This is a genomic window from Mesorhizobium sp. P3_B5, assembly GCF_056402815.1.
The window spans coordinates 170,560-227,595 of the sequence record NZ_JBFUGR010000001.1 but is presented as its reverse complement, the minus strand read 5'-3'; the positions used below and the strand labels follow the sequence as shown (position 1 = coordinate 227,595).

The 57,036-nt window shown below is 62.5% G+C and carries 52 protein-coding genes and 1 tRNA gene (2 of these 53 cut by a window edge); 29 read left to right on the top strand and 24 right to left on the bottom strand.

Annotation, left to right across the window (positions count from 1 at the left end):
* Positions 1-82: the 3' end of an alpha/beta fold hydrolase gene (locus tag AC1DVW_RS01070; RefSeq protein WP_477320744.1), read on the top strand. 818 nt of this gene lie to the left of the window's left edge; only the last 82 of its 900 coding nucleotides appear in the window; its start codon lies beyond the left edge, outside the window; it ends in the stop codon at positions 80-82.
* Positions 83-140: 58 nt separating this feature from the next.
* On the opposite strand, the gene AC1DVW_RS01065 is transcribed toward AC1DVW_RS01070, so the two are convergent.
* The gene (locus AC1DVW_RS01065) at positions 141-1,157 is read right to left on the bottom strand and encodes a tyrosine-type recombinase/integrase (protein ID WP_477321554.1); all 1,017 of its coding nucleotides are present in this window, start codon (positions 1,155-1,157) and stop codon (positions 141-143) included.
* 288 nt (positions 1,158-1,445) lie between these two features.
* On the bottom strand, positions 1,446-2,579 hold the full coding sequence (locus tag AC1DVW_RS01060) for a porin (protein ID WP_477320743.1): 1,134 nt from the start codon (positions 2,577-2,579) through the stop codon (positions 1,446-1,448).
* 450 nt (positions 2,580-3,029) lie between these two features.
* On the opposite strand from AC1DVW_RS01060, the gene AC1DVW_RS01055 reads away from it, so the two are divergent.
* From AC1DVW_RS01055 to AC1DVW_RS01045, 3 genes are all read left to right on the top strand, one after another.
* A tRNA-Ser gene (locus AC1DVW_RS01055) sits at positions 3,030-3,120 on the top strand.
* A gap of 92 nt (positions 3,121-3,212) precedes the next feature.
* A complete protein-coding gene (locus AC1DVW_RS01050) occupies positions 3,213-3,473 on the top strand; it encodes a GIY-YIG nuclease family protein (RefSeq protein WP_477320742.1) in 261 nt (86 codons plus the stop codon).
* Between the two features lie 89 nt (positions 3,474-3,562).
* The gene (locus AC1DVW_RS01045) at positions 3,563-4,729 is read left to right on the top strand and encodes a porin (RefSeq protein WP_477320741.1); all 1,167 of its coding nucleotides are present in this window, start codon (positions 3,563-3,565) and stop codon (positions 4,727-4,729) included.
* Positions 4,730-5,110: 381 nt separating this feature from the next.
* Here AC1DVW_RS01045 and AC1DVW_RS01040 read toward each other — a convergent pair whose 3' ends face one another.
* Complete coding sequence (locus tag AC1DVW_RS01040; RefSeq protein ID WP_477320740.1) at positions 5,111-6,790, bottom strand: tetratricopeptide repeat-containing sulfotransferase family protein; 1,680 nt, start codon at positions 6,788-6,790, stop codon at positions 5,111-5,113.
* A gap of 198 nt (positions 6,791-6,988) precedes the next feature.
* Here AC1DVW_RS01040 and AC1DVW_RS01035 point away from each other — a divergent pair, with 198 nt between their 5' ends.
* The 12 genes from AC1DVW_RS01035 (at position 6,989) to AC1DVW_RS00980 (ending at position 20,095) form a co-directional block, all read left to right on the top strand.
* Positions 6,989-8,101: a pyridoxal phosphate-dependent aminotransferase gene (locus AC1DVW_RS01035; protein ID WP_477320739.1), complete on the top strand. Its 1,113-nt coding sequence runs from the start codon at positions 6,989-6,991 to the stop codon at positions 8,099-8,101.
* 78 nt (positions 8,102-8,179) lie between these two features.
* Entirely contained in the window at positions 8,180-8,464 is a 285-nt protein-coding gene (locus AC1DVW_RS01030; RefSeq protein WP_477243870.1) for an acylphosphatase, read from the top strand.
* 73 nt (positions 8,465-8,537) lie between these two features.
* Positions 8,538-9,161, top strand: a complete 624-nt coding sequence (locus AC1DVW_RS01025; RefSeq protein WP_477320738.1) for a TetR/AcrR family transcriptional regulator — start codon at positions 8,538-8,540, stop codon at positions 9,159-9,161.
* Positions 9,151-10,314, top strand: coding sequence for an isovaleryl-CoA dehydrogenase (locus tag AC1DVW_RS01020; protein WP_477320737.1), 1,164 nt, complete (start codon positions 9,151-9,153; stop codon positions 10,312-10,314). The genes AC1DVW_RS01025 and AC1DVW_RS01020 overlap by 11 nt, the downstream gene beginning before the upstream one ends.
* A gap of 1 nt (position 10,315) precedes the next feature.
* Positions 10,316-11,923 carry a carboxyl transferase domain-containing protein gene (locus AC1DVW_RS01015; protein WP_477320736.1) on the top strand — a complete coding sequence of 536 codons (1,608 nt, stop codon included), beginning with the start codon at positions 10,316-10,318 and terminating at the stop codon, positions 11,921-11,923.
* 1 nt (position 11,924) lies between these two features.
* Complete coding sequence (locus AC1DVW_RS01010; protein WP_477320735.1) at positions 11,925-12,455, top strand: O-acetyl-ADP-ribose deacetylase; 531 nt, start codon at positions 11,925-11,927, stop codon at positions 12,453-12,455.
* Positions 12,456-12,575: 120 nt separating this feature from the next.
* Complete coding sequence (locus tag AC1DVW_RS01005; RefSeq protein WP_477320734.1) at positions 12,576-12,950, top strand: hypothetical protein; 375 nt, start codon at positions 12,576-12,578, stop codon at positions 12,948-12,950.
* A gap of 120 nt (positions 12,951-13,070) precedes the next feature.
* Positions 13,071-15,035 (top strand): acetyl/propionyl/methylcrotonyl-CoA carboxylase subunit alpha, encoded by a 1,965-nt coding sequence (locus AC1DVW_RS01000; RefSeq protein WP_477320733.1) that lies wholly within the window; start codon positions 13,071-13,073, stop codon positions 15,033-15,035.
* A 453-nt stretch (positions 15,036-15,488) separates the two neighbouring features.
* A complete protein-coding gene (locus AC1DVW_RS00995) occupies positions 15,489-15,986 on the top strand; it encodes a Csu type fimbrial protein (RefSeq protein WP_477243856.1) in 498 nt (165 codons plus the stop codon).
* 41 nt (positions 15,987-16,027) lie between these two features.
* A complete protein-coding gene (locus AC1DVW_RS00990) occupies positions 16,028-16,744 on the top strand; it encodes a fimbrial biogenesis chaperone (protein ID WP_477244036.1) in 717 nt (238 codons plus the stop codon).
* Positions 16,716-19,133 (top strand): fimbria/pilus outer membrane usher protein, encoded by a 2,418-nt coding sequence (locus AC1DVW_RS00985; protein WP_477320732.1) that lies wholly within the window; start codon positions 16,716-16,718, stop codon positions 19,131-19,133. The genes AC1DVW_RS00990 and AC1DVW_RS00985 overlap by 29 nt, the downstream gene beginning before the upstream one ends.
* A 14-nt stretch (positions 19,134-19,147) precedes the next feature.
* Positions 19,148-20,095 (top strand): Csu type fimbrial protein, encoded by a 948-nt coding sequence (locus tag AC1DVW_RS00980; protein ID WP_477243852.1) that lies wholly within the window; start codon positions 19,148-19,150, stop codon positions 20,093-20,095.
* A gap of 146 nt (positions 20,096-20,241) precedes the next feature.
* On the opposite strand, the gene AC1DVW_RS00975 is transcribed toward AC1DVW_RS00980, so the two are convergent.
* Positions 20,242-21,363, bottom strand: a complete 1,122-nt coding sequence (locus AC1DVW_RS00975) for a branched-chain amino acid ABC transporter substrate-binding protein (protein WP_477243850.1) — start codon at positions 21,361-21,363, stop codon at positions 20,242-20,244.
* A gap of 421 nt (positions 21,364-21,784) precedes the next feature.
* Positions 21,785-22,051, bottom strand: coding sequence for an SEL1-like repeat protein (locus tag AC1DVW_RS00970; protein WP_115145099.1), 267 nt, complete (start codon positions 22,049-22,051; stop codon positions 21,785-21,787).
* A 438-nt stretch (positions 22,052-22,489) separates the two neighbouring features.
* Between AC1DVW_RS00970 and AC1DVW_RS00965 the strand changes: the two genes are divergently transcribed.
* The 6 genes from AC1DVW_RS00965 (at position 22,490) to AC1DVW_RS00940 (ending at position 26,726) form a co-directional block, all read left to right on the top strand.
* Complete coding sequence (locus tag AC1DVW_RS00965; protein WP_477243847.1) at positions 22,490-22,831, top strand: DUF2147 domain-containing protein; 342 nt, start codon at positions 22,490-22,492, stop codon at positions 22,829-22,831.
* A 228-nt stretch (positions 22,832-23,059) separates the two neighbouring features.
* Positions 23,060-23,218, top strand: coding sequence for a hypothetical protein (locus tag AC1DVW_RS00960; protein ID WP_477243845.1), 159 nt, complete (start codon positions 23,060-23,062; stop codon positions 23,216-23,218).
* 54 nt (positions 23,219-23,272) lie between these two features.
* Positions 23,273-23,467 (top strand): hypothetical protein, encoded by a 195-nt coding sequence (locus tag AC1DVW_RS00955; protein WP_477243843.1) that lies wholly within the window; start codon positions 23,273-23,275, stop codon positions 23,465-23,467.
* Positions 23,468-23,643: 176 nt separating this feature from the next.
* Positions 23,644-25,104, top strand: coding sequence for an AMP nucleosidase (locus tag AC1DVW_RS00950; protein WP_477244034.1), 1,461 nt, complete (start codon positions 23,644-23,646; stop codon positions 25,102-25,104).
* Positions 25,105-25,179: 75 nt separating this feature from the next.
* Entirely contained in the window at positions 25,180-26,196 is a 1,017-nt protein-coding gene (locus AC1DVW_RS00945) for an endonuclease/exonuclease/phosphatase family protein (protein ID WP_477320731.1), read from the top strand.
* A 137-nt stretch (positions 26,197-26,333) separates the two neighbouring features.
* Positions 26,334-26,726, top strand: a complete 393-nt coding sequence (locus AC1DVW_RS00940) for a hypothetical protein (RefSeq protein ID WP_477320730.1) — start codon at positions 26,334-26,336, stop codon at positions 26,724-26,726.
* Positions 26,727-26,739: 13 nt separating this feature from the next.
* On the opposite strand, the gene AC1DVW_RS00935 is transcribed toward AC1DVW_RS00940, so the two are convergent.
* Both AC1DVW_RS00935 and AC1DVW_RS00930 read right to left on the bottom strand, forming a co-directional pair.
* The gene (locus AC1DVW_RS00935) at positions 26,740-27,339 is read right to left on the bottom strand and encodes a DUF922 domain-containing Zn-dependent protease (protein WP_477320729.1); all 600 of its coding nucleotides are present in this window, start codon (positions 27,337-27,339) and stop codon (positions 26,740-26,742) included.
* Between the two features lie 66 nt (positions 27,340-27,405).
* Entirely contained in the window at positions 27,406-29,085 is a 1,680-nt protein-coding gene (locus AC1DVW_RS00930; protein WP_477320728.1) for an electron transfer flavoprotein-ubiquinone oxidoreductase, read from the bottom strand.
* A 207-nt stretch (positions 29,086-29,292) separates the two neighbouring features.
* Here AC1DVW_RS00930 and AC1DVW_RS00925 point away from each other — a divergent pair, with 207 nt between their 5' ends.
* The 3 genes from AC1DVW_RS00925 (at position 29,293) to AC1DVW_RS00915 (ending at position 31,914) form a co-directional block, all read left to right on the top strand.
* Positions 29,293-29,937, top strand: a complete 645-nt coding sequence (locus AC1DVW_RS00925) for a hypothetical protein (protein ID WP_477272079.1) — start codon at positions 29,293-29,295, stop codon at positions 29,935-29,937.
* Positions 29,938-29,975: 38 nt separating this feature from the next.
* Positions 29,976-30,857 carry a uracil-DNA glycosylase gene (locus AC1DVW_RS00920; RefSeq protein WP_477320727.1) on the top strand — a complete coding sequence of 294 codons (882 nt, stop codon included), beginning with the start codon at positions 29,976-29,978 and terminating at the stop codon, positions 30,855-30,857.
* 244 nt (positions 30,858-31,101) lie between these two features.
* Positions 31,102-31,914: a helix-turn-helix domain-containing protein gene (locus tag AC1DVW_RS00915; protein WP_477320726.1), complete on the top strand. Its 813-nt coding sequence runs from the start codon at positions 31,102-31,104 to the stop codon at positions 31,912-31,914.
* On the opposite strand, the gene AC1DVW_RS00910 is transcribed toward AC1DVW_RS00915, so the two are convergent.
* Together AC1DVW_RS00910 and AC1DVW_RS00905 are read right to left on the bottom strand one after the other, a co-directional pair.
* Positions 31,915-32,889: a DMT family transporter gene (locus tag AC1DVW_RS00910; RefSeq protein WP_477320725.1), complete on the bottom strand. Its 975-nt coding sequence runs from the start codon at positions 32,887-32,889 to the stop codon at positions 31,915-31,917.
* Positions 32,886-35,192 carry a xanthine dehydrogenase family protein molybdopterin-binding subunit gene (locus tag AC1DVW_RS00905; RefSeq protein ID WP_477320724.1) on the bottom strand — a complete coding sequence of 769 codons (2,307 nt, stop codon included), beginning with the start codon at positions 35,190-35,192 and terminating at the stop codon, positions 32,886-32,888. The genes AC1DVW_RS00910 and AC1DVW_RS00905 overlap by 4 nt, the downstream gene beginning before the upstream one ends.
* Before the next feature lie 155 nt (positions 35,193-35,347).
* Here AC1DVW_RS00905 and pepN point away from each other — a divergent pair, with 155 nt between their 5' ends.
* Positions 35,348-37,993: an aminopeptidase N gene (gene pepN / locus AC1DVW_RS00900; protein ID WP_477320723.1), complete on the top strand. Its 2,646-nt coding sequence runs from the start codon at positions 35,348-35,350 to the stop codon at positions 37,991-37,993.
* 65 nt (positions 37,994-38,058) lie between these two features.
* Here the strand turns inward: pepN and AC1DVW_RS00895 are convergent, their stop codons facing one another.
* Positions 38,059-38,364 (bottom strand): addiction module antidote protein, encoded by a 306-nt coding sequence (locus AC1DVW_RS00895; protein ID WP_477320722.1) that lies wholly within the window; start codon positions 38,362-38,364, stop codon positions 38,059-38,061.
* A gap of 1 nt (position 38,365) precedes the next feature.
* Positions 38,366-38,662, bottom strand: coding sequence for a type II toxin-antitoxin system RelE/ParE family toxin (locus AC1DVW_RS00890; RefSeq protein WP_477320721.1), 297 nt, complete (start codon positions 38,660-38,662; stop codon positions 38,366-38,368).
* Positions 38,663-38,899: 237 nt separating this feature from the next.
* Between AC1DVW_RS00890 and AC1DVW_RS00885 the strand changes: the two genes are divergently transcribed.
* From AC1DVW_RS00885 to AC1DVW_RS00875, 3 genes are all read left to right on the top strand, one after another.
* Positions 38,900-41,221, top strand: a complete 2,322-nt coding sequence (locus AC1DVW_RS00885; RefSeq protein WP_477320720.1) for a PAS domain-containing sensor histidine kinase — start codon at positions 38,900-38,902, stop codon at positions 41,219-41,221.
* Between the two features lie 107 nt (positions 41,222-41,328).
* A complete protein-coding gene (locus tag AC1DVW_RS00880; RefSeq protein ID WP_477320719.1) occupies positions 41,329-41,589 on the top strand; it encodes a type II toxin-antitoxin system prevent-host-death family antitoxin in 261 nt (86 codons plus the stop codon).
* Positions 41,586-42,023 carry a hypothetical protein gene (locus tag AC1DVW_RS00875; protein WP_477320718.1) on the top strand — a complete coding sequence of 146 codons (438 nt, stop codon included), beginning with the start codon at positions 41,586-41,588 and terminating at the stop codon, positions 42,021-42,023. Before AC1DVW_RS00880 ends, AC1DVW_RS00875 begins: the two co-directional genes overlap by 4 nt.
* 85 nt (positions 42,024-42,108) lie before the next feature.
* Here AC1DVW_RS00875 and AC1DVW_RS00870 read toward each other — a convergent pair whose 3' ends face one another.
* From AC1DVW_RS00870 to AC1DVW_RS00810, 13 genes are all read right to left on the bottom strand, one after another.
* Complete coding sequence (locus AC1DVW_RS00870; RefSeq protein WP_477320717.1) at positions 42,109-42,591, bottom strand: EF-hand domain-containing protein; 483 nt, start codon at positions 42,589-42,591, stop codon at positions 42,109-42,111.
* A gap of 60 nt (positions 42,592-42,651) precedes the next feature.
* Positions 42,652-45,618 (bottom strand): bifunctional [glutamine synthetase] adenylyltransferase/[glutamine synthetase]-adenylyl-L-tyrosine phosphorylase, encoded by a 2,967-nt coding sequence (locus AC1DVW_RS00865; RefSeq protein WP_477320716.1) that lies wholly within the window; start codon positions 45,616-45,618, stop codon positions 42,652-42,654.
* The gene (locus AC1DVW_RS00860; protein ID WP_477272063.1) at positions 45,618-47,093 is read right to left on the bottom strand and encodes a sensor histidine kinase; all 1,476 of its coding nucleotides are present in this window, start codon (positions 47,091-47,093) and stop codon (positions 45,618-45,620) included. The genes AC1DVW_RS00865 and AC1DVW_RS00860 overlap by 1 nt, the downstream gene beginning before the upstream one ends.
* A gap of 6 nt (positions 47,094-47,099) precedes the next feature.
* Positions 47,100-47,774: a response regulator transcription factor gene (locus tag AC1DVW_RS00855; protein WP_477272431.1), complete on the bottom strand. Its 675-nt coding sequence runs from the start codon at positions 47,772-47,774 to the stop codon at positions 47,100-47,102.
* A 297-nt stretch (positions 47,775-48,071) separates the two neighbouring features.
* Positions 48,072-49,622, bottom strand: a complete 1,551-nt coding sequence (locus AC1DVW_RS00850; RefSeq protein ID WP_477272061.1) for a Do family serine endopeptidase — start codon at positions 49,620-49,622, stop codon at positions 48,072-48,074.
* A gap of 131 nt (positions 49,623-49,753) precedes the next feature.
* Entirely contained in the window at positions 49,754-50,221 is a 468-nt protein-coding gene (locus AC1DVW_RS00845) for a cytochrome c-type biogenesis protein (RefSeq protein WP_477320715.1), read from the bottom strand.
* On the bottom strand, positions 50,218-52,200 hold the full coding sequence (locus AC1DVW_RS00840; RefSeq protein WP_477320714.1) for a heme lyase CcmF/NrfE family subunit: 1,983 nt from the start codon (positions 52,198-52,200) through the stop codon (positions 50,218-50,220). Before AC1DVW_RS00840 ends, AC1DVW_RS00845 begins: the two co-directional genes overlap by 4 nt.
* An 11-nt stretch (positions 52,201-52,211) precedes the next feature.
* A complete protein-coding gene (ccmE, locus tag AC1DVW_RS00835) occupies positions 52,212-52,655 on the bottom strand; it encodes a cytochrome c maturation protein CcmE (RefSeq protein WP_477243805.1) in 444 nt (147 codons plus the stop codon).
* A gap of 3 nt (positions 52,656-52,658) precedes the next feature.
* On the bottom strand, positions 52,659-53,798 hold the full coding sequence (ccmI, locus tag AC1DVW_RS00830; RefSeq protein ID WP_477320713.1) for a c-type cytochrome biogenesis protein CcmI: 1,140 nt from the start codon (positions 53,796-53,798) through the stop codon (positions 52,659-52,661).
* 183 nt (positions 53,799-53,981) lie between these two features.
* A complete protein-coding gene (locus tag AC1DVW_RS00825; protein WP_477320712.1) occupies positions 53,982-54,428 on the bottom strand; it encodes a hypothetical protein in 447 nt (148 codons plus the stop codon).
* Positions 54,429-54,558: 130 nt separating this feature from the next.
* Positions 54,559-55,935: an ATP-binding protein gene (locus tag AC1DVW_RS00820; RefSeq protein WP_477243800.1), complete on the bottom strand. Its 1,377-nt coding sequence runs from the start codon at positions 55,933-55,935 to the stop codon at positions 54,559-54,561.
* A 46-nt stretch (positions 55,936-55,981) separates the two neighbouring features.
* Positions 55,982-56,647 carry a response regulator transcription factor gene (locus tag AC1DVW_RS00815; protein ID WP_015318627.1) on the bottom strand — a complete coding sequence of 222 codons (666 nt, stop codon included), beginning with the start codon at positions 56,645-56,647 and terminating at the stop codon, positions 55,982-55,984.
* 107 nt (positions 56,648-56,754) lie between these two features.
* Positions 56,755-57,036, bottom strand: the 3' portion of a protein-coding gene (locus tag AC1DVW_RS00810; RefSeq protein WP_477272048.1) for a hypothetical protein. Its footprint extends 18 nt past the window's final position; 282 of the gene's 300 nt are visible here — the last part of the coding sequence; the start codon falls outside the window, past its right edge — the gene reads right to left on this strand; it ends in the stop codon at positions 56,755-56,757.

Below are 57,036 nucleotides of genomic sequence, written 5' to 3'. Positions count from 1 at the left end.
GCCTTTCCTCGAGACCGGCAGCCTGCCTGGCGCGATTGCCGCCTTCCTGGGCCGGGCCGGGCAACAAGCTCAGATGAAGTAAATCCCAGGACAAAATAAGTCCTGGGATCGCTATCCAAGTATAGGGCAGTTCGGCGGAACTATTTGGCCTTGGAGCTCTTCCCCGCCGCCTTCGCCGTGCCGGCTTCGCGCTTTTGCTTGGGTCCTGCCGAAACAGGCGTGGTCAGCGGAGACGAGAACACTGACTTCTCTGCGCTGGCGGCTGGCCCTTCGCGGGGCGTCTCCAGCACGACGACGCAGCCGTCGAGATCGTTGGTGGCCAGATGCGCGTAACGCATGGTCATCGACAGCGTCTGATGGCCGAGCCACATCTGCACGCGCCTGATGTCGATGCCGCCCTGGACAAGACGCGAGGCGCAAGTGTGACGCAAAATATGTGGCACCACCTGATCATCGGCGCCAAGGCCGACTTCGGCTTTCGCATCGTTCCAGATAGCGCGGAACTGAGCCTGGCTGAGCTTGGTGAACGGACCCTTGGGCCGGCGGCCTTCGGTGACCGGCAGTTTGATCACCTCTTTTACCCGTTCGGTCATCGGAATGGTGCGGCTGCGGCCGGATTTGGTGATCCAGAAGGAGACGCGATGCTCCTGGATGTCGTTCCAGATCAGCCCGAGCGCCTCGCCGAGGCGGCATCCTGAGTCGACCAGGAAGACAGAAAGCCGATAAGCATCCTCGCTGCGGCTCTTGATGGCGGCGAACAACCGCGCCTCTTCGTCCCTTTCGAGGAAACGAATCCGTCCCGCCCGCTCCTTCTGGCGGCGAAACTCGGGCAGGCTGTGGATATCCCCCATCTTATGAGCCTTGCGCAGCAGTTTGCTGAGGGCAGCCATCTTGCGATTAATGGTTGCGTTGCTGTTACCGCGCTGGCGCAAGGTACCGATAAGGTTATCGAGGGTGCTTTGGTCAAAGGCGCTGAAACGCTCGCCGAGGAGAATCTCGTCTATTTCGCCGATGAAAGAGCTGACATTGTATTTATGCCGCCCATCATCCCAAAGTATGTCCCGGTATGCTGAAAATAGCTCTCCGACCCTATGCGACTTTACTTCTCTGATCTTGTTGTAGCTGTATCTTATTTTCGAATTTTGAGAAGAAAACATCGAAAACTGATCGGAGGGTTCTCCCTCTTGAATCGCTTCGTTCGTCATTAATTGCCACACCCCCGAGTGGATAGATCAGACCTATCCGCTTGGAAGCGTCCTTTCAAGAGATTTGATCACGCAGTCGTGATTTCATCCGCCATCAGCGGATCCCACGAAATCAGCCCACGGACCTGTTCAGCTACCCGAACCCCCTTCTCCTTCTCACTGCCATGGCCAAGCCACGAAAACAAAACAGCCCGGGCGTTGAAGCACCCGGGCTGAATTTCACCTGTAAGGAACCAGCCCTTAGAACGAGCGCTGGAAGCGGAGGATACCGCCGACGCCATCGCTTTCGCCGTGCCAGTCACTGGTCGCCTTGTTGAAGTAGTCAACTTCGGCGGTGACCGTGAAGCCCGGGACAACATCGTAAGCAATGTTGGCAGCCAGACCAAAGGTCTTGCCGTCGTCATACGATGCCTGGACATTGAACGAGGTCTTCTCGTTGATGGTGTACGAACCACCACCCCAGATTGCCCAGCTGCCGTCCCAATTCTTGAAGAAGTTGTGGCCGGTGTTCGGATCGGCAAAGTCGGAGTCACTGCCGTAGCCGCCGATGATGAACAGCGACAGGTTCTGCATCGGAGTCACGTCCAAACGAACCTTGCCGGCCCACGCTTCCCAGTTGCTGTCATAGGCGGCAACTGCGGTGATTGCACCCCAGCCCTGCGTGTACTTCACGCCGCCGACGACATGCGGAACGTAGCTGTCGATGGTGTCAACGCCAGCGCCTTCTTCGAGCGACAGCACGGCAGAGAAACCGTTGCCAGCGTCGAAGTAGTACTGGATGACGTTGGTGTCGAAATTGCCGTAGGGAACGATGGTGTCGTCGATGACGTTGCCGGCATAGCCGATGAACGTATTGAAGGCCGATTCGTCCTTACCGACGCGCAGGCCACCGAGCTGGATCCAGGCGAAGTTCAGCGAGGGTGTCTTGTTGTGCGCCTGCCAGCCGGCCGGATCGTAGCCGGCAGCGAAGGGGGCAGTCTGGTCATCGTAGTCGCCCGAACTGTTGCCGAAGTTGAAGCGGGTCTCGGTGAAGGTCTTCAAAGTGCCGAGCTCGGTTTCCTGGCCGGTCCAGGTCTTCAGCGTGAAGCGGGCCTGCTTATAGTAGGTGTCGTTGCGATCGGTCGGATCCAGGTGATCCGGAACGTTCTGAACGCCTTCGCGGTCACCCACGCCGATGTCGTAACGGACAAAGCCGCCGATGCGCAGGCAGGTTTCGGTGCCGGGGATGTAGAAGTAGCCCGAGCCGTAGACGTCGCAGATCTTGACGTATTCAGCGGGTTCCGGCTCGGCGACGACGACGGCGTCGGCGGCGCGCGCACCGGAAACTGCGATCAGGGCCGCAGCGGAGCCGAGTAGAAGGCTCTTGATGTTCATTTTCTGACCTCCAGTCAAAAGTTAAAAAACGGGTCTGGGTATTCTTTGCTGAAGGACAGCGTTCCCTGCCCCATCCCCACTACTGAAAAAGATGCGCACCGCGCCGCTCCTTCGAACTCGACATTACCCATGAGGCGGCGGCGTTCAACCACGATCGTACCGGCGAAAGGTCTGTGCGGGCGCTATCCCCATGTGTTGTTGCACAAATGACACGATTTGGCCTCAGTCAGAAAGCTCTCATTAACCTTCAGGCCCCTTGCGGCCCTTGCAATCTGGCCGAATCCGGCGATGGGCCGCCGGAATTGCGGCCAGGTTCCGAGTCGCCGGCCAGGGAATTGCCGCAGAATCGCCGCATGCCGGGGCGGCATTTCAAAAGAAGCCGGATTTTTCGATGATAATGGCGCCGGCTTGTTGATTGTGCCGACGCTTTTCTTTATCCAGCGGCGCAACGGAGAGGTGGCCGAGTGGTCGAAGGCGCTCCCCTGCTAAGGGAGTAGAGGTCAAAAGCTTCTCGTGGGTTCGAATCCCATCCTCTCCGCCACCCTACACCCTGCGGGCTTCGGTGGCAGGCCACCCGGAACCGCAAGCGGGCGTAGGGTGTCACCCGAAGCTACGAAGTAGCGTAGGGGGACCATGGGGTACGCCTATTTCCTGCAACTCCATAACGGCGATGTCTATGTCGGATCGGCAAATGACCTTCGACGCCGTTTCGAATCGAACCGATCGGGCCATGTGACGTCGACGAAGGCTTATCTGCCTGTCACCTTGAAGGCCTACATTGGGATTGAAACCGAGGCCAACGCACGGCAACTCGAGCGATATTTCAAGACCGGATCAGGCAAGGCCTTCGCGAGCAAGCGGTTTTGGCCGACAGAGCCAGCTGGCTGCTCATAAGGTTTATCTATTTGAAATAAAACAGCAAAGCAGAACAGTGGACTGCTTTTCATCGACCTCCGCCTTCGATTCTGACTGGAGGTCAGAAAATGAACATCAAGAGCCTTCTACTCGGCTCCGCTGCGGCCCTGATCGCAGTTTCCGGTGCGCGCGCCGCCGACGCCGTCGTCGTCGCCGAGCCGGAACCCGCTGAATACGTCAAGATCTGCGACGTCTACGGCTCGGGCTACTTCTACATCCCCGGCACCGAAACCTGCCTGCGCATCGGTGGCTATGTCCGTTACGACATCGGTGTCGGCGACGTCGGCTCGTTCGATGGTGCGAAGTCCTTCGACCACAAGGATGGTGACGAGCAGGACACCTTCTACAAGAACGCCCGCTTCACGCTGAAGACGTGGACCGGCCAGGAAACCGAACTCGGCACCTTGAAGACCTACACCGAAACCCGCTTCAACTTCGGCAACCGAAACGGCTACCCCTCGGCAGACGATCCGGCAACGGAAGCAGATGAATTCAACTCCAACCCTGCCGGCAACAAGAACGTTTCTCTGAACTTCGCCTGGATCCAGCTCGGTGGCCTGCGCGTCGGTAAGGACGAATCGGCCTTCAATACGTTCATCGGCTACGCCGGCAACGTCATCAACGATACGCTCGTCCCCTACGGCGATTTCGACACCAACGTCGTCCAGTACTACTTCGACGCCGGCAACGGCTTCTCGGCCGTGCTCTCGCTCGAAGAAGGCTCGGGCGTCGTCGGCACGATCGACAGCTACGTTCCGCATGTCGTCGGCGGCGTGAAATACACGCAGGGCTGGGGCGCCATCACCGGCGTCATCGCTTATGACAGCAACTACGAAGAGGTGGCCGGCAAGGTTCGCTTGGACGTGACGCCAATGCAGAACCTGTCGCTGTTCATCATGGGCGGCTATGGCACGGACGACAATCTGTCGGATCCGACCTGGGCAATCCCGGCCGGCGGCCGCGGCTTCTACAAGCAGTGGAGCGGCAACTGGGCAGTCTGGGGTGGTGGCACCTACACCATCAACGAGAAGACCTCGTTCAACACCCAGCTCTCCTATGACGAAGGCAAGAACTTCGGCGCTGCGGTGAACATTGCCTACGACATCGTTCCTGGCTTCACGGTCACGGGCGAAGTCGACTACCTGCACCTTGGCGACGATACCGTCTCCAACTGGACCAATGCCGACAAGAAAAACAGCGTCGGTGGCATGCTGCGCTTCCAGCGCTCGTTCTAATCAGCGCCTGATCTGAGCACCATAGAACCCGGCGGGCAACCGCCGGGTTTTTTCGTAAAAAGTGGTTTGTGGATCGGGGTGAAGGATCACTCGACCATATGACGCGTGTTTATCCGCCCCTGATGAGCCGAAAAATTGCCCAGTCTCAAATCACAACCCGATCGCACCTCATGCCCTGCGCAGTCAGCAGCGAGAGAGTGCTCGACCAAAGCCTTGTCCCTAATGCCGTCATCCAACCGCTCTTTACGCAAATTCCAGACGGAAACCCGTTCCACGCTTTTCCTGTAATTGCTCTGGATTGGTCAGTTGCTGACTGGGCAAAGGGGTATTTCGCAGGCTGGCGTAAGTCGTCTTGTTCGCCTCTGATGTCCGTCGCCTGCATCAAACTTCGGCCAGATCACCCAGGGCATCGATCAGTGGCTGAATTTTGCTTCCATATTTTTTCCACCGCTTGACGGACGACGTATAGATCGGCTGACGGACTTGCCAACTGCTTGCGGTGCGGACGGATCCGTCCTTTTCGAAATAGTGAAGACAGGCATCATCCCAGGCCAAGTCAAGGTGGTCTATCAGCCGGCGCGACTGCCCTTCCTGATCCGAAATCATGTCTTCGTAACGATTTTCAAATATGCGCCCTGGGAAAGTTTCCTGCCAGTGATGCATCAAGCGATCGTACTCACGGTAATACAGGCCAATAGTCGTGAGATCAGTTATATAGGTATGGCCCTGACCAATATTTGAAGTAAAGCATGACAGGCAGGTATCGATTGCGTCACGCCTGCAATGTATAATTCGGGCGTTTGGAAACAGAATCGCGATAAGTCCAACAAGCTCAAAATTGTGAGGTCTCTTGTCGACAATGCGGAGCGCGGTTGGAGCCATTTGACGCACATAGGACAGATAGTCCTGAGCAAGCACTTTCGACTGCTCTGCCGTCATCGACATGACAGACCGATCAAAGGCCTCCATCGACTGAGGTGTGACGCCCATTGAAATGGCCATCCGCCGCAATTTGCCGATTTCCCCGGCGCCATGCACCTCCGGGTGGCTGGAACAGATTTGCTCCGTCAGCGTCGTTCCCGAGCGAGGCATGCCAAGCACGAATACTGGTACCTCTGAAGGATCGCCATAACTCGCTCGAGCAGCCACGGTCGCCGGGCTGAACAAGCCGATCAAGGAATCGACTTTGCGGCGATAGGAGGCAATGTCGTAGTAAGCTGCATTCGCTTTGGCCTTGAGGAAATAATCAATTGCCTCTTCATAGCGCTGGAGGTCGTTCAGCACTTTGCCCGCGGCATGATGCAGTTGTTGCGACGCGATTGGCCCAAGATTCGAATTGGACAGCTCGTGTATGATCGATGCGAATTCGGGCGGCTCTTCGGCGAATTTGCGCGTTAATACGTAGGCGCTGTATGCGCGTGCCAGATCGAGCCGACGCTCGATCGATTCTTTGAGATGGGCCGCGGCCTCATCCATGCGACCAAGGCTGGTCAAGGCGCTGGCAAGGCCCGTTCGGACAAGGGGATGATCGCCATTGGTTTCGAGCGCTTTCTCGTAAACGGAAAGGGCACTGTCAGTCTCGCCAAACTCCAGGTAAGCGAGCCCAAGTGCGCAAAGGGCTTCCACCAAATCCGGCTTCAGTTCGCAGGCGCGCTGCAAATGTCTGATCGCAAGCGGATAGTCTCCAACCTTCAGATACGTCTCGCCCAGACTGAAGTGGAAATAGGGATTTTGCGGGGTCTGGCCTACCGCTCGATCGAAGTACTTTATGGACAATTCATTGTCGAAACCGAGCCCAATTGTACCCAGTATGTACAGGGCAAGAGCATGGTTTGGCGTACGCGCCAGAACGCGATGGCACAACTCCTCGGCCTCCGGCAAGCGGCTGGCTTCCTGGAGTTCGAGCGCCTGCCTCAGAAGCATGTCGTCGGCGTGGGCACGCGACGGCAGCACCTTCGGTTGTGCAATTTTCGGCCCAGGTTGCATTTTCTGCTGTGACATTTTCGGCTCAGGTTGAACCTTTAAATGTTTGGACCAGGCGGGAGGCAGGCGATTGTTCATCGCACCTCGCTAGCAAAAAGAGCCGACGGAATCCAGTATGAGACGGGCAGGCCCAGGCGAGTGTAGCGCCATCGACTGGGTCCTTCGCATGCAGCGGTCATTCTGGCAGCTCTGGCCCGACTTCCAGTCGCGTTGGCAACTTGCACCGGCAAAGCCGGCACGCTAGCAAGAAGGCCCGTTTCAACCGAGCCTTTTGCCATGCGCCAGCGCCCTCCCCTCACGCCGCTCATCGGCGCGCTTCCCTCTACGGTGCCGTTTGTCGGCCCGGAGGCGCAGGAGCGCGACCGCGGCCGGGCGTTTCGCGCTCGTATCGGCGCCAACGAGAGCAGTTTTGGGCCGTCGCCGCGCGTCATCGCTCGCATGGCCGGCATTGCCCGCGACATGTGGATGTATTGCGACCCCGACAATCACGATCTGAAGGTTGCCGCGGCCGGCCATCTCGGCGTCGGCGTCGAAAACGTCGTTATCGGCGAAGGCATTGACGGGCTGCTCAGCCTGGTGGCGCGCATGTATGTGGCGCCTGGCGACGCCGTGGTGACCTCGCTTGGCGCCTATCCGACCTTCAATTTTCACATTGCCGGCGTCGGCGGCCGGCTGGTCGCGGTTCCCTATGAGAACGATCGGGAGAGCCTGGACGGCCTCCTGGCGGCGGTCGTCAAGGACAAGGCGCCACTGGTCTATCTCTCCAACCCCGACAATCCGATGGGCAGTTGGTGGGAAGCGGCCGAGCTTATCCGCTTCATCGAAGCGCTGCCCGAAACCACCATGCTGGTGCTCGACGAGGCCTATGGCGAGTTGGGGCCTGCAACGGCGCTACCGCCGATCGATATTTCGCGGCCGAACGTCATTCGCATGCGCACTTTCTCGAAGGCCTACGGGCTGGCCGGCATACGCTGCGGCTATGCAGTGGCCGAGGCACAGGTGATTCGCGATTTCGAAAAAATCCGCAATCATTACGGCGTCAGCCGCATGGCGCAGATCGCCGGTGTCGAGGCGCTTGCCGACCAGGACTATCTCGGAACCGTGGTGGCGCGGGTCGCGGCCGGTCGCCGGCGCATCGGCGGGATCGCCGAGGCGAACGGGCTGAAGCCGCTGCAATCAGCAACGAACTTCGTCACCATCGATTGCGGCCATGATGGCGCCTTCGCGCTGAAAGTGCTGCAGGGCTTGCTGTCGCGCGACGTGTTCATCCGCAAGCCGATGGTGCCGGTGCTCGACCGCTGTATTCGGGTCAGCGTCGGCCTCGACAACGAGCTCGATATTTTTGCCGAGGAACTGCCCGGCGCGCTGGCCGCCGCGCGGGGCAACTAGTCCGCCGGCCCGTCGTCGCCGTTCAAGCCTGTTGCTTTCGTTCGATCCTGCGCCAGACTCTGTGCATGGGAGAGAGCGATGGATGATCGGCAAAGGGCAGTACAGGCGCGCGTACACGGCAAGGTGCAGGGTGTCGGCTACAGGATCTGGGTGCGAGGCGAGGCGACGGAGTTGGGCCTTGCCGGTTGGGTGCGAAACGAAAGGGACGGCTCGGTCACGGCATGGCTTGCCGGCGCCGAGGCGTCGGTCTCGACAATGATCGAACGTCTGCGAAAGGGCCCGCCGGGTGCCTGGGTTTCGCGGATCGATGTCGAGGAACTCGAGGGGTGGAGCGCACCTGTCGGCTTCCGGATCGTCGCATAGGCATGCCTGGATTGACCGCCACTTGAATTAATTGAACGTTCGTTTTATTATCGCATCTCCTCGCGAGGCGATCATGGCGCGCACCACCGGTTCCGATGGCGAAAAGACCGAAGCTGCCGTCCGCGAGGCGGCGGTCAGCCTGATCGCGCGCTTCGGCTATGAGGCGATGTCGATGCGCCAGCTCGCCACCGAGGTCGGCGTGCAGGCGGCGGCGCTCTATCGCTATTTTCCCACCAAGGAAGACCTTTTGTTCACGCTGATGCGAGAGCACATGGAAGGGCTGATCGAGGCATGGGATACGGCAAGGCCCGGCACTGCCGATCCGACGGCGCGGCTTGCCGCCTATGTCGAGAACCATATCGCCTTCCATATCGGGCGTCGCCATTCAACCCATGTCTCAAACATGGAATTGCGTAGCCTGTCGCATGACCGCCTGACGCAAATCCTGCGGATGCGCACGGCCTATGAAAAGGAATTGCGCGCCATATTGCGTGACGGCGCAGAGAAGGGCGCCTTCAGCATCGACGACACCGGACTGACCGCCATGGCGCTGATCCAGATGATGACGGGCGTCATCGTCTGGTTCCGGCCGGGCGAGCGGCTGTCGATCGCTGAAGTCACCACAACATATCTTTCAATGACAATGCGGCTCGTCGGCGCGAATATTGGCGGCAGGGAGGATGGCCATGTACACTAACACGCTCAGCTTCGGGCATGACGAAGACATCGAGGCGCTGCGCGACCTGGTGCGCCGCTTCGCGCAGGACAGGATCGCGCCGCTAGCCGCCGAGATCGACCGCTCGAACGAATTCCCGGCGCATCTGTGGGCGGAACTCGGCGCGCTCGGCCTGCTCGGCATCACCGCCGATCCCGATTTCGGCGGCACCGGCATGGGCTATCTCGCCCATGTGATCGCGGTGGAGGAGATTTCGCGCGCCTCGGCCTCGGTCGGCCTGTCCTATGGCGCTCACTCCAATCTCTGCGTCAACCAGATCAACCGCTGGGCGACGCCGGCGCAGAAGGAAAAATATCTCCCCGCTTTGTGCTCGGGCGAAAAGGTCGGCGCGCTGGCGATGTCGGAATCCGGCGCCGGCTCCGACGTCGTGTCGCTCAAGCTGCGCGCCGAAAAGCGCAACGACCGCTATGTGCTCAACGGCACCAAGATGTGGATCACCAACGGCCCCGAAGCCGAAACGCTTGTCGTCTACGCCAAGACCGACCCGGAACGCCGTTCGCGCGGCATCACCGCCTTCATCATCGAAAAAGCCTTTGCTGGCTTTTCCGTGGCGCAAAAGCTCGACAAGCTCGGCATGCGCGGCTCCAACACCGGCGAGCTGGTGTTCGAGAATGTCGAAGTGCCGTTCGACAATGTGCTGCACGAAGAAGGGCGTGGCGTCGAAGTGCTGATGTCGGGTCTCGACTATGAGCGCACGGTGCTCGCCGGCGGTCCGATCGGCCTGATGGCGGCATGCCTCGACGTGGCGATCCCCTATGTGCACGAGCGCAAGCAGTTCGGCCAAGCGATCGGCGAATTCCAGCTGGTGCAAGGCAAGCTTGCCGACATGTACACGGTGATGAACGCCGCGCGCGCCTATGTCTATGCCGTTGCCGCCGCTTGCGACCGCGGCCAGACCACGCGCAAGGACGCCGCCGGCTGCGTGCTGTTTGCCGCCGAGAAAGCGACGCAGATGGCGCTCGACGCGCTGCAGCTCTTGGGCGGCAATGGCTACATCAACGACTATCCGACCGGCCGGCTGTTGCGCGACGCCAAGCTCTACGAGATCGGCGCCGGCACCAGCGAAATCCGCCGCTGGCTGATCGGGCGGGAAATCATGGCGGAGAGCGTCTGAGATGCCAGTCCTCACCTCTGAGATTTCCCCCGCCTCCGACACCTTCCGCGCCAATGCCGAGCGCATGCGGGCGCTGGTCGCCGACATTGCGGAAAAAGCGGCCAGCGTCGAGCGCGGCGGCTCGGACGAGGCGCGTGAGCGGCACGTTTCGCGCGGCAAGCTTCTGCCGCGCGAGCGCCTCGCGCAACTGCTCGACACCGGTTCGCCCTTCCTCGAGATCGGCCAATTCGCGGCATGGTCGATGTATGGCGAAGAGATCTCGGCGGCGGGCATCATTGCCGGCGTCGGCCGCGTCGAAGGCACCGAGGTGATGGTCGTGGTCAACGACGCCACGGTGAAGGGCGGCACCTATTATCCGCTGACGGTGAAGAAGCATTTGCGGGCGCAGGAGATCGCACTGCAGAACAATCTGCCTTGCGTCTATCTCGTCGACAGTGGTGGCGCCAATCTGCCCAACCAGGACGAGGTGTTTCCCGACCGGGATCATTTCGGCCGCATCTTCTACAACCAGGCCAACATGTCAGCGGCGGGCATTCCGCAGATCGCCTGCGTCATGGGTTCGTGCACGGCGGGCGGCGCCTATGTGCCGGCAATGTCGGACGAGACGATCATGGTGCGCAACCAGGCGACCATTTTTCTCGGCGGTCCGCCGCTGGTGAAGGCCGCCACGGGCGAGGATGTCAGTGCCGAGGATTTGGGTGGCGCCGATGTGCACACAAGGCTGTCTGGTGTTGCCGACCACTATGCGCTGGACGACGAGCATGCGCTGGCGATCGCGCGCCGCATCGTCAAAAACCTCAACCGGCGCAAGTCCGTCAGCCTGGCCTTACAGCAACCGGCTCCGCCACTTCACGACGCGCGGGAACTCTACGGCATCGTGCCGACGGATCTGCGCCGGCCCTATGATGTGCGCGAGGTGATCGCGCGCGTCGTCGACGGCTCCGAGTTCGACGAGTTCAAGCAGAATTACGGCACCACTCTGGTCACCGGCTTTGCCCATTTGCAAGGCATGCCGGTCGGCATCATCGCCAACAATGGCGTGCTGTTTTCGGAGAGCGCTGTGAAGGGCGCGCATTTCATCGAGCTGTGCTGCCAGAGGAAAATCCCGCTGATCTTCCTGCAGAACATCACCGGCTTCATGGTCGGGCGAAAATACGAGGCCGGCGGCATTGCCAAGGACGGCGCCAAGCTGGTGATGGCGGTCGCCACGGCACGCGTGCCCAAGGTGACGATGATCATCGGCGGCTCGTTCGGCGCCGGCAATTACGGCATGTGCGGTCGCGCCTATTCGCCACGTTTCCTGTGGATGTGGCCGAACGCCCGCATTTCAGTGATGGGCGGCGAACAGGCGGCAACGGTGCTGGCAGTGGTCAAGCGCGAGGGCATCGAGCGCAAGGGTGGCGAGTGGTCGCCAGAAGAGGAAGCGAAGTTCAAGAAGCCGATCCTGATGAAGTACGAACACGAGGGCCATCCGCTCTATTCCTCGGCGCGGCTGTGGGATGACGGCATCATCGATCCGGCGCGGACGCGCGAGGTGCTGGCGCTCAGCCTTTCGGCCGCGCTCAATGCCGAGATCGAAGAGACACGCTTCGGCGTGTTCAGGATGTGAGATGAGCGAGATCGGCGACCGGATCCGCGTTCACACCGGCGACATCACCAAGCTTGCGGTCGATGCCATCGTCAATGCCGCCAATTCCTCGCTGCTGGGCGGCGGCGGCGTCGACGGCGCCATTCACCGGGCGGCCGGGCCAGAGCTCTTGGCTGAATGCCGAATGCTGAACGGCTGCAAGATCGGCGAGGCCAAGCTGACCAAGGGCTATCACCTGCTGGCACGCTACATTATCCACACGGTCGGACCGGTCTGGCAAGGCGGCGGCAAAGGCGAAGCAGAACTGCTCGCCTCCTGCTATATCAGGTCGCTTGAGATCGCCCGCGCTCATGATTGCCGGACCGTGGCGTTCCCAGCGATCTCGACCGGTGTCTACCGCTATCCAAAGGACCAGGCGACGCAGATCGCCGTAAGCACGGTGAGTGACTTCATCGGCAGCAATGCCCTTCCGGAAACCGTTGCTTTCTGTTGCTTCGACCAACAGACGGCAGAACTATACCGGCAGGCCGTTGCTGCCCTTGGCGGAGCCTAATCTGAATGGAGAAGATGGTTCATCCAGCTGTGCAGAAGCAATTTTCGGTGAGCAGGCTGGCGGCGCTGGAGAATAGGCGCTATTGCTCGTCCCGCATTGGGCAACGGGGATGGGGTAAAGATGAGGCTGAAATATTCGGGCAAGACGACTGCGTCGATACTTGCAGGCTTGCTTATATTCGTAGTACCCGGCGTCGGCGCCGCGGCATCGCTGGCGGGAAGCAAGGGCGACACTCATTTCTATCCGTATTTACCGAAAAACCCGAAAGACCAGTGCACCAGGGCTTACAACGCCTATGTGGCGGCAGGCGGCCATTCGGCCTACGCGACCACGCCCTATGCCCGGATCCGTTCGTTGTACATCATCTGCGGCTCGGGCTTGAATGCACCGTCACGGAAAGCTGCCGAAGAACGAGCGATGAAATCCTGCGAGGCCGCCCGCAGCCATTACAAGGTCATTACAGGGGCGGGCTGCGAAGTCGCCGCTTCCAAGTAGAGCAGGCCTTCCTTCCCGACGCTTTGACAACGGCCGGGCTGCATCGCAGGGTGCGGCGATGAGAAAGCTTGCACGGATAGGCCGGCTGGACAGCGCCCAATCTCTGCTCCGGGAGGCTCCATGTTCGGCAAGATCCTGATCGCCAATCGCGGCGAGATCGCCTGCCGGGTGATCCGCACGGCGCGCAAGATGGGCGTGCGCACCGTCGCCGTCTATTCCGACGCCGACGCCAAAGCGCTGCATGTCGCGATGGCCGATGAGGCGGTGCATATCGGCGCCTCTCCGGTCGGTGAAAGCTATCTGCGCGGCGACAAGATCGTCGCCGCAGCCTTGGCGACGGGTGCGCAAGCGATCCACCCCGGCTACGGCTTTCTCTCGGAAAATCCTGACTTCGTCGACCAGGTGGTGATGGCGGGGCTGATCTTCATCGGTCCATCGGCGGCATCGATCCGCGCCATGGGGCTGAAGGACGCGGCCAAGCGACTGATGGAGAAGGCCGGCGTGCCGGTGGTGCCGGGCTATCATGGCGAGGCGCAGGAGATCGTGCTGCTCGCCTCCAAGGCGCGCGAGATCGGCTATCCCGTCTTGATCAAGGCGCGCGCCGGCGGCGGCGGCAAGGGCATGCGGCGGGTCGACCATCCCGACGATTTTGCCGAAGCACTGTCGGGGGCGCGTCGCGAAGCGAAAGCCGCCTTCGGCGACGACCGCGTGCTGGTCGAGAAATATGTCGACAAGCCGCGCCACATCGAGGTGCAGGTGTTCGGCGACAATTTCGGCAACGCCGTGCATCTTTTCGAGCGCGACTGCTCGGCGCAGCGCCGCCACCAGAAGGTGATCGAGGAAGCGCCGGCGCCCGATATGACGCCGGCATTGCGCAAGGCGATGACGGACGCGGCGGTCAAGGCGGCCAAGGCGATCAACTATTCCGGCGCCGGCACCATCGAGTTCATCGTCGATGCCTCGCAAGGGCTGAAGGCGGATCGCTTCTGGTTCATGGAAATGAACACCCGCCTGCAGGTCGAGCACCCGGTCACCGAAATGGTCACCGGCACCGACCTGGTCGAGTGGCAGCTGCGCGTGGCCGCCGGCGAGAAGCTGCCGAAGACGCAGAGCGAGATCGCGCTTTCCGGCCATGCCTTCGAGGCGCGCGTCTATGCCGAGGATGCGGCAAAAGGTTTTTTGCCGGCGACGGGCACGCTGCATCATCTGAAGTTTCCCGACAGCGCACCCGAGGGCGCCACCATGCGCATCGAAACCGGCGTGCGGGCCGGCGATGCTATCTCGCCCTTCTACGATCCGATGATCGCCAAGCTGGTTGTCCACGCAAAGGACAGGCAGGCCGCTCTCGACGCGCTAGGCACAGCGTTGGCGCAGACCGAGATCGCCGGCTCGACCGTCAACACCGCGTTTCTGGCGGCGCTTGCTGCCGACGCGGATTTTTCCGCCGGCGATGTCGACACCGGCCTGATCGGCAGGCATCAGCAGGCGTTGACTGCCATTCCGCCACCAACGGCTGAGACCATTGCGGCCGCCGCGCTTGCCGCCTCCGGCGCGGGCGAGCAGGCGCCGTCCGACGATCCGTGGTCGTCGCTCGCCGGCTATGCGCATTTCCACACTGTGGCACGGCGTACGCGGCTGAAGTTCGGCGAGGACGATATTGTAGCGCGCGTTTCAGTGCGGCCAGACGGACGCTTCGAGGTAGCGCTGGATGCGCCCTATGAAAGCGTCAATTCGCATGAGCTCCGCGCCGCCCCTCGCCTTGCCCGCTGGCCCGGCCACGTCACCGTTTTCGAAGGCGCGGTCGGCTACAGTTTCACCGTGCCCGATCCGCTGGCGCGAACCGACGAGGCGGCTGCCAGTTCCGGCAGCCTGCGCGCACCGATGCCGGGCCTGGTCAAGCTGGTGCGTGTGGCAAAGGGCGATGCCGTGACCAAGGGACAACCGCTGCTGATCCTGGAAGCGATGAAGATGGAGCACACGATTGCCGCAAGCCATGACGGGATGATCGCCGAGATCGCCGCGGAGGGCGCGCAAGTCACAGACGGCACGGTGCTGGTGCGCTTCGCCGAAGAGCCGAACGCCTAGGGCCTGTTCCCTCCTAATGCGGGAGGGCTCGGTCTCAGTGTTTGAGCGCAATCTTTTTCGAAGACCGGCTTCCACTTTTCGCTGCGCGAACCCTTTGTTCGAGGGCCATGCCCTGGACAAGGGCGGGCTTTGGTGCGGCATTTGACGGCGCATTGGACGCCCCCAACAAAACAAGCAAGATCACGACAGCCAGCGGCTAGTTGCCCAATAAGATATAAAATACAAATCTAGAGATTAATATCGATATTATCGATATTACAGATGATTCCGCGATCTTTTCACAGCAGAAGTGCGTACATCTTAACAAAAGGCCTCCATCTTGTGCATTGCCCTGACGTTTGCTTTAGAATTGTTAATACATTATGCTCTATTTAGAGTTTGGTAACTGCAAACAAGGGCTTAGCGTTAACGGAATCAGGCGGATTTCCTTACGCGACCTTACGAGGGAACCCCATGAAGAGCTCAATCAAAGCGCTCGCTTTGACTGCCGTATTGCCGCTGCTGTGGTTCAGCCCGGCGCAGGGAGCGACGGCTAGCGGCAACATGACGGTCCGGATCACCATCCAGGCGGAATGCAAGGTTCAGACCGCGACCGATATGGATTTCGGCACGAAAGGTGTCATTGACGCCAATGTCGACCAGACCAGCATCATTTCAGTGCAATGCACCACCGGCACGCCCTACAATGTCGGCCTGGGCGCTGGAGCTGGCTCCGGGGCGACGATCGCCGTCCGCAAGATGACCAGCCCAGCTTCCGCGGTCATCAACTACTCGCTTTATCGCGACGCAGGGTATGCCCAGGTATGGGGCACGACCATCGGCACCGATACGGTATCCGGCACCGGCAATGGCGCCCTGCAACCGTTGACGGTCTATGGGCGGGTTCCGCCGCAATCAACGCCTGGCGCGGGTGTCTACACAGACACGGTTGCGATTACTGTCACCTACTAGCGTTCTGTCAGACTTGTGTGCTGTCAAACAAGGAGGACGCCATGCGTTCCGTGCTCAAAGGCATTGGCGCGATTGCGCTTTTGTTTCTCGCGCCTGGTCTGGCGCAAGCAGCGTCGCTTCGAGTGGCGCCGACCAACATCGAGATGATCGCGCCGGACAGCGCGGCGGCCCTGACCCTGCGCAATGAGGCCAAAAAGCCCATCAACGTTCAGATGAGAGTATTTCGCTGGACGCAACAGGATGGCATCGAACGACTTGAGCCGACCAGCGATGTCGTTGCCAGTCCCCCGGCTGCAAAGCTTGGCCCTGGGGCCAACTATCTGGTGCGGGTCGTGAGGGTATCCAAAGCACCCGTTGCCAGCGAGGAAAGCTACCGGGTGATCATCGACGAACTTCCCGATCCGTCAAGGAAGAAGGCCGGCACCGTCAGCCTGGTGTTGCGCTATTCGGTCCCAGTGTTCTTTCGCAATGCCGAGGCGGCTGCTCCAAATGTTTCCTGGAGCCTGTCGGGCAAGGGCCGCGGGCTGCTGCTGACAGCAAGAAACACAGGCCAAAGCCGCTTGAGATTGTCCGATTTGACGCTGACGCAAGGTGGTCGAAAGCTCGGCAGCCGCATCGGTCTTGTCGGCTACGTGCTCGGCGGTGCGACCATGCAATGGCCGATCGCGGGGAAGGCGCTTTCAGGCGGGGCGGTTTCGCTGTCAGCCCAGAGCGATTTTGGACCCTTCGATGCCAAAGTTGCGATCAAAGGCCAATAGGGTCGCTATCACCATTGTCGTGGCCGCATTTTCCACCATGCAGGTCAAAGCCCAAGATGTGTTGCCGGCGCCCGCGATAACGGACGTCGCAGCAGCTTCAGCCGAGAGCCGCGATCTTTATCTGGAAGTCTTCGTCAATGATGTCTCGACCGGGTTGATCGGCGCTTTCAAGCAGCTGCCGGATGGCGGCCTGGCTTCTACGCCGGAGGAATTGCGGGAGGTTGGACTGGAACCTGTCGAAAGTGCGATGGGGTCCGATCACCTGGTGCGGGTCGATCGGCTGCCAGACGTCTCCTATCGTATCGATGAAGCGACGCAACGTCTCTATGTGACGGCCACCGATGCGGCACGCTCTGCCCGCATCATCGACATTGGCCAGCAGGGAAAGCAGGACAGGCTCAAGCCGCAATCCGGCTTTGGCGGCGTGCTGAACTACTCCTTGTTCGCCAGCACCAACGATCTGAAGGATCATACCGCGCAGCTCTTTCGCGGCGTCTCAGGCGGTTTCGACGCGCGGCTTTTCAGCCCTTACGGAACGTTGAGCCAAGGCTTCATCACCAGCCTGTCCGATGGCGATCTTGCCGGCTTCACCCGGCTGAACACGACCTGGAGCTATTCCGATCCCGGGCGGCTGCTGACCTACAAAGCGGGTGACTTCGTCTCGGGCGGGCTGGCGTGGACAAGGCCCGTGTATCTCGGCGGCTTTCAGGTCCGGCGCAATTTTTCCTTGCGTTCCGACCTGATCACCTTGCCGCTTCCAAGCTTCTCGGGAACCGCTGCCGTCCCCTCCACGCTCGAGGTCTACACACAGAATGCGCGGACCTACACCAGCGACGTCCCGGCCGGGCCGTTTCAGGTGACGAACCTGCCCGTCTTCACCGGAGCGGGCCAGGCCCAGATCGTCCTGCGCGACAGCCTCGGCCGCGAAACCACCGTGACGTTGCCGTTCTATAATTCCAGCATGCTGCTGAGGCGGGGCCTGCTCGATTTCTCCGCCGAAGTCGGCACTCCGCGGCGCAATTTCGGTGTCGAATCCGGTGACTATGACGGTGGCATCTATGGTTCGGCAAGCGCGCGCTACGGGTTGACCAACTGGCTGACGCTGGAAGGCCACGTCGAGGGCGGCGAAGATCTTGCGAATGGCGGCGCTGGCGTGGCGTTCCCGCTCAGCTATTTCGGCGCAGCCTCCATTGCCGCGGCAGGCAGCCGCCACGGCGGCCAGACGGGCGGGCTCGTCAACGCCTCGCTTGAGATGAGCTACAATGGATGGTCGGTCTACGGCCGCATCCAGCGCGCGTTCGGCGACTACGCGGACATCGCGTCGGTTACCGCCGACATCGACCCTATACCCGGCCCGGACGAGTTCTTCAGCGCCGGCGTTCCTCGCGCGCTTGACCAGGTGACACTGAGCGTGCCGATGCCGCTTGATTTTTCAAACCTCAACCTCTCCTACGCGCACATTAAGAGCGCCGAGGGAGACAGCAGCCAGATCGTCGGCGTTTCCTACAGCCAGACGGTGTTCAAGGACAGCAGCTTCTATGCCACTGCTTTCACCGACCTTGACGACAAAAACAGCTTTGGCGTGTTCGCGGGCATCTCCGTTCCGCTCGGCGGCGATGTCACAGCCTCGACCGGGGTCGCCGACGGTCCCGATGGCGTGTCGGTGGTCGCCGACATCGCTAAGTCCGAACGGCTGGAGAACGGCAGCATCGGCTGGCGTGCGAGGACGTCAGAGGGCGGCACGCCAAACCGCTCGGCTGCCGTCAGCTACCGTTCGCCATGGGCGCGCATGGAGGCCGGCGTCCAGCAATTCGACAAGAGCCTTCGTGGAACCCTGGGGGTCGACGGGGCAATCGCCGTCGCCGGCGGCGGCATTTTTGCGACCAACCACATCAACGACGCGTTCGCCGTTGTCGATGTCGGTGTTGCCGGCGTGGAAGTCCAGCACCAGAACAGGCCGGTCGGCGTCAGCAACCGGCAGGGGAAGATCCTGGTTCCCGATCTGAACTCCTACGAGGACAACACCATTTCCATCGATCCAAGGAACCTGCCGGTCGATGCGGATGTGCCGGAGACGCGCAAGATCGTCATGCCGGCCGATCGCAGCGGTGTCGTCCTTGATTTCGGCGTTTCAAAGGCGGCCGATGCAGCACTTGTCTCCCTGGTCGACAGCAAAGGCCTGCCGATCGCCGTCGGCGCCAAGGGCCGGGTCGAGGGCGCCGACGAGGAATTTGTGATCGGCTATGATGGCGAGGCCTATATCCGCACCCTTCACCATCAAAACGCTGTGGCCATTGAATTGCCGGATGGCGGCTCATGTCGAGCCGAATTCGCCTATCGAGCGGAACCCGGCCAACAGGTGGTCATCAAGGACGTCATCTGTTTTTGAGGCAAGGACGAACAATGCGCCGTTTCGCTATGCTGCTGGCCATCTTGCTCTTGCCCACCGTTGCCTGGGCTCAAACCTGCAACTTTGCTGTATCGGCGATGAATTTCGGCTCGGTTGACACGCTTTCCGGTTCGCCAAACAATTCAACGGCCACACTCAACGTGTCCTGCAGTGGATTGTTGTTGACGCGCATCCTCATCTGTCCAAATCTGGGGACGGGCAGCGGCGGCGCGACGGGTGCGACCCGTCATATGCTGAGCGGCGCCAATACTCTCGGCTACCAGCTTTATTCGGATCCCCCGACCTCGTCAGTGGTGTGGGGCTCCTATGCGTGGCCGTCTGCGCCGACGGTGCCGGGCTTTGCGCTGGTGCTGGACGCGCTCGGCAGCGGTTCCGCCAGCCGGACCATCTATGGCACGGTATTGGGCGGACAGGCTACCGCGGTGCCGGGGACCTATCTCTCGACATTTTCGGGAATCCCCCATGTCGAGTTCCGCTATCGAGCCAGCGTCCTCAGCAACGATTGCAGCACCAGCGCAGGCTCCGTCGACAGCCCCACATTCACGATCAACGCGACCGTGGCGGCCAATTGTCTGCTGGCAATCCAGAACATCGATTTCGGATCGACCGGCATCCTGGGCGCCAATGTCGATGCGACCGGCGGGGTTACCATCACCTGCACCCCGGGGACGCCGTACACAGTGTCGCTCAACAACGGAGCGAACGGTTCGGCCCCGGCCGCGCGCAAGATGAAAAAGGGCGCGGAAACCGTAACCTACGGCCTCTACAAGGATAACGCACGCAGCCAGGTGTGGGGCGACGCAGCGACGCCGGGCAGCACGGTTGCGGGAACCGGCAGCGGTGCGGCGCAGAATCTGACCGTCTACGGCCGCGTGCCCGCGCAAACGACACCCTCGGCCGGCCTCTACACAGACACAGTCGTCGTGACCGTGACTTACTAAAGCGCGTCGACGCGCTTTAAGTCTTTGTTTTTATGCATCTCGTTGTCCCAAAGCCGCTGCACACTTTTGGGCGACATGCATTACCTCCGCACAGCAAAACGCCGCGCGCCCGAGAGGACGCGCGGCGTTTCAGGCAACGGCTTCTATCAGGGCTGGATCGGCGCGTATTTGCCGTCGTGCCACTGGTTGATGTCGTAGCTGGCGTTCTTCAAGTCGCCCTTCTCGTCGAAGGTGACCGAGCCTACGACGGTGCTGATCGGCGTGCCGTTCTTCAGCGCTTCGGCGACCTTTGCCGGGTCGTCGCTGCCGGCACGCTTGATGCCCTCGGCGAAAGCCTGGACCACGGCATAGGAGAACAGAGTGAAGCCCTCCGGCACGAAGCCGCCGGCCTTGATCTTGGCAATGGCTTCCTTGGCTTCAGGCTTGGCCTGCGGATCCGACGGGAAGACGAACATCGTGCCTTCACCGGCCGGGCCGGCAACCTGCCAGAATTCCGGCGAGGCGATCGAGTCCGGCATGATCAGCTGGAACTTGACGCTCTGTTCCGCCGACTGGCGCAGGATCAGGCCGGCCTCCGGATGGTAGCCGCCGAAATAGACGACATCGGCCTTGAGGTCCTTCAGCTTGGTGACGAGAGCCGAATAGTCCTTGTCGCCGGCATTGATGCCTTCGTAGAGAACCTCGTTGAGGCCACCGGCATTCATCGTCGCCTTGACGGCATCGGCCACGCCCTGCCCGTAGGCGCTCTTGTCATGCAGGATGACGACGTTCTTGCCGGCATATTTCTTGGCGATCCAGGGGCCGATGAAAGCGCCCTGCGCATCGTCGCGCGTATAGAGGCGCATGATGGTCGGCCAGCCGGCCTTCGCCGCTGCATCGGTCAGCACCGGGTTGGAAGAGGCCGGGCTCATCATCAGCGCGCCGGCTTCGGCATAGACGGCGGAAGCCGGAATGCTTGAGCCCGAGCAGGCGTGACCGTCGATGAACTTGGTGCCGTTGGCGACAATACGGTTGGCTACCGACACCGCCTGCTTGGGATCGCACTGGTCGTCCTGGACGTCGAGCTTGATCTGGCGACCTTCGACACCGCCGGCGGCGTTGATTGCGTCGACGGCCGCTTGTGCGCCTTGCTTGAACTGATCGCCAATGGTGGCCAGCTGACCAGTCATCGGCCCGACCACCGAAACGGTGATGTCGTCGGCGAAAGCGATCGGTGCGCTCATCATCAGGCCGACTATGGCCGCGTTCAAAATACTCAATTTTTTCATGGTGATCCTCCCACTCTCGCGCAGCCGTTCCAGCCGCGCTTCTTTCAGAAGGCGGGACAATTTCATCCTTCACCGGATATGTCTTGGCGCATCGGCGGCGCGCGATTGGGCCTGCAATGAGACGGCTAGACCGTGCTCAGCGATTTGCAAGGGCCTGGAAAGTAAAAAGCCGCGCCAGCCTTGTTTCGGCCGGTCGCGGCTTTTTGCCGATCGAGCTGTCCCCAAACGCCCCCGCGCCCGAAACCCGATCGCTTCCCTGTTTTTCGCGCGGCTTGGCCGTATGAGGCCTGCCTCGTTCTTGGTCTTGTTAGCGCAGCCGTCTTCACGCGGCCTTGTCCCTGGTGGGCGGCCGTCTTCTCGCGGCCTTGACCCAAAGTGTTCCCGCCCTTGATCCCAGTCCCCTTGCAGGGGACCCAGAAACTCAGTGCATGGTCATCCATTCGCGGGCTTCGCGCAGCGCCCTGGCGATCTCGACCTTCGACATGGCGGCCGACAGTTCCGAGCGCAGTTCCGCGGCGCGGGCCGAGCCCTTGATGGCGGCAATGTTGAACCATTTGTGGGCGGCGACGACGTCGGTCTCGCAATCGCGGCCGGTCGCATACATCATGCCCAGTTCGAAAAGAATGTCGGCCTGGGCAGTTGCCCCCATGGCGCCGAAGCCGGCTTCAAGCATTTCAAAACGTGCCATTTTAGTCCCCTGTTCTGGCTCCCGAGAGCTGCTTCCTTCTGCCCCTCGGTATCCCTTGGGCGGCTGCTCTTCCGATGCTTCCGAGAATGCAGCGGAGGCTTGAATCCGTCGTTAAATGGCGTGCTTAATTTGAGGAAAACAAAGCTAAAACAAGAGGTAAACGCGGAAATTCGTTAAGGATACAAAGCCAGCAATCGCGCCGCTTCGTGCCAAATTTGACGAAAATTTGTGAGGCGCGGGTCAAGACTCCGCTAACCACGGCAGACAAAGGCAGCAGGCGGAACGTTTCATTTCTGCTGCGACGAGAGCGGTTTGGGCGGCGTGAGAAATCCCGAAACCTTCCGTGGCGGCACCGCTTTTGTTTTGCCTGGAGGTGGATTAGCTTACGTTTGCGTAAGGGGCGGAGGAGCACCCCCGGACCCAACAGGGAGGACAGATATGTTTCGAAGAGTGAGCTTGGCCCTCGCGGCCACAGTGATGATGGCCGGGGCGGCATGGGCCGACCCGATCGAAGGCAACTGGAAGACGCAGGCCGGTTCGACGGCGGAGATCGCCGGCAGCAGTGCGTTTTCAATCACGCTCAAGTCCGGCAAACATGCCGGCAAGAACATCGGTTCGTTCAAGGCAGCAGGCGCCAACAAATACACTGGCACCATAACCGACCCGGACACCGACAAGACCTATTCCGGCAAGGCGACGCTTTCAGGCACCTCGCTCAAGATGAGTGGCTGCGTGCTCGGTGGCCTGATCTGCAAGAGCCAGACCTGGCACAAGCTCTGATTGTCAGCATTTCCACTGAATGAGGACGGGGCCTTCAGAGGCCCCGTTTTCGTTTCACCGACGACAGTCCCACACGGCTGGACCTGGCGTCGCTCGCGGCATCGAAACCGGGACCGGTTGCGCCGCCAAAACATCGTCAATCAATTTGAACCGCAGATGAACGCCGGCATCAGAGCCGGTTCAGTTGCATCAGGGCATTCTCATGCGTGTTGAAGGAGACACCACGCAATGCTCGCCCGCCGCTTCACCATCGTCTGCCTGCTGATGAGCCTGTTTGGAATGTTCTTCGCCATCCTCGTCGCCGAGGCCGGCCGTCCGGCTCGCTCCTGGGATGTAGCCAGTTCCAATTCCTGCCGGTTCGGTTGCCCGAGCCACCTGCGCAACTGAACCATTTTCGCCCCTGAAACGACAAAGACCTAGAGAGAGAAAAAAGCAAAAGCCATGAACCGGATCGCCGCCAACGCCATGAAGACCCTTCGGCTCCTGCCGCGGGCGGCGCTCATCCTGACGGTGCTTTCAGCCCCCGTTCTGGCCGTGCCGACGATGCGCTCCAATGCCGACACCACGATCGAAGCGCCGGCACAGAAGAACCACGGCGTTGGCTTCGTGCTGCTGGTCAGCCTGCAACGCGGATAAGTGTCCTTGTCATAGTGCATGTCGTTCTCCCAAACCCGCCGCGGACATGGGATCAGAAAAAGAAAAACGACGCTTTGGCCGGGTTCGGCCACCACACCCCTCCCAACTGCACATCCAAGTCTCTATATTGAGCCATGGAAAAGCGAATCTATCCCCAAGCCATCGAATCGGTCGTCATGCCGGAGCCTTTTGGGCGGCAAAGCTTCACTGACGCCAAAAAAGCTGTCGCGGCGCTGCAGGTCCTTTACGACCGCAACACCAAGTTCCTGCGCGACTCGTTTGCGGCGCTGGCCGAAAGCGGCGACAGTAGCAAGCGCTACCGCGCCTTCTATCCGGAGATCGGCGTCACCACGAACTCGTTCACACAGATCGACTCACGGCAGGCCTATGGCCATATGCCGACGCCGGGGCATTTCTCCACCACCATCACCCAGCCGGCTTTGTTCGAAAGCTATCTCACCGAACAGCTGCGCCTGATCATGCGCAACCACGGCGTTCCGGTCACGGTCTCGGAATCGACCACGCCGATCCCGTTGCATTTTGCCTTCCTCGAAGGCACCCATGTCGACGGCGCGGCTGCCGAGCGCATCAAGCGGCCGATCCGTGACCTGTTCGACGTGCCGGATCTCGACGGCACCGACGACCAGATCGCCAATGGCACGTTCGAAGTGGCTTTTGGCGAGCCAAGGCCGCTGGCGCCGTTCACGGCGCAACGCATCGACTATTCGCTGCACCGGCTGTCGCATTATACGGCGACGACGCCGCAGCATTTCCAGAACTTCGTGCTGTTCACCAACTACCAGTTCTATATCGACGAATTCGTCGCCCGCGCCCGCGAGCTGATGGCCAAGGGCGGCGACGGCTATGCCGAATTCGTCGAGCCGGGCAACGTCATCACCAAGGCCGGACAAAGCGCGCCCAGCGAAGGCGTGGCGGCGGCGCGCCTGCCGCAGATGCCGGCCTATCATCTGAAGAAGCCGAACCATGGCGGCATCACTATGGTCAATATCGGCGTCGGTCCTTCCAACGCCAAGACGATCACCGACCATATCGCCGTGCTGCGGCCGCATGCCTGGCTGATGCTCGGCCACTGCGCCGGCCTGCGCAACACCCAGGCGCTTGGCGACTATGTGCTGGCGCACGCCTATGTCCGGGAGGACCATGTTCTCGACGACGACCTGCCGGTCTGGGTGCCGATACCGCCGCTGGCCGAGATCCAGGTGGCGCTGCAGGAAGCGGTCGCCGAGGTCACCGGCCTGTCCGGCTACGATCTCAAGCGCATCATGCGCACCGGCACCGTCGCCACCATCGACAACCGCAACTGGGAACTGCGCGACCAGCGCGGGCCGGTGCAGCGGTTGTCGCAGTCGCGGGCGATCGCCCTCGACATGGAATCGGCGACCATCGCCGCCAATGGCTTCCGCTTCCGGGTGCCTTACGGCACGTTGCTTTGCGTCTCAGACAAGCCCTTGCATGGCGAACTGAAGCTGCCGGGCATGGCGACCGAATTCTACAAGCGGCAGGTGGCGCAGCATCTGACCATCGGCATCAGGGCGATGGAAAAGCTCGCCGAAATGCCGATGGAGCGGCTACACTCGCGCAAGCTCAGAAGTTTTTCGGAGACGGCGTTCCAGTAGGACAAGGGACATTTCGTCATCTTGATTGAGCCGTATTTCTGCCGATAACGACACAAGATGGCACGGACCCGGAACATGGCGATATCGCTGGCATTCATCGCAATGCTCGCCTGCTCGGTCGCGCTGGTGGCCGGGTTTTTCGGCTTCCTGCACCCGGCCTTCGATTCCTTCGCGCATTTCCGCGTCCATCTGGCCGTACTGATGGCGCTTTGCGCGCTGCCGTTGCTCGCCACCTCGTTTCGTCTGCAGGCGGCTGTRGCCCTGCTGTTTGCCGTGGCCGCCTTCGTCACCACGTCGAACACCTTGCCGCGGCTGTGGCAGGTCCAGGCGGCCTACGAAGCCACGCCTGGCGACCAGATGGTCTACCGGCTGCTGCAGATGAATTTGCGCTTCGACAATCCGACGCCGAAAAAGGTGCTGTCGCTGATCGGCCGGACCAATCCCGACGTGATCACCCTCGACGAGGTGTCGGGGATGTGGACGACCGAGCTTGGCTATATCACCAGCGCGTACCCATACCGGATCCTGTGCCCCTACCCCAACGGCGTGTTCGGCGTAGCCCTCTTGTCCAGGCGGCCGTTTGCCGCCGGCACCGAGCCGTTTTGCGAGCGGCGCGGTGCGATGGCCATCGCCAAGGTCGATTTCGGCGGCATCGGCGTCGATGTCGCGGCCATCCATCTCAGCTGGCCATGGCCGCGCGAGCAGGCCTGGCAGATCGGCGAATTGTCGGAGCCGCTGGCCTCGCTCGGCGAGACGGCGATCATGGCGGGTGACTGCAATGCGGCGCCATGGAGCGCGGCGGTGCGGCGCGTCGCATCGCTTGGCCAGCTGACCGTCATGCCGTCGGCAGGGCCGACCTGGATCTACATCAAGCTGCCGGATTTCCTGCGGCGCTTCGTCGGGCTGCCGATCGACCAGGTGTTCAGCAAGGGTGCGGTCATCATCCATTCTGCCGCGAGGCTGGAAGATACCGGCTCCGACCACCTGCCGGTATTGGTGGAATTCTCGCTACGCTCGGACGGGCAAAAGCCTGATGACGAGGACGAAACCGCGACCGTCTCCCTGACATTGCCTGGCCGGACGCGCGGCTGAAGGGCCCCCGCGCTTTGAGTCCTCGTTCCATGCATGTCGTTTTGCCAAAACCGCTGCGCACTTTCCGGCGAAATGCATTGCATTGACCTGCGGCAAATATTTAGGAAGTTGACAGGATCGGCAGCGGGGAATGCACCATGCGCATCAAGCAAAGAGCGAATTTGCTAGGCCTGTGTTCGGTGGCCATCTTTCTGCTCGCATCGATCGTGTCATCAAGCGCGGAATCCTATTCCAAACTGCAAAGCGACGGATACAAGACGAGCAAGCTGACGCACGGTGCATCGGGCTCGCTGGGCTGGATCGTCTCCAATGGCGAGAAGAAATTCTTCTGTCGGATCCGGGTCGCGCATGCCTATGTAGGCAAGACTGGCATGGTGGCCATTACCTCTTCAGGCCGGCAGATCGGTTTGAACCGGAAAGTGTATGAAAAATATGCCGGCGGATTCGATCAATCCGCCCCACAACTTTCCGACTTGAAGGCTGGCAGACCCAACGCGCGCGATGTCGGCAATTGCAGCCCGGCGAAATGAGCCGAGCGCCCGTTTACCAGCCCACCAAAGCATTGATGAGGTGCTCGACATGGCCGCCGTCGCGATGCTCGCGCACGTCGAAAGCCACCTGCTTCGCCTCATACTGAGCATAGACGGCGGCGATACGCCGCCGTGCCTCGTTGCGTGTCCTGTTGCAGAATGGATCGCCGGCAAATTTCAGGCCGCGAACCGATTTCTCGCTGGCCCGCATCATCTCCCTGGCGATGCGGCCATGGCTCTCTTCATGGGCGCGAACGCCAGCAAAAAACCGATCCCAGCGCCTCTGCAGCGCCGGCGTCGCGGTCGAGGCGACGTGAGGAAAAGTGTAGGTGAGATTGAGCGTTCCATTGGCCTGGCGCAGTTGGCAGGCGCCGTTGCTGTGGCTGACGTCGAAGTCCCAATCCACAGTGTAGGCGGTCTGCGCGATGGCGCGGGTCATGAAGCCGTGCTTCGGCCCCCTGCGGTCCATGGCCACGACCAGCCCGGCACCTGTGGTTCCGGTGATGTCGTAAGTCCGCGTTTTGACCAGCACCTTCGTGCCGGCGGAGGCTGCCGGCGCCAAGCCACATACGGCGCCGATCGCTAAAAGGCACGTCAGAACTGCCAGTCGCATGGTCGTCTCTCCGTGTCGGCAGAGAAAGAAACACATGCAGGCGGCAGTTTCAACAGTCCTGGTGTCTCACATGCCTTGGTAGACCGGGCCTTCGCCGCCCTGTGGCGGCACCCAGTTGATGTTCTGGTTCGGATCCTTGATGTCGCAGGTCTTGCAGTGGACGCAATTCTGCGCGTTGATGACGAAGCGCACATCCTTGGCCGCGGGGTCGGCGGCGGCGTTGCCGTCCTTGTCGACCCATTCATAGACGCCGGCCGGGCAATAGCGCGTCGAGGGCCCGGCGAAGACATCATGCTCGGAGCGCTGCTGCAGGGCCATATCGCCAACCAGCAGATGCACCGGCTCGTTTTCCTCATGGTTGGTGTTGGACAGGAACACCGACGACAGCCGGTCGAAAGTCAGCACGCCGTCTGGCTTGGGATACACGATCTTCTCGTGCTTGGCGGCCGGCTCCAGCGTCGCATAGTCGGCCTTGCCGTGCTTCAGCGTGCCGAAGGGCGAGAAGCCGAACAGCGTGTTCAGCCACATGTCGAGGCCGCCAATGCCGACGCCGATGATGGTGCCGAAGCGCGACCATAGCGGCTTGACGTTGCGCACCTTCTTCAGGTCCTTGCCGATGTCGGTGGCCCGCCACGCCGCTTCGTAAGAGGCCAGCTCATCATTGGCGCGCCCGGCGCCGATTGCCTGGGCGACATGCTCGGCCGCCAGCATTCCCGACAGTACGGCATTGTGCGAGCCCTTGATGCGCGGCACGTTGACGAAGCCCGCGGCGCAACCCATCAGCGCGCCGCCGGGGAAGGAGAGTTTCGGCACCGATTGCCAGCCGCCTTCGGTGATGGCGCGCGCGCCATAGCCCAGCCGCTTGGCGCCGGCGAAGGTGCCGGCGATTGCCGGATGGGTCTTGAAGCGCTGGAACTCCTCGAACGGCGACAGCCAGGGGTTTTTGTAGTTGAGGTGGAGGACGAAGCCGACCGCCACCTGATTGTCCTCGAGATGATAGAGGAACGAGCCGCCACCGGTCTTCATGTCGAGCGGCCAGCCGAAGGAATGCTGAACCAGGCCGGGCTTGTGGTTCTCCGGCTTGACCTGCCAGAGCTCCTTGAGGCCGATGCCGTATTTGCCTGGCTCGCGGCCGTCGGAAAGCTTGTATTTGGCAATCAGCTGCTTGGCCAGCGAGCCGCGCGCGCCCTCGCCGATCAGCACATATTTGCCCATCAGCGCCATGCCCGGCGCAAAGCCCGGACCGTGCGTGCCGTCCTTCTCGACGCCCATGTCGCCGGTGACGACACCGGTGACAGCGCCGGCCTCGTTGTAGAGCAGGCCGACTGCGGCAAAGCCCGGATAGATCTCGACGCCGAGCGCCTCGGCCTTGGTCGCCAGCCAGCGGCAGACATTGCCGAGCGAGACGATGTAGTTGCCGTGATTGTTCATCAACGGCGGCATCAGGAAATTGGGCAGACGGAATGAGCCGGCAGGCCCGAGCACCAGGAAATGGTCGTCGGTGACCGGCGTCTTGAAGGGATGTCCCTCGTCCTCGCGCCAGCCCGGCAACAGCCGGTCGATGCCGATCGGATCGACGACGGCGCCGGACAGGATGTGGGCGCCAACCTCGCCACCCTTTTCCAGCACGACGACGGAAAGCTCGGGGTTGACCTGCTTGAGACGGATCGCGGCGGCCAGCCCTGCCGGGCCGGCGCCGACGATGACCACGTCGAATTCCATGCTTTCGCGTTCGATATCGCTCATCAACCCCTCCGCGCTGGCTTACTGCACTGACGCATCTTGCTGGCTCATGCGCTGCATAGCGCATCAATCCGCGACAGGAAACCGGCGCGGACGTGACAATGCCGATTTCGCCAAAAAGTCGCGGATAACATCCGTTTCGTCCCCGCCTGCAAGCAATTCCCACATTTTAATTGTTCGACGGCTTGGATATCGGCCATACTTCGCGCCATGCGCATTCCTGAGCCATCCGGCTTTTCATCGACGCGCTTTTTTTCCACGCCCGGCCGGATGTGCCGCGTGCTGCTTTTGGCCCTTTCGACGCTGGCGCCCATAAGCGCCCATGCCGATCAGGTAAAAGTGTGGGCGACCGGAGCCTATTCCTTTTCCGATGAGCTTGGCGGCTTCCGTATCACCGGGGCTTCGGGCACCGGCACGAAGGAGGATCCGCTGGTCATCACCGAAGAGCTGAATTCGGCGACGCCGGTAACGCTGACCATCCGCACGACGAAGCCGATCCAGGCCTTCGGCGCTGCCGGCGATTTCGCCAACGGCGTCATGTACATGCGCATCGACGTGCTCAACAACAGCGGCCAGGCCTGGGTCGAGTTCCAGTTCGAGCTGCAGGAAATCCTCGACCGGCCGAGCGTGTTCGGCGACGGCCTGTCGTTCGACCAGCGCAACAAGACGCCCGACAACATCCGGTCGAGCAGTTTTGCCGATTTCGACCGCGACTTCGAACCCTATGACCGCTTGCTGTTCAAGAACGGCAAGATCGACCCGCTGAAGACCGGCAGCTTCGAATTCCTGATCACCGACTACACGCCGCGCTGGACGTTCTATCTGGTACAGGATCCGCGCATACCAACTGGCTGAACTTGCAAATTGCCGCTCGCCGGACGAATGTGCGCGGCATGACTGCCGCCTCCCCCAACAGCCCGACCGACATCGCCGACATCCTGGCCTTCTACGCCAGCGCCGGCGTCGATGAGGCGCTTGAGGAGCAGCCGGTGAACCGGTTTGCCGAGGCGGCGCCGAAGCCGCCTGAGCGGGCACCGGTGACAGCCGCGCCTGCCGGTGAGGCCGCCCCACAGCCACGCTCGACGAGCCTGTCGCGTGGCGAAGCCAGCAGCTTGCCGGATGCGCCGGCGCGCGCGCCGGCCACCACGGCTACGGTGCCCGACGAGGCGCAAGCGGCACTGGCGCGGCAGCTGGCGACAACGGCGGCAACCCTTGACGAGCTTCGCCAGCACATGGCGGCATTCGACGGTTGCAACCTCAAATTCACCGCCAAGAACCTGGTGTTCGCCGACGGCAATCCTGAAGCTTCGGTGATGCTGGTCGGCGAAGCGCCCGGCCGCGACGAGGATCTCGAGGGCCTGCCCTTCGTCGGCCGCTCGGGCCGGCTGCTCGACCGCATGCTGGCGGCGATCGGCCTCGACCGGACCTCGGTCTACATCGCCAATGTCATTCCCTGGCGCCCGCCAGGCAACCGCACGCCGACACCGCACGAGACCGAGATCTGCCGGCCGTTCATCGAGCGGCAGATCGAGCTGGTCAATCCGAAGGTGCTGGTCAATCTCGGCGGCCCTTCGGCAAAAACCTTGCTCAACACCAGCGAAGGCATCTTGCGGCTGCGCGGCAACTGGCGCGTCCACACCACGGCTTCGGGCATTGCCATTCCGGCCATGCCGACACTGCATCCGGCCTACTTGTTGCGGACGCCCGCGCACAAGAAGCTGGCTTGGCGGGATTTTCTTGAGGTGAAGGTGAAACTGCGGGGATTGGGTAACTAGTCAATCTCCCCCCTCGTGGGGGAGATGTCCGGCAGGACAGAGGGGAGCGAGAAGGAATGCCAGCCTCGCAACCCCTCTTTCGCCCAGCGAAACGGCTCCGATACGTGGCAGGTCGGCGGGACAGCGCCCCCCTCTGCCTTGCCAGGCATCTCCCCCACAAGGGGGGAGATCAGATGTCACCTCGGCCTTCGCCATAACCCCAGAGGTAATTGAAATACGCCCGCCCCCGGCCTAGTCATTTCCCATGACAACAGCCCAAACCTCCGCCGGCAGCCTTATCCGCGAGTGGCGCACGCGCCGGCGCATGAGCCAGCTCGACCTCGCCATGGAGGCCGAGATTTCGCAGCGGCATCTCTCCTTCGTCGAGAGTGGCCGCGCGGCGCCCTCGCGCGAGATGGTGCTGCATCTTGCCGAACAGCTGTCGATCCCACTGAGGCAACGCAACCAGCTGCTGCTGGCGGCGGGCTTTGCCCCGAGCTTCGGCGAACGGTCGCTCGGCGACGCAACGCTGGCGCCGGCTATGGCGGCCGTCGACATCGTGCTCAAGGGGCATGAGCCGTTCCCGGCGCTGGCCGTCGACCGCCACTGGAACCTGGTTTCGGCCAACGCCGCCATCGGTCCGTTCCTGGCCGACGTGGCTGAGCCTTCGCTGCTGGCGCCGCCGGTCAATGTGCTGCGGCTCAGCCTGCATCCCGGCGGCATCGCGCCGCGCATCGTCAACCTCGCGGAATGGCGCACCCATCTGCTCGAGCGGCTGAAACACCAGAACGATGCCTCCGGCGATCCGATCCTGGTCGAACTGGAGCAAGAGCTGCGAACCTACCCGTCCGGCTTGAAAGGCAGCCGGCCGGTTCCGGTCGAGCCGAACGCCATCGTGCACCCGTTGCGGCTAGCGCATGGCGATCAAGTGCTGTCCTTCATCAGCACCATCACCGTGTTCGGCACGCCTCTCGACGTGACGCTGTCGGAACTGGCGATCGAGTCTTTCTTTCCCGCTGACGAACAGACGCGAGCGGTGCTGGTGCGATTGGCGAAGGAGCGAGCCGAACGCTCCTGATCACTCCGGAGGCGGCGCCGCCTTTCGGGTGCGGGTGCGCTCCAGGCCAAGCTGGCGCTCGCGCCAGATGATGAAGATGCCGGCGGCGACGACGATCACGCCGCCGACGAGCGTGTTGATGGTGGCGACATCGCCGAAAGCGAAATAGCCGACGACAACACCGAGGATCATCGAGGTGTATTCGAACGGCGCCACGACCGAGGCTTCGGCATGGCGATAGGCTGCCGTCATCAAGATCTGCGCCAGCCCGCCGCAGAAGCCCGCGGTCACGAGCAGACCCGCCTGCGGCGGCGTCAGCGCCTGCCAGCCGAAGGGCAGCGATAGCAGCGCCATCACACTTGCCGTCGCCGAAAACCACAGCACGATGGTCGCCGTCCTTTCGGTCTGGACGAGGTTGCGGACCAGCAGGATGGCATTGGCGGAAATCGCCGCGGAGACAAGCGCGGCGATGACGCCGATCACTTCCTGGTCGCCGAGTGCCGCCCCTGAGCTCAGCAGCGTCAGTTCCGGCCAGGATATGATCAGCACGCCGACGAGGCCAACCGCGACCGCGCTCCAGCGATAGACGCGGATGGCTTCACCGAGAACGAGCGAACTGAACACCACCACCAGCAAAGGCTGCGCGTAATTCAGCGTGATCGCATCCGGCAGCGGCAGCCTGGTCAGCGCAAAGAAGCCAAGCCCCATGGCGCAGACGCCGACGACGCCGCGCGCAATGTGGTTGAGCGGACGTTTGGTCGCAAACGCCGTGCCCAGTTTTCCCCTGAAGGCCAGAAAAGCAATGATCGGGAAGATGGCGAAGAAGGAGCGGAAAAAGACGATCTGACCGGCAGGCAAAGTGCCGGCCGCCTTGATGCAGGTTTGCATGCCGACAAAGACCGCCACCGACATGACTTTGAGCGTAATCCCGGTCAGCACGCGACCGGGATGATCGGACAGTTTCTCGGCCGCGTGGCCCCCTGGCCTCGCTGTCACTGTCTTGTTGCTTCCTGGATCGTCGCCCAGATGCGCGCCGGCGTTGCCGGCATGTCGATGTGCCTGATGCCATAGGCGCGATGCAGTGCGTCGGTCACGGCGTTGAGCGCTGCCGGCGTCGAGCCGATCGTGCCGGCTTCGCCAGCGCCCTTGATACCTAGCGCATTGGTGGTCGAGGGCACGTTGCGGGTCTCGAAATGGAAGAACGGAAAATCGTCGGCGCGCGGCATGGCATAGTCCATGAAGCTCGCCGTCAAAAGCTGCCCGTCCTCGCCATAAATGGTCTCCTCGGTCAGCGCCTGGCCGATGCCCTGGACGACGCCGCCATGCACCTGGCCGGCCAGCAGGACTGGGTTCACCGTGACGCCGAAATCGTCGACGATGGTGTAGCGAACGATGTCGGTGGTGCCGGTGTCGGGATCGATCTCGACCTCGCAGATGTGGGTGCCGTTCGGATAGGTACATTCGTCCTGGACGAATTCACCAAATCCTTTGAGATCATCCGGGTTCTTGGCGGCTTTGGCGATGCTTGAAAAATCGATCGTGCGGTCAGTGCCGACAATGCGGGCAACGCCGTCTGACAGTTCGATGTCGCCGGCCGAGGCTTCCAGTTCGTCGGCGGCGATGCGCTTGATCTTGTTGGACAGATCCTCGCCAGCGCGGGAAGCCGATACACCGCCAAGCGGGATGGAGCGCGAGCCGCCGGTGCCGCCGCCGGCCTTCAATTCGTCGGTGTCGCCCTGACGGACATGGATCTTGTCGATATCGAGATTGAGCTTTTCCGAGAGAAACTGCGCATAGGCGGTGGCATGGCCCTGCCCGTTGGTCTGGGTGCCGATCTTCAGCGTCACTGTGCCGTCGCCGTTGAGTTCGACAAAGGCCGGTTCCGAACCCGGGAAGGCGCAGGCCTCGATGTAGGTGGCCATGCCGATGCCACGGATCTTTCCAGTCGCCTTCGACTGCGCCACCCGTTCGGGAAATGCTTTCCATTCAGCCTGCTCGATGGCGCGGTTCATGTGACCTTCGAATTCGCCGGTGTCGTAAAGACGGCCGGTCTGAGTGCGGTAGGGGAATTGCTCGGGCCGGATGAAATTGCGCCTACGGATCTCTTCGACCGGCAGGCCAAGATCGTGGGCACAGGCGTCGACCAGCTTTTCCAGCAGGAATGCCGCTTCCGGGCGGCCAGCGCCGCGATAGGCGTCGACCGGGCAGGTGTTGGTGTAGAGGCCGGTCACGGACACGTCTAGCGCCTGGATGTCGTAGACTCCGGTCGACATGGTGACGCCGATATAGGGGATAAACGGCCCGTATTGCGAGAGATAGGCGCCGATATTGGCGCGCAAATCGACCTTCATGCCGAGGAAGCGGCCATCCTTGTCCAGCGCCATTTCAGCGGTCACGACATTGTCGCGGCCTTGCGCGTCGGTGAGGAAATGCTCCGTGCGATCGCCGGCCCATTTCACAGGACGGCCAAGCCGCTTCGCCGCCTCGAGCACCAGCGGATGTTCACGATAGACAAAGGCTTTCGGCCCGAAGCCGCCGCCGACGTCCGGCGTTATCACGCGCAGCTGATCCTTCTTGATCTTGAACAGGTCGGCCAGGATGTACTGCATGGAATGCACGCCCTGAGACCCGGTGGTCAGCACGAAGCGGTTCTCGTCGGCCTTCCACTCGCCGATCGCCGAGCGCGGTTCCATATAGTTGCAGACCAGCCGGTTGTTGACAAATTCGATGCGGCTGACGGTGGCGGCCTTGGCGAAAGCCGCCTTGGTCTTCGCCTTGTCACCGATGTGATAGGTGAAGGCGCGGTTGGAGCCGAGTTCCGGCCAGACCAGCGGCGTGCCTTCGGCAAGCGCCGTTGCCGTGCCTGACGCGGCATCTTCGCCATCATAGTCGACGTCGATCAGCTCGGCCGCGTCCTGCGCCAGCGCGCGGCTGTCGGCGACGACGAAGGCGACGGCGTCCCCGACATAATTGACCCGGTCGCGGCACAGGATCGGGATGTCGCGGGTCGGCGCCCTGGTGCCGTCCGGCTGTTTCTGCATGACGCCGGATTTCAGCTTGCCGAGATGGGTGAGATCCGCATCGGTCAGCACCAGATGGACGCCGGGCGCCGCCTTGGCGGCCTCGAGCGAACCGATGCTGAAGCTTGCCTTGGCCACCGGCGAGCGCAGGACATAGCCGTGCAGCAGGCCTTCCGGCCGGATATCGTCGGTGTAACGGCCCTCACCCTTGATGAAGGCTTGGTCCTCGCGACGCAGCACAGAAGCGCCCATGCCGAATTTCGGTGTGACCACGGTCATGCATGCCTCACGATGATGATTGGAAAGCGAACGCCTGAAATAGGCATTGCCGCAGTTTTGTCGAGGGACCGTTTCGTGTAAAGAGCGCGGACTTCAACTTTTTTGGACCAGCGGACACACTTTTCGCCACGGAAATCGACAGGAAAACCTAGGGAATGCGTACCGATACCGGCCAGGTCTTCAAGCTCGAAGACTATCGCCCCAACGATTATCTCATTCCGGAAACCAGCCTCACTTTCCGCCTTTCGCCAGAGGCAACGCGCGTCATCGCCGTGCTGACGATCGAACGCCGCGACGGCGTGGCGGCCTTAGTGCCGCTGCTGCTGGACGGCGACGGGCTGACGCTCATTCGTGTCGCCATCGACGGCCACGAACTTGCGCCGGCCGATTTTCTGGCCACGCCGGATCAGTTGACCATCCTTCAGCCACCGGCAACGACCCGCTTCCAACTGCTCATCGAAACCGAACTGGCGCCGGCGCGCAACGAGGCGCTGATGGGCCTCTATCGTTCGAGCAACGTCTATTGCACGCAATGCGAGCCAGAAGGCTTTCGTCGCATCACCTACTTCCTCGATCGCCCCGATATCCTGTCCGTCTATACGGTGCGCATCGAGGCAAAGCGCGATGAGGCGCCGCTGCTCCTCTCCAACGGCAACCCGGCCGACAGCGGCGCGCTTGCCGACGGCTGGCACTATGCTGGATGGCACGACCCCTTCCCCAAGCCGTCCTATCTGTTCGCACTGGTGGCCGGCGCGCTTGGCAAACTCGCCGACAGTTTCGTCACCATGTCAGGCCGCACGGTCGAGCTCGGCATCTATGTCGAGCCGGGCAAGGAACGGCTCGCCGGCTACGCCATGGACGCGCTCAAGCGGTCGATGCAATGGGACGAAGAGGCATTCGGCCGCGAATACGACCTCGACGTCTTCAACATCGTCGCCGTGTCGGACTTCAACATGGGCGCCATGGAGAACAAGGGCCTCAACATCTTCAACGACAAATATGTGCTGGCCGACCAGGAGACGGCGACGGATGCCGATTTCGCCAATATCGAGGCGATCATCGCGCATGAGTATTTCCACAACTGGACCGGCAATCGGATCACCTGCCGCGACTGGTTCCAGCTTTGCCTGAAGGAAGGGCTGACGGTCTTTCGCGATCACGAATTCTCCGCCGACCAGCGCTCGCGGGCGGTCAAGCGCATTGCCGAAGTGCGTACGCTGCGCGCGCACCAGTTTCCCGAGGACCAAGGGCCGCTGGCGCATCCGGTGCGGCCGCGCCGCTACCGCGAGATCAACAATTTCTACACGGCGACGGTCTACGAAAAGGGCTCGGAAGTGGTGCGCATGATCCGCACCATCCTCGGCGCCGAAACGTTCCGCGCCGGCATGGACCTTTATTTCGAGCGCCATGACGGTGAGGCCGCGACGATCGAGGATTTCGTCAAGGTGTTCGAGGATGTCTCCGGCCGCGACCTGTCGCAGTTTTCGCTGTGGTACCACCAAGCGGGCACGCCCAATCTGACTGTCAGCTCGACGCACAATGCCTCGGCGCAGGAATTCACGCTCGAAATCGAACAGTCGGTGCCGCCGACACCGTCGGAAAGCCGCAAGCGGCTGATGCACATTCCGCTGGCCTTCGGCCTGGTCGGCGCCGGCGGCAAGCCGGTTGCCTGGCGCGGCGTCGAAGGCGCTGTCGTCGAGGATGGCGTCATCCATATCCGCAAGCGCCGGCACATGGTGCGCTTTTCCGGCGTTGCCGAGCGCCCGGCGGTGTCGCTCAACCGCGGCTTTTCGGCGCCGATAACGCTTTCGGTCGAGCAGAGGGCCGACGACCAGTTCTTCCTGGCCGCCCATGACACCGACGCCTTCTCGCGCTGGCAAGCGTTCAACACGCTGCTGACCGATGCGCTGATCGCCGCCTTCCGCCAGACCCTTGGCGGCAAGCGACCCGAATTCACCGCCCGACTGACCGGGCTTGCCGGCAAGATCGCCGGCGACGAGACACTGGAGCCGGCCTATCGGGCGCTGGCGCTATCGCTTCCCGGCGAGTCCGACATTGCCCGCGACATCGGCAAGAGCATCGATCCCGACGCCATCTTCTCGGGTCGCGAGGCGCTGGCGCTGGCGATTGCCAAGGCGAACCGGGACACCTTCGCCAGTCTCTACGATCGCCTTGCCGACGACCGCCCGTTCAGCCCGGACGCGGCCAGCGCCGGGCGACGGGCGCTGCGCAACACCTTGCTGGATTATCTCGCGCTGCTTCCGGGCTGTGCAACACTTGCCGCCGAGCATTTCCGGGCCGCGACCAACATGACGGACCGCGCCGCCGCGCTCACCGTGCTTGCGCACCGTCATCATGGTGCGCCCGAGGCGGTCAAGGCGCTGGCGGATTTCGAGGCGAAATATGGGTCCGATGCGCTGGTCATGGACAAATGGTTCCAGATCCAGGCCAGCGTGCCGGGTCCGCAAACCGTCGACGCGGTGCGCGCGCTGACCAGTCACCCCACCTTCTCGATGGCCAACCCGAACCGGGTCCGCTCACTCATCGGCACGTTTTCCAGCGCCAACCAGACCGGCTTCCACCGCGCCGACGGCGAAGGCTACCGGTTCTTTTCGCAAACCGTTCTGGAGGTCGAAAAACGCAACCCGCAGGTGGCGGCGAGGCTGGCGACGGCTCTCAGGTCATGGCGCGCGCTTGAGCCCGGCCGCCAGGCCAAGGCAAGGGAAGCGCTGCTGTCGATCGCCAATGGCGAGAACCTGTCGGCCGATTTGCGGGATATTGTGGAGCGGACGTTGGCGTAGGCGCAATCTCTCGCCAGCCTAAGCGGCTCGCGCGATCGATGGCACGCCTATTTCGAGTGTGTCCTTCAAACCAGGCCCGGCTGATGAGGCTGTGCCTTTGCGGTCAACTCGATCCCAAGGGCCTTCATCACTGCTATCGTTGTTTTCAGGGTCGGGTTGCCGTTCTCGCTGAACGAGCGATAAAGCTGTTCGCGCGAAAGTCCCGTTTGGCTCGCTATTTGCGCCATGCCTTTGGCGCGGGCCACCACACCCAGCGCATGCGCGATATAGCCTGAATCTTCCGAAGCAAATGCCTCCACCATAAATGCCGCAATCGCCTCATCGGAGGTCAGGCCTTCAGCCGGATCGAAGGTCGTCAGTTTTTCAGCCATGTCATTCACTCCATTCTTTCGCTAGCCGCTTGGCTGTTTTGATGTCCTTCTTCTGGGTGCCTTTGTCGCCGCCGCAAAGGAGGACGATTATTGTGCTCCCTCGCTTCTGAAAATAGACGCGGTAGCCGGGGCCGTAGTGGATACGCAACTCGCTTATCCCTTCCCCCACAGGCTCGACATCTCCCGGATGGCCATAGGCAAGACGGTCGAGCCGGGCAAAGATCGCACCTCGGGCGCGTTCATCCTTTAGCCGTGTCCACCACTTTCGGAACGTTTCGGTCTGCTTTAGATCGATCATGGGCAAATGTAGTTTATAAACTACATTCTGTCAACGAAGTCCTTGGGGAAGCTTGCTAGTCGACAGTCGCGTGCCCCACAGAGGGAGATTGGCAGCTTCGGCATTATTTCAATCAATTTTTAATCTTTTTTCCCCGCGCCTATGGACAAGGCGAATCACCTTTGATTCTTTACAGACGATTCGGAAGTGCGGTGTTGCCGGATCGTCAAGCGTACGGAAATTCGGGGAGTGCCATTTATGGCCAAGGCGGACGCGTGGGGCGCGCCCGAAGGGACGGCTTTTGAACGGCGCGAGGCGCGAGGCGACGGTCTCGCCGGCAACACGCGGCTCATCGCCGAACCTGCCTACCGGCGGCTGCTGGCAGCCGAGCCGCTGCTGCGCCGATCGATACCGGCTCTCATCATCACCTTTCTGATCGTCATAGCGGCGCTGCGGGTCCTGTCGCTGATGAACGAGCGCGACGATGTCGAGCGCGACGCCAAGGCGATCCTGTCGCTGGCCGCCAGCCAAATCGCCAGCGCGATCGCCGCCGATCCGAATGCCGCCTCCGGCGCCGTCCAGGACCTTCTGGAGAACACCAGCCGCCAGGGCGCAATGGGCCGCAGCCATGTGCTTGCCATTACCGACGGCGCCTTCAAGATCGTAGCGGTGTCGCCACTGACGACAGGCTGGCAGGGACGATCGCTCGACGGCCTCGTCCAGGGCGGCCAGCCGCTGTTCATGTTCGGCGACCGTGCCGGGGTTATGAATGTCAGCATCGGCGGGCAGGACTGGTTTGCCGCGGTCAGCCTGACCAAGGACAGGAAGAATGCCGCGGCGGTGCTGGTGCCGCAGGAAGCGATCTTCGATACCTGGCGCAAGACGGTCTCGCTCAACGTCACCCTGTTCGTGCTGACGGCCGGTGTGCTGATCATCATCCTCTACGCCTATTTCGGCCAGGCATCGCGCGCCCAGACAGCCGACCGTATCTACCTCGAAGCGCACCAGCGCATCGACATGGCGCTGGTTCGCGGCCGCTGCGGCCTTTGGGACTGGGACATGGTGCGCGGCAAGATGTACTGGTCGCGCTCGATGTACGACATGCTGGGCTACGAGCCCTGCGACACCATGCTGTCGTTCGGCGAGGTCGACGAGATCATCCATCCCGAGGACGGCGACCTCTTCCAGCTTGCCAACCGGATCGTCGAACGCGAGATCGACCATATCGACCAGGTGTTTCGCATGCGCCATGCCGACGGCCAATGGGTGTGGATGCGCGCAAGAGCGCAAGTGATCGACCCGGAAGCGCCGGAGATCCAGCTGATCGGCATCGCCGTCGACGTCACCGAGCAACGGCACCTGGCGCTGCGCTCCGAGGCGGCGGACCTGCGGTTGCGCACCGCCATCGAGAACATCAACGAATCCTTCGTGCTGTGGGATGCCACCCAGCGGCTGATCATGTGCAATTCCAAATACCAGCAGGACAACGGCCTGTCGGACCGCGACGTGATGCCGGGCGCCTCGCGCGCCGTACTGGAAGAACGCATGCTGGCCTTCGCCTCGGAACGGCGGCTTGCCAACAGCAATGGCCCACAAGGCGGCGCCACTTTCGAGCGGCAGCTGGCAGATGGCCGCTGGCTGCAGGTGAATGAATTGCGCACCCGCGACGGCGGCACCGTCTCGGTCGGCTCCGACATCACCCAGATCAAGCTGCACCAGGAGAAGTTGGTCGACAGCGAGCGCCGGCTGATGGCGACCATCCACGATCTCAGCCTTGCCCGGCGCGCGGAGGAAGAGCGGTCGCGCGAACTTGTCGAGCTCAATCGCAAATACATGAAGGAAACCGAGCGCGCCGAGGCGGCGAACCGAGCCAAATCCGAGTTCCTGGCCAACATGTCCCACGAATTGCGCACGCCGCTGAATGCCATCATCGGCTTTTCGGAACTGATGGAACAAGGCCTGTTCGGGCCGCTCGGCTCATCGCGCTACGAGGAATATGCCACCGACATCAACGGCAGCGGCAAATACCTGCTGGGCGTCATCAACGACATCCTCGACATGTCGAAGATCGAGGCCGGCCAGTTCTCGATGGACCGCGAGGAAATCGATCTCTGTCCGCTGATCAAGGAGACGGTGCGCGTCGTCTCGCTGCAAGCGGCGGAAAAATCGATCACGGTGGAAACCCGCATCGCCGATGCGATGACGCTGTTCGCCGATCGCCGGGCGATCAAGCAGATCGCCATCAACCTGCTATCGAATGCGGTGAAGTTCACCGGCCAGGGCGGCCACATTTCGGTGCGCGCGCGCAACACATCCGGCGCGCTGGTGCTGACCATCGAGGACAATGGCTGCGGCATTCCGAAGGAGGCGCTGGGCAAGCTCGGCCGGCCGTTCGAACAGGTGCAGAACCAGTTCTCCAAGAGCCATGCCGGCTCTGGCCTTGGCCTCGCCATCTCGCGCTCGCTGGCCGAGCTGCAGGGCGGTGCGCTCAAAATCCGCTCGACCGAAGGCGTCGGCACGATCGTGTCGGTGCGCATCCCGATCAAGAAGTCGTCGCAACCGGTGAAGGCCGCCGCCTGAAAGACTTAGCAGCCATCCCCGCAGCCGCTCAGGCCCGAAGAAGACGCGGGTAAATTTTGACAAAGTTATCTACTTTATCTATTATAGATAAAAAGAGAGGTTTTGTCATGCGAGTGACCTCGACTGAATTCCAGCAGAATGTGGGACGCTTTCAGGACGCCGCCCAGCGTACGCCGGTCGCAATCACGAAGAACGGCCGGACCCACACGGTACTCTTGTCGGCGGCAATGTTTGAGGTTCTGATCAAGGGACGGGTCGCGCGTCCCGTCGAGGAGCTGGACGACGAGACGCTGAACGCCATCGCCGAAAGTGCCGTCCCCAGCCAATATGCCGGGCTTGACGCAATACTCAAAGACTGGACGCCGTGAGCCTGCCCAAGCCTGTCCCCGGGCTGGTGATTTCCTATTCGTACCTCTGGGCGAGACAACACGAAAAGGGTGCAGAAGAAGGCAGCAAGAGCCGACCCTGCGCAATTGTCGCCGCCCGTCAGATCGTAGAGGGCCGTGAGGTCGTAACGGTGGTTCCGATCACGCACTCGGCTCCGGCTGATCCTGCCAACGCAATAGAAATACCCGCGCTGCTAAAGGCCCATCTCGGACTCGATGGTATGCCATCGTGGATCATCGTGACCGAAGCCAATAATTTCCTCTGGCCGGGTCCCGATCTCAGACCCATTGCGGGGAGCAGGCCATCCCGGTTCGACTATGGCATGCTGCCGCCGCGCTTTTACGCCTATCTGCGCGACCGGATTTTAGCGGCCCATAAGAGCCGAACGCTCAGCCGGATTCAGCGAACCGAGTAACCAAGGGCGTTTCGCTGCCGCCCGCATTTGTAGGCGTGAAGCATACGGCTCCGGCGGCTCGCACCGCCGGAGCTTTGTCACCGATTTACTGCATGCTGTCGTCGCCGCCGCCGCCGCCCCATTGGCGGCGATGGCCCATACGGCCGCCTTTCGGCAGTTCGCTCTTTTCGATCTTGCCGTCATTGTTCTTGTCGAGCATGGCAAAGACCTTCTTCTCACGGCTGGTGATGTCGTCGGTCGTCAGCGTGCCGTCGCCCTTGGAGTCGTAGCGAGCGATGATGCGCTTGGCCATCTGCTCGAAGCGCGCCTTCTCCAGCGCGTCAGCGAGCTGCGCCACGGTCAGCTTGCCGCCATTGTCGGCGACGATCTTCTTCAGCCGATCGTTCATGGCGTCGGAGAACTGGTCGAAGGTGATGGTGCCGTTTGAATCCTTCATTGCCTTGTCGAGGCGCATCATCATGCCGTGACGCGGCCCGCCGCCGCCGTAGTGTTCGTCGGCATAGGCCACCGAGCCGGCGGCGCCGGCCAGGGCGACGAAAGCGATTGCAAGTCTGGTTGTCGTTCTCATGGTCTTCTCCTGTTGCATCGTCACCCCCGATGCTCGAAACAGAACGTGCGGCCGTTGCCGTCACGGTCGTTTCGTACGAAGCAGAAGGTCAAATTCCTTTCTGACCCTTTGCGACGTCTCTTTGAGGTGTGCTTCCAGCACACCGAAATCCGGCAGGTCGGTGACCGCCAGAAGCAGATCCGAGAGCCCAGGCGGAACATCGTCGCGCTCGAACACGCCGGTGAGGCAGAGCCGCGTCATCTGGGTCAGCGCCAGATAGAGCGCGTAGGCTTCACCAAGCTCCTGCCGGACCTGGACTTCAGCAAAATCCGGCGCCAGGCGGGACAGGATTTCGGTTGTCCCGGTCGCACGGCGGCCGGCTTCGACCTTTCCCGTGATCACCGCCACCTGCGCGATGAATTCGAGATCGATGAGACCACCGGGGATCAGCTTGATGTCCCAGAGATCGCGTGGCGGTTTCTCCTTCTCGATCATCGCACGCATCTCGCTTGCCTCGGCCATCACCTTGGTCCCATCGCGCGGTAGAGCGAGCACCGCCGCCACCTCGGCCTCGACCTCGGCGCAAAGTGCTGCGTCGCCGCCAATGGCACGGGCTCGCACCAGCGCCATGTGCTCCCAGGTCCAGGCCTCCTGGCGCTGGTACTTCTTGAAGGCATCGATATGGGTGGCGACCGGTCCCTTGTTGCCGGATGGCCGCAGGCGAAGATCGAGTTCGTAGAGAACGCCCTCGGCCGTCGGCGCGGAGACGGCAGCGATCAGCCGCTGCGTCATGCGGGTGTAGTAATGCGATGGCGCGAGCGGCTTGTCGCCGTCGGACTCGTCGGCGTCGGCGTCGTGATCGTAGAGCAGGATCAGATCGACATCGGAGCCCGCCGTCAGTTCGCGGCTGCCGAGCTTGCCCATGCCAAGCAGCGAAACCGTGCCGCCGGCGATGCGGCCGTGGCGCCGCGCGAATTCGGCGGTGACCGCCAGCATGGCTGCTTCGATGGTGAGATCGGCGAGATCGGAAAAGGCGCGGCCGGCACGGGCCGGATCGATCGATCCGGCAAGCAGCCTGACGCCAATCAGGAATTTTTGCTCCGAGGCGAAGATGCGCAAGCGGTCGAGCACGTCCTCATAGGCTCTGTCGCCTTCGAGGAAGGCGGAAAGCCGCGCCGACAAATAGGCGCGGTTGGGCAATTCGGTGAGCAACGCCGGATCGAGCAGGCCGTCGAAGACATGCGGGCGTCGGGTGATGATCGCGGCCAGCCTGGGGGCCGCGCCCATGATCGTCGCCATCAGCTTGAGCAGCGCCGGATTGGACTGCAGCAGCGAAAACAACTGGATGCCGGCGGGCAGGCCGGCGAGGAACTCGTCGAAGCGCATCACCGCTTCGTCTGCCCTGCGGGTCTGGCCAAAGGACTGCAGCAGCGCTGGCGCCAGCTCAGTCAGCCGCTCGCGTGCTTCCGCCGACCGGGTGACCCGGTAGCGGCCGAAGTGCCAGCCACGGATGACGCGGCAAATGTCGCTTGGCCGCTGAAAGCCGAGGCCGCTCAAGGTCTTCAACGTGTCGGGGTCGTCGACATCGCCAGTGAAGACCAGATTGCCGATGCCGGCCGAGAGTTCGGGTGCGGTTTCGAACAGGGCCGCATAGTGGCGCTCGACCTGATGCAGCGCGGCTCGGAATGCCTCGGCAAAGGCCGCCGCGTCGGCAAAACCGAGCATGCGGGCGATGCGCTCCAGCCCCTCGTCGCTATCAGGCAGGATATGCGTCTGCTCGTCGGCGACCATCTGGATGGCGTGCTCCACGCGCCGCAGGAACCAGTATTGTTTGGTGAGCGCGTCGCGGGCATCGGCGGTGATCCAGCCGCGCACGGCCAGCTGGCCGAGCATCGGCACGGTCTCGCGGCCGCGCAGTTCGGGGAAGCGGCCGCCGGCGATCAACTGCTGCGTCTGGACGAAGAACTCGATCTCGCGAATGCCGCCGCGGCCGAGCTTGACGTTGTGGCCCTTCACCGCGATCTCGCCGTGGCCCTTATGGGCGTGGATCTGGCGCTTGATCGAATGGACATCGGCAATCGCCGCGTAGTCCATGTATTTGCGCCAGATATAGGGCTGCAACTCCCTCAGGAAGGCATCACCGGCGGCGAGATCGCCGGCCACGGGCCGCGCCTTGATCATGGCGGCGCGCTCCCAGTTCTGGCCACGCGCCTCATAGTAGCGCAGCGCCGCCTCGACCGGAATCGCCAGCGGCGTCGAGCCGGGATCGGGCCGCAGCCTGAGATCGGTGCGGAAGACATAACCGTGTTCGGTGCGGTCCTGCAGGATGCGGACCAGCCGCCGGGTCAGGCGCGCAAACAGTTCCGTCGCATCGAGCGGATCGACGATTGCCGGTGCATCCGGATCGAAGAAAACGACAAGATCGATATCCGAGGAATAGTTCAGTTCATGCGCGCCAAGCTTGCCCATGCCGAGCAGGATCCAGCCCGACTGCCGCGCCGGCTGCTGAGGGTCGGGCAGTCTGAGCTTGCCTTGCTGATGCGCGTCGCGCAGCAGGAAATCGACGGCGGCGCGCGTGCAGGCATCGGCGAGATCGCTCAATCGCCGAACCGTCAGCGCCGTCTCGGCCTCGCCGGCGAGATCAGCCAGCGCGATGAGGACATGCGCTTCCGCCTTCGATTGGCGCAGTTCCATCATCAGGCTCGATTCCGAGACGGTCTCGGTGCGCGACGCCTTGTCGATCCCGGCCAGGATCGCCGTCAGCCGGGTCTCGACCGTCTCGTCGAACAGCGCGTCGAGGATTTGCGGCCGGCGACGCACCGTGTCGCGCAGGAATGGCGACAGGTCGAACACAGCGGCGAGAAAATGCTGAGCGGCGCCCTCGCCGGCCAGGAACTTCGCCAGCCGCGGCAAGTCCTCGTCGTGGGCGGCGGAGGCGATCTCCGACAGTTCCCGCCGGGCACGGCTTTCGTCCAGCGGCTCGAGCCTTGCCGCCGGCTTCAACAGCCAGTCCGTTTCGATCCGTTGCACGACCGCCCTCACCGCCATCAGATGTTCTCCCGTTCGGGAAAACTCATGACAACGGACAATCCGGGATTTACAGGCAGAAGATCAAGCCGTCCGTTGTGGAATGTCATGATCGCCTTGGCGAGGCTCAAGCCGAGGCCGGAGCCCGGCTGCGAACGGCTTTTCTCCAACCGCACGAAACGCTCGGTCGCCCTGGCGCGGTCGGCATCGTCGGGAATGCCCTGGCCATTGTCGGTCACCGAGAGCCTGATCTCTCCGCCGACGCGCTCCAATGCCACCCGAACCGTGGGCTTGTCGGTCGCGTCGGTGGAATATTTGATGGCGTTGTCGACGATGTTCGACAGCGCCTGGCCGATCAGCTCGCGATTGCCGTTGACGGCGAAGTCACCTTCCACGGCGGTCTCGATCACCACACAAGCTTCCTCCGCCACCGGCTCGTAGAGCTCGACGACATCGCGCACCGCGGCCGCCAGATCGACCCGGCTGGTGCTCTCGGAGGAATAGCCTGCCTCCAGCCGCGAGATCATCAGGATAGCGTTGAAGGTCTTTATCAGCTGATCGGACTCGGTAATCGTGCCTTCCAGCGCCTGCCTGTAGTCTGATGTCTTGTGCTTGCCGGAAAGCGTCGCTTCGGCGCGGTTGCGCAGCCTGGTCAGCGGCGTCTTCAGGTCATGGGCAATGTTGTCGGAAACCTGCTTCAGCCCCTCGTTGAGCGTCGCGATCCTGGCCAGCATGGAATTGAGGTTTTCCGACAGCCGGTCGAACTCGTCACCCGCGCCGGTGACCGGCAGCCGGCCTGTCAGGTCACCGCCCATGATGCGGCGGCTGGCCTCCGACACGCTGTCGATGCGCTTCAGCGCGGCGCGGCCGACGAAGAACCAGATCAGCAGCCCGCCAAGCCCCATCATGCCCAGCGCCAGCATCAAGGCACGGCGAATGACGGCACGGAAGCGCTCCGGCTCGCCGAGATCGCGGCCGACCAGCATGATCATCTGGTTGGGCAGGCGCAGCACCAGCGCAATGGCGTTGTGGCCCTTCTCGCCTTCGACCTGGACGTCGTTCGGGTCGGCTGGCGTTGCGTTCTGGTCAGCCGCCGGATTGCGTTGCCGCTCCAGCTCGCCTTCGCCAAAGCGGCGGTAGGAGAACGGCTCGGTTGTCCAGCCGTCGATCTCGAGAACGCCCGGCTCCAGGCTCTGCACGTTGCCGGTCAGGATCTGGCCATTGGCATCGGCGATCAGATAGAGGTTGGCGCCGGGCTGGCGGGAGCGCTGCTCGACCACGCGCACCAGCACCGGCAGGCCGCCGCGCTGATAGGCATGGGCGAGACCGAGCACTTCGTCGTTGATGGTTTCCTGAGTCTGCGCGGTCAGCATGCGCGCCGACAGCGAGGTCATGTAGAAGACCAGCAGCACCGCGCAAAGCGCGAACAGCAGCAGATAAAGCGCCGATAACCGGGCAGCCGTTGTCCTCATGATGGCGGGCATGGACAACGCCATGGGGCTTTAGCCGCCCTTCAGCATATAGCCGGCGCCGCGAATCGTATGCAGGATCGGCTTGTCGAAGCCCTTTTCGATCTTGCCGCGCAGCCGCGAGATGTGAACATCGATGACATTGGTCTGCGGATCGAAATGATAATCCCAGACATTTTCGAGCAGCATGGTGCGCGTCACCACCTGGCCGGCGTGACGCATCAGATATTCGAGCAGCCGGAACTCGCGCGGTTGCAGCGTGATCTCGGATGCCGCGCGGCGAACCGAATGCGACAGGCGGTCGAGTTCGAGATCGCCGACCCGGTACATGGTTTCGGCTTCCTTGGCGCTGGCGCGACGGTTCAGCACCTCGACGCGGGCGAGCAGTTCGGAGAAGGCATAGGGTTTGGTCAGATAATCGTCGCCGCCGGCACGCAGACCGGTTACGCGGTCGTCGACCTCGCCGAGTGCCGACAGGATCAGCACCGGCGTCGTGTTGCCCCTGGAGCGCAGGCCGGCGATGACCGACAGGCCGTCGCGGCGCGGCATCATCCGGTCGATGACCATCACGTCATAGTCGCCGGCGTCGGCGAGCGCGAAGCCGGTTTCGCCGTCGCCGGCGACATGCGCCGTGTGCCCGGCCTCGCCAAAGGCTTTCTGCAGGTAGTCGGCCGCCTCGCGATCGTCTTCTATGACGAGAATCTTCATGGAGACGTTATACGCGATTTCGCTGGAAGATTGAGTGGCCGGCATATGCATTGTGGCCTTCACTGAATGTTGCCCCAAGACGCTACACACTTTGGGCGACATGCTTCTTTGTCGTGGGCAAAAACCGCTTCGCACTTTTGAGCGACATCATGAGGTAATGCGGCAGCGGGCGATGGGAGGCCCGCTGCCGCCGGAGCGGAACACGATGACTGACTAACGCATTCGGGCTCCATGCTTTCCCATGCGGCGGCTCGGGGGTGTTTGAAACCGCCGCACGGGAAAAGTCGAAACGGCCGGTCAGCCCTTGGCGACAGGCAGCGCGACGAAGCGATTGCTGTCGTCGTGGGTGATCTGCATCAGCACCGCCTTGCGGCCGGACTTGACCGCATCGGCCATCGCCTTGGTGACGTCCTCGGTGCCGTTTACCTCCATCGAATTGACCGAGGTGATGACGTCGCCGGGCTGGATGCCACGATCGGCGGCATCGCTGTCGGGATCGACATCGGTCACCACCAGCCCCTTGCCGTTTTCCGACTTGGTGACGGTGAGTCCGAGATCGGCCAAAGTGTCGGCCTTCGCCGGAGCCGCCGGCTGGTCGGCCGATGCCTGCTTGTCGCTCGACGGCAGCTTGCCGAGATCGATTTTGATCGACTGGCTCTTGCCGTCACGCCACACCGTGACGTCGACCGGCTTGCCGGGCGAATAGGCGCCGATCAAGCGAGCGAGTTCCTTCGGCGAATCGACGTCCTTGCCGTCCACCTGGGTGATGACGTCGCCAGCGGTGATGCCGGCCTTCTTGCCGGGGCCGCCGTCCTGGGCGCTGGAAACCAGCGCACCCTTGTCGGACTTCAGACCGAGCGATTCGGCGATGTCGGAAGTGACCGGCTGAATCTCGACGCCGAGCCAGCCGCGTTCGACGCTGCCGCTCTTCATCAAATCCTGCACGACCGTCTTGGCGGTCGAGGCGGGAATGTCGAAGGCGATGCCGACGCTGCCGCCCGAGGGCGAGAAGATCGCGGTGTTGATGCCGACGACCTGGCCGTTAAGGTTGAAGGTCGGGCCACCCGAATTGCCGCGGTTGACCGAGGCGTCGATCTGCAGGAAGTCGTCATAAGGGCCGGCGCCGATATCGCGGCCACGGGCCGAGACGATGCCGGCGGTGACGGTGCCGCCAAGGCCGAACGGATTGCCGACGGCCACCACCCAGTCGCCGACGCGAACCTTGGAATCATCGGCGAAGTCGACATAGGTGAACTTGCCGTCGCCATCGACCTTGAGCACGGCCAGATCGGTGCGCGGGTCGGTGCCGATCAGCTTGGCATCAAGCTCCTTGCCGTCATTCATCACCACGGTGAAGGACGAACCTTCCTCGACGACGTGGTTGTTGGTGACGAGGTAGCCGTCATCGGAGATGAAGAAGCCCGAGCCCTGTGCGACCGGCCGCGGCTGATCGTTGTTGCGGTCGCGGTGGCCGAAGCGGCGGATGCCGTCCTGGCCCTGGCCATTCTGGTCGCCGAAACCGCGGAATTGCCTGAAGAATTGGCGCAGTTGCGGATTGTCGGGAAGATTGTTCATGCCGTCCTGACCGTCGGACTGGTCGGAGCCGTCATCGGCGGCCGGCTCGATCTTGGCCTTGACTTTGACGCTGACGACAGCCGGCGAAACGCGCTCGACGACATCGGCGAAGCCCGGCACCTGCGGCGCCTCGACCCGCACGGCGTCGGCCAGAACGGGAGCGGTTCCGGTGGTGACGGCGCCAAAGCCGATGGCGCCGGCAATGGCCAGCGACGCGGCAGCAGCCATCAAGCGCTTGCGGGTGCGGGAATATGAATTGGGGGCAATATTCATGGGTCTCGTATCCTCTTTCAAGGGATGCTCTTCGATGGGCATCCTCGGGTGAAGAGAAATAGAGTGGCGTACATTACGGCGCCATTTCCGGTGCATGAAACTTTTGTAATGTTGGCAGGCGCCGGCCGCTGTCAGTCGCGGCGCAGAATACTATCCAGCGCCGCCTGTTCCTCGATGCTCAACGCCTTGGTTGCCAGCGATCGGCGCGAGCGCGCGGTCAGCACGATGAAGATCCCGCCGACCAACAGCAGGACGACAGGCGTACCCCACAGCAAGGCATTGCGCATGCTGAAGCGCGGCTTCAGCAGCACGAACTCGCCATAGCGCGAGACGACATAGTCCATCACCTGCTGGTCGGTGTCGCCAGCGACGAGGCGCTGGCGCACCAGGATGCGCAGGTCACGCGCCAGGTCGGCATCGGATTCGTCGATCGACTGGTTCTGGCAGACCATGCAGCGCAGGCCTTCGGACAGCAAGCGCGCCCTCGCCTCCAGAGCCGGATCTGCGAGAACCTCATCCGGCTTGACCGCCTGGGCGACGCCGGCAAACAGCAGCGCCAACAACAGGACAAGCGAGGCCAGCGAAAGTCGGGCTGTCATGGCAGGCTCGCCGATGCCGCAAGCTTGCGGCGGCGCGAGGGCGCGCCGACACGCAGCCGGCGGTCGAGCAGCGACATCGCCGCGCCTGCCATCATCAACAGGCCGCCGCCCCAGATCAGCGTCACCAGCGGTTTCCACCACAGGCGCACGACGACGGAGCCGTCGGTGCCCTCGTCGCCAAGCGACAGATAGAGCTGGCTGAACCAGATCGTCTTGATGCCGGACTCGGTCGTCGTCATCTGACGCACCGGGTAGAAGCGCTTGGCCGAGGTGATTTCGGCCGCGCTGACGCCGTCGGCGCCGAGCAGCACGAAGCGGCCGCGATCCTCGCTGTAATTGGGTCCTTGCGCCGGATAGAGCCCTTCGAAGCGCAGCGTGTGGCCCGACAATTCGACGGTTTCGCCGGCATGCATCGACAGGATCTTCTCGGTGCCGAAGCACAGCGTGCCGACGATGCCGAGCGTCGTCAGCCCGAGCCCGAGATGGGCGAGCGTGGTGCCGAAGACCGAGCGCGGCAGGCCGGCGAAGCGCCGCAGCATGATGCCGGGCGCGACACTGCCAAAGCCGGATTTGACGGCGAGATCGGTGAGCGCGCCGCAGATCAGCCAGAAGGCAAGGCCGGCGCCAAGGGCGGCGAACACCGACGCACCATCGATGAACAGCCCCGTCACCAGCACGGCCAGAAAGGCCGCGGCGAAAGCCGCCATCAGGCGCTGGGCGACGGCGAGAATATCACCGCGCTTCCAGGCGAGCAGCGGCCCGAAGGGAACCATGACCAGCAGCGGCACCATCAGCGGACCGAAGGTCAGATTGAAGAACGGAGCGCCGACCGAGATCTTGTCGGCCGAAAGGGCTTCGACGGCCAGCGGATAGAGCGTGCCGATCAGCACGGTCGCCGCGGCCGTGGTCAGGAACAGATTGTTGAGGACCAGTGCACCTTCACGCGAGATCGGGTGGAACAGGCCGCCGGCCGTCAGCCGCGAGGCGCGCAAGGCAAACAGCGCCAGCGAGCCACCGATGAACAGCGTCAGGATGCAAAGGATGAAGACGCCGCGCGTCGGATCGGTGGCGAAGGCATGCACCGAGGTCAGCACGCCGGAGCGCACCAGGAAGGTGCCGAGCAGCGACAGCGAGAAGGTTAGTATCGCCAGCAGCAGTGTCCAGATCTTCAGCGCGGAGCGCTTTTCCATGACGATCGCCGAATGCAGCAGTGCGGTGCCCGCCAGCCACGGCATGAAGGAGGCGTTCTCGACCGGATCCCAGAACCAGAAGCCGCCCCAGCCGAGCTCGTAATAGGCCCAGTAGGAGCCCATGGCGATGCCGCCGGTGAGGAACATCCAGGCGACCAATGTCCATGGCCGCACCCAGCGCGCCCATGACGCATCGATGCGGCCCTCAATGAGAGCGGCGACCGAGAAGGAGAAGCAGATCGAGAAGCCGACATAGCCGAGATAGAGCAGCGGCGGATGGATGGCGAGGCCGAGATCCTGCAGGATCGGGTTGAGATCGCGGCCCTCGATGGGCGCCGGATTGAGCCTGATGAACGGATTGGACGTGGTCAGGATGAACAGGAAGAAGGTGGCGCCGATCGCGCCTTGCACGGCCAGCACGTTGGCCCGCAGCGATGCCGGAAGATTGGAACCGAATACGGCGACCAGCGCGCCGAAGAAGGTCAGGATCAGCACCCAGAGCAGCATCGAGCCTTCATGGTTGCCCCAGGTGCCGGTGATCTTGTAGATCAGCGGCTGCAGCGAATGCGAATTTTCCCACACACTCGCCACCGAAAAATCGGAGCTTGCATAGGCTGTCGCCAGTGCGGCGAAGGACAGCGCGGTCAGGGCAAAGCCGGTCACCGCCGCCGGACCGCCGACAGCCATCATCTTCTGGTTGTCGGTGCGGGCGCCAAACAGCGGCACCAGCGTCTGCACCAGCGACAGCGCGAACGCGAGAACCAGCGCGAAATGCCCGGTTTCAACCATGATGGTTTTCGCTATTCACTTTTGCTCTCCTGCCACACGCCCTTGGCCTTGAGGCCGTCGGCCACTTCCTTGGGCATGTAGTTTTCGTCATGCTTGGCAAGCACGCTGTCGGCGACAAAGGTGCCGTCCGGGCCGAAGGCGCCTTCGGTGATGACGCCCTGCTCTTCCCGGAACAGGTCGGGCAGGATGCCGGTATAGGTGACCTTGACCGACTTCTGCTTGTCGGTGACGGAAAAGGCGACGGTCGCACCCTGGCCACGCTCGATCGTGCCCTTTTCGACGAGGCCGCCTAGCCTGATGCGCTGTCCCGGCTGCAGGCTGGCAGTGGTAAGGTCGGCGGGCATGTAGAAATAGGAGGCCTTCTGGCCGAGCGCATAGAAGGTGAGACCGGTGGCGGCACCGAGAAACGCCAGCCCACCGGCGATCACCGACAGTCGTTTCTGTTTGCGCGTCATGATCTACTCCGTCGCCGTCACGCCGAGTGAAGCGGCAAAGGCGGTGAATTTCTTCGCTTCGTCACTGTCCGCGCCAAAGACGGCGATACCGCGATTGAGCGCGTCGCGTGCCTGGTCGGCCTTGCCCAGCACGACATAGGAACGAACGAGCTTCATCCATCCTTCCGCGTCGCGCGGATTTTGCTTCAGTTTCTCGTCGAGGCCGGCAACCATGGTGTTGATCATCGCCTCCCTGTCCTGCGGCGACATCGACGAAGCGGCATCGACATCCGCGGCGTCAGGGCCCTTCGCCGGCTGTCCGGACGCCACGGCACGATTGCCGGATTCCACCAGGGCCTGCTGCACCGCGCCGCGCCATGGCGAGTCCGGCGGCAGCGTGGCGAGCATGGTTTGCCAGGCCGCAATGGCCTTGTCGGTCTGGCCTTCCTGCGCCAGCGCCATCGCCAGATAGAAGGACGCCTTCGGATTTGCCGGATCGAGCTTCAGCGCCGCCTCGAAAGCGGTTTGTGCCTCCGCCGAGACGATGCCGCCGGCGGCGTTGGCGATCGCCTCGCCGAGACCGGCCTGACGGGCGGCGCTGTCGCCATCGAGGCGAATGGCATTGCGATAGGCCGTCACTGCGTCGGCAAACCGCTGCATGCGCAGATAGACCGGGGCCAGCACGTCCCAGCCGCGGCCATCCGCAGGGTTGGCGGCAAGGTGCGCCTCGGCGCGCGCCACCAGTTCGTCCACCGAACTGTCGGCGGGGTTTTTGGCCAGCCGCTCACTGAGCGGTTGCGACGGCAGATCGGGCGAGCCGAGCTGGCTGTAGAGTCCCCAGCTGACCAGGGGAACCACCAATACTGCAGCGGTTGCGACCAGACGTGTTGCCCTTGACGGCTGCCGCGTCACCGCCTTGTCGGCCGGGCCGGCACTGTCCAGGCGAAGGATGCGGCGGGCGATTTCGGCGCGCGCCTCTTCGGCTTCCGCCGGCTGGATCAGGCCGCGCGCCGCGTCGCGGTCAAGCTCGTCCAATTGGTCGCGATAGACTTCCAGATCGTGATCGCTGCCGGTCGAAGCACCCTTGGCGCCGCCGGCCAGCGGCAGCAGCACCGCCAGGCTTGCGCCCAGCGTGAGGATTGCGGCTATGACCCAGAACAGCATGTCTCATCCAATAGCGGCAGCGCCCTGCCCTGCCAACACAGGCGTCCTGCGACGCTTTGACGACAGGCGCGCCGCATGTCCTTGATCGATATCAACCGGACCGGGTCAGTATCCGGCCCGATCTTTGTTTTATGCATGTCGTTGTCCCAAAACCGCTGCGCGCCTTTGGGCGACATGCATTGATCAAGTCAGCGGCGTCCAGCTGCCATCGGCGTTGCGGCAGGCGGTTCCGCGCGCGGTGGCGCCGGCGGTGCCGGTAAAGACGGTATGCGTATACTGCCGGCAGTCCTGCGAACCAACGCGATAGGGCTGGGCGGCGACGACTTCGCCGTAATGGGCGGTCCGGTCGCTCTTCCACGTCACCTTCTGGCCGCTCGCCGTATATTCAAGCGCCTTATATTCCGCCTCCAGCGCACTGCGCTTTTCGGCGTCGCTGAGGCCAGAGCCGATCGATCCGCCGACCAGGCCGCCGGCCATGGCCGAGATGATCGTCGCCGTGACCTTGGCGCCGGACGGAGGGTTCGTCGCCGGCGGCTCGGTGACCGTGATGTCCGGGCCACCGCCCTTGCCCAGCGTCCCGCAGCCGGAAACGGCGAGCAGTGCGGAAAGGAGCGCGACGCGAATCTTCATGCCAACAACCGGTTTTCTTGAGTTAGAGCCTGCTGTGGATGAGCCGGGGGCCGCGTCATCGGAAAGCTGATGTGGCCATAGTATTGATATTTGTCGGAAATTTGGCTGCACGCAGCCGCTTGGAAAAGTATCACTGAAGGCTCCGCAATCGAACCACCGCCTTCAACCCGCCCATGACGGACCGTTCCAGCGCCAGAACGCCTCCATACTCGTTGACGAGGTCGGCGACAATGGCAAGTCCCAACCCCGTCCCCGGCTTTGTCTCGTCGAGGCGCCGGCCACGCTTCAGCGCCTCGCGCGCTTTGTCTTCGGGAATGCCCGGACCGTCATCGTCGATATCGATCTCGAACAGGTTTGCCGCGCCGTCCTTGCCGGCGACCGGCCTGACGGTGATAGCGACGGCGCTTTTTGCCCATTTCATTGCGTTTTCGAGCAGATTGCCGAGCAATTCCTCCAGATCCTCGCGCTCGCCGGCAAAGACGATGTCGGAGGCCGGCAAGGACAGCGAGAGGCTGGTCTGTGGATTGAGCTTTTGCAGGACGCGCACCATGCGCTGGACCAGGGGCGCCACCGGCGTGCGGTAGACGACGCTGTCGCGCTGCGCGGCGACACGGGCCCGCTGCAGATAGTGGTCGACCTGTTTTTGCATAGAGGCCGCCTGTTCGGCGATGAGCTGGCCCTTGGCGCCGCCGAGTGCCCGGCCCTCATTGATGAGCACCGCCAGCGGCGTCTTCAGCGAATGGGCAAGATTGCCGACCTGTGTGCGCGAGCGCTCGACGATGCGCTTGTTGTTCTCGATCAACGCGTTGGTTTCGTTGGCGAGCGGTTCGATCTCGGCCGGGAAGCGGCCGTCGAGCCTTTGCGCCGTACCTTCGCGCACCATGGCGAGCGCGTTGCGGACCCGGCGCAATGGCTGCAGGCCAAGCAGGATGGCGATGGCGTTGATGGCGATCATGCCGACGCCGAATAGGGAGAGATAGGTCAACAGACGGCGCTGGAAGCTGCCGATCTCCTGTTCAAGCTCGCTCTGGTTGCCCATGACGCGGAAGCGCGCCGCACGGTTTTTCGAATCGAGGACGAATTCGCTCTCAAACACTTCCACCGCCTCGCCCTTGATGCCTTCGCTCGCATAGCTGCGCTGGAAGCTGGCATTGAAGGGGACTTCGGCGATGCTTGGCGATGGGATGGTCTTGGTCATCGAGGACGAATGCAGGTCGCCATGCACGCCCTCCGAGGCCGGTTCCACCGACCAGTACCAGCCTGAATTCGGTTCCGAGAAACGGAGATCGCCAAGGTCGGGGGCGCCGGTCAGCTGCCCGCCTTCGGAGACACCGACGGAGCCGATCAGGTTGAACAGATGCGCCGAAAGCAGGCTGTCGAAACCACGCTCGCTGGCCTGGCGATAGAGCGTGGTGATGAGGGTGAAGATGACGACAAGCGTCAGGATCGCCCAGACCGTGGAAAAGGCGATGACGCGAAACGCCAGCGAACGCGGCCAGAACCGCACTGAAAGCGCTTTTGAGGCGGCCAGCTTTGTAGGAAGAGGTTCCGCCTTACGCCTCCGGTTCGCGCATGCGATAGCCCATGCCACGCACGGTTTCGATCATGTCGATGCCCATTTTCTTGCGAAGCCGGCCCACGAAAACCTCGATAGTGTTGGAATCGCGGTCGAAATCCTGGTCGTAGAGATGCTCGACCAGCTCGGTGCGCGAGACCACCTCGCCCATGTGATGCATCAGATAGGCAAGCAGGCGGAACTCGTGCGAGGTCAGCTTCAGCGGCACGCCGTTGACGTCGGCCTTGGAAGCCTTGGTGTCGAGGCGCAGCGGCCCGCAGGTCAATTCAGATGAGGCATGGCCGGCGGCGCGCCGGATCAGCGCCCTGACCCTGGCCAACACCTCTTCGATATGGAACGGCTTGGTGACGTAGTCGTCGGCGCCGGCGTCGATGCCGGAGACCTTGTCGCTCCAGCGATCGCGCGCCGTCAGGATCAGTACCGGCATCTTGCGGCCGCCGCGACGCCAGCGCTCGACGACGCTGATGCCGTCCATCTGCGGCAGGCCGATGTCGAGCACGACGGCGTCATAGGGTTCGGTGTCGCCAAGAAAATGCCCTTCCTCGCCGTCAAAGGCGCGGTCGACGACATAACCGGCGTCGACCAGCGCATCCGATATCTGCCGGTTGAGATCCTTGTCATCTTCGACCACGAGTACGCGCATGCGGGGATCGATACCTGTTGAAGAGTTGGCCTGTTGAAGCGTCGGGCTCAGATATAGGCCGATTCCAGCAGCCTGGGAAACGGAGGCCAGTAGGATGGAAGATCGGGTCAGTTCTGCGGAACGATGATTTCGGAACGGCGCGGGCGCTGTCCGTCCTTGCCCGGGACAAGCACGACGATGACGCAGACCGGCTGGCCGCCGCGCGTCGACTGCGACGCCTTGGCCAGCGTGCCACCGCTCTGCTCGGCAACCTGCTGGCCGATCGCGTAGCAGTCGGACGCGGCCAATACGATCGGCTGGACCTGCGCGGGCATGGCGACCTGCATCGCGGTCGCCTGCGACGCAAACAGTCCGGCCGCGCAAAGCGCCAGTGTCGCGGTTCGGAGATG

Bases quoted from the DNA above. Each gene is read 5' to 3' on its own strand.
- AC1DVW_RS01015 (WP_477320736.1), top strand. From the start codon at position 10,316: ATGCCAGTCCTCACCTCTGAGATTTCCCCCGCCTCCGACACCTTCCGC.
- AC1DVW_RS00955 (WP_477243843.1), top strand. From the start codon at position 23,273: ATGAACCGGATCGCCGCCAACGCCATGAAGACCCTTCGGCTCCTGCCG.
- AC1DVW_RS00925 (WP_477272079.1), top strand. From the start codon at position 29,293: ATGCGCATTCCTGAGCCATCCGGCTTTTCATCGACGCGCTTTTTTTCC.
- AC1DVW_RS00920 (WP_477320727.1), top strand. From the start codon at position 29,976: ATGACTGCCGCCTCCCCCAACAGCCCGACCGACATCGCCGACATCCTG.
- AC1DVW_RS01060 (WP_477320743.1), bottom strand. From the start codon at position 2,579: ATGAACATCAAGAGCCTTCTACTCGGCTCCGCTGCGGCCCTGATCGCA.
- AC1DVW_RS00825 (WP_477320712.1), bottom strand. From the start codon at position 54,428: ATGAAGATTCGCGTCGCGCTCCTTTCCGCACTGCTCGCCGTTTCCGGC.
- AC1DVW_RS00840 (WP_477320714.1), bottom strand. From the start codon at position 52,200: ATGGTTGAAACCGGGCATTTCGCGCTGGTTCTCGCGTTCGCGCTGTCG.
- AC1DVW_RS00950 (WP_477244034.1), top strand. From the start codon at position 23,644: ATGCCGGAGCCTTTTGGGCGGCAAAGCTTCACTGACGCCAAAAAAGCT.
- AC1DVW_RS00915 (WP_477320726.1), top strand. From the start codon at position 31,102: ATGACAACAGCCCAAACCTCCGCCGGCAGCCTTATCCGCGAGTGGCGC.
- AC1DVW_RS01040 (WP_477320740.1), bottom strand. From the start codon at position 6,790: ATGAACAATCGCCTGCCTCCCGCCTGGTCCAAACATTTAAAGGTTCAA.
- pepN (WP_477320723.1), top strand. From the start codon at position 35,348: ATGCGTACCGATACCGGCCAGGTCTTCAAGCTCGAAGACTATCGCCCC.
- AC1DVW_RS01045 (WP_477320741.1), top strand. From the start codon at position 3,563: ATGAACATCAAGAGCCTTCTACTCGGCTCCGCTGCGGCCCTGATCGCA.
- AC1DVW_RS00980 (WP_477243852.1), top strand. From the start codon at position 19,148: ATGCGCCGTTTCGCTATGCTGCTGGCCATCTTGCTCTTGCCCACCGTT.
- AC1DVW_RS00940 (WP_477320730.1), top strand. From the start codon at position 26,334: ATGCGCATCAAGCAAAGAGCGAATTTGCTAGGCCTGTGTTCGGTGGCC.
- AC1DVW_RS00860 (WP_477272063.1), bottom strand. From the start codon at position 47,093: ATGGCGTTGTCCATGCCCGCCATCATGAGGACAACGGCTGCCCGGTTA.
- AC1DVW_RS00850 (WP_477272061.1), bottom strand. From the start codon at position 49,622: ATGAATATTGCCCCCAATTCATATTCCCGCACCCGCAAGCGCTTGATG.
- AC1DVW_RS01005 (WP_477320734.1), top strand. From the start codon at position 12,576: ATGAGGCTGAAATATTCGGGCAAGACGACTGCGTCGATACTTGCAGGC.
- AC1DVW_RS01010 (WP_477320735.1), top strand. From the start codon at position 11,925: ATGAGCGAGATCGGCGACCGGATCCGCGTTCACACCGGCGACATCACC.
- AC1DVW_RS01065 (WP_477321554.1), bottom strand. From the start codon at position 1,157: ATGTTTTCTTCTCAAAATTCGAAAATAAGATACAGCTACAACAAGATC.
- AC1DVW_RS00845 (WP_477320715.1), bottom strand. From the start codon at position 50,221: ATGACAGCCCGACTTTCGCTGGCCTCGCTTGTCCTGTTGTTGGCGCTG.
- AC1DVW_RS00995 (WP_477243856.1), top strand. From the start codon at position 15,489: ATGAAGAGCTCAATCAAAGCGCTCGCTTTGACTGCCGTATTGCCGCTG.
- AC1DVW_RS00935 (WP_477320729.1), bottom strand. From the start codon at position 27,339: ATGCGACTGGCAGTTCTGACGTGCCTTTTAGCGATCGGCGCCGTATGT.
- AC1DVW_RS00930 (WP_477320728.1), bottom strand. From the start codon at position 29,085: ATGAGCGATATCGAACGCGAAAGCATGGAATTCGACGTGGTCATCGTC.
- AC1DVW_RS00880 (WP_477320719.1), top strand. From the start codon at position 41,329: ATGCGAGTGACCTCGACTGAATTCCAGCAGAATGTGGGACGCTTTCAG.
- AC1DVW_RS00985 (WP_477320732.1), top strand. From the start codon at position 16,716: ATGCCAAAGTTGCGATCAAAGGCCAATAGGGTCGCTATCACCATTGTC.
- AC1DVW_RS00890 (WP_477320721.1), bottom strand. From the start codon at position 38,662: ATGATCGATCTAAAGCAGACCGAAACGTTCCGAAAGTGGTGGACACGG.
- AC1DVW_RS00905 (WP_477320724.1), bottom strand. From the start codon at position 35,192: ATGACCGTGGTCACACCGAAATTCGGCATGGGCGCTTCTGTGCTGCGT.
- AC1DVW_RS00970 (WP_115145099.1), bottom strand. From the start codon at position 22,051: ATGGCACGTTTTGAAATGCTTGAAGCCGGCTTCGGCGCCATGGGGGCA.
- AC1DVW_RS00990 (WP_477244036.1), top strand. From the start codon at position 16,028: ATGCGTTCCGTGCTCAAAGGCATTGGCGCGATTGCGCTTTTGTTTCTC.
- AC1DVW_RS00870 (WP_477320717.1), bottom strand. From the start codon at position 42,591: ATGAGAACGACAACCAGACTTGCAATCGCTTTCGTCGCCCTGGCCGGC.
- AC1DVW_RS00885 (WP_477320720.1), top strand. From the start codon at position 38,900: ATGGCCAAGGCGGACGCGTGGGGCGCGCCCGAAGGGACGGCTTTTGAA.
- AC1DVW_RS01035 (WP_477320739.1), top strand. From the start codon at position 6,989: ATGCGCCAGCGCCCTCCCCTCACGCCGCTCATCGGCGCGCTTCCCTCT.
- AC1DVW_RS00855 (WP_477272431.1), bottom strand. From the start codon at position 47,774: ATGAAGATTCTCGTCATAGAAGACGATCGCGAGGCGGCCGACTACCTG.
- AC1DVW_RS01000 (WP_477320733.1), top strand. From the start codon at position 13,071: ATGTTCGGCAAGATCCTGATCGCCAATCGCGGCGAGATCGCCTGCCGG.
- AC1DVW_RS00960 (WP_477243845.1), top strand. From the start codon at position 23,060: ATGCTCGCCCGCCGCTTCACCATCGTCTGCCTGCTGATGAGCCTGTTT.
- AC1DVW_RS00815 (WP_015318627.1), bottom strand. From the start codon at position 56,647: ATGCGCGTACTCGTGGTCGAAGATGACAAGGATCTCAACCGGCAGATA.
- AC1DVW_RS00965 (WP_477243847.1), top strand. From the start codon at position 22,490: ATGTTTCGAAGAGTGAGCTTGGCCCTCGCGGCCACAGTGATGATGGCC.
- AC1DVW_RS01030 (WP_477243870.1), top strand. From the start codon at position 8,180: ATGGATGATCGGCAAAGGGCAGTACAGGCGCGCGTACACGGCAAGGTG.
- AC1DVW_RS00865 (WP_477320716.1), bottom strand. From the start codon at position 45,618: ATGGCGGTGAGGGCGGTCGTGCAACGGATCGAAACGGACTGGCTGTTG.
- ccmE (WP_477243805.1), bottom strand. From the start codon at position 52,655: ATGACGCGCAAACAGAAACGACTGTCGGTGATCGCCGGTGGGCTGGCG.
- AC1DVW_RS00975 (WP_477243850.1), bottom strand. From the start codon at position 21,363: ATGAAAAAATTGAGTATTTTGAACGCGGCCATAGTCGGCCTGATGATG.
- ccmI (WP_477320713.1), bottom strand. From the start codon at position 53,798: ATGCTGTTCTGGGTCATAGCCGCAATCCTCACGCTGGGCGCAAGCCTG.
- AC1DVW_RS01020 (WP_477320737.1), top strand. From the start codon at position 9,151: ATGTACACTAACACGCTCAGCTTCGGGCATGACGAAGACATCGAGGCG.
- AC1DVW_RS01050 (WP_477320742.1), top strand. From the start codon at position 3,213: ATGGGGTACGCCTATTTCCTGCAACTCCATAACGGCGATGTCTATGTC.
- AC1DVW_RS01025 (WP_477320738.1), top strand. From the start codon at position 8,538: ATGGCGCGCACCACCGGTTCCGATGGCGAAAAGACCGAAGCTGCCGTC.
- AC1DVW_RS00895 (WP_477320722.1), bottom strand. From the start codon at position 38,364: ATGGCTGAAAAACTGACGACCTTCGATCCGGCTGAAGGCCTGACCTCC.